Source organism: Enterobacter cloacae complex sp. P12RS, assembly GCF_014895875.1.
Classification (GTDB): Bacteria; Pseudomonadota; Gammaproteobacteria; order Enterobacterales; family Enterobacteriaceae; genus Enterobacter; species Enterobacter bugandensis.
Map to the genome: position 1 here is coordinate 1 of NZ_JADBQO010000030.1, position 44080 is coordinate 44080.

The following is a 44080-nucleotide window of genomic DNA, read 5'->3' on the forward strand; positions in this document are numbered from 1 at the left end:
TCCCTCAACGTCTCCTGCGTCACCCCCTGCGCCCGCTCCGTCCCGCGTTTCAGCATCGCCATCAGCTCCCCCTTGTCCTGCATATACATCGCCCTCCGCTCCCGCATCGGTGCAATCAGCTCCTGCAAACACCCCTCCAGCTCGTTCTTACAAACCCGGTCACCCAGCCCACCCGCCTGATAGTGCGCCTTCATCGCCGCCACTTTCTCCTTGTCCGGATGAAACGCATCTAGATACGTAAACACCACGTTCCCCTCAATCTGCCCCGGGTCGCTCACCTTAAGGTGGTTCGGGTCGGTGTACATCGCGCTGACCGCACGGTGAATGGTCTCTTCACTGGCCGAAAGGTGCAGCGTGTTGCCCAGCGATTTCGACATCTTGGCGCTGCCGTCGATGCCGGGCAGGCGGCTGGTGTCGCTCAGCATCGCCTTGCAGTGGCGCAGCACCGGGGCGGGCAGCAGGCTGTTCATCTTGTGCACAATCTCGTTGGTCTGCTCAATCATCGGCAGCTGGTCGTCGCCGACGGGCACGCACTCGGCCTTAAACGCGGTAATGTCCGCCGCCTGGCTGATGGGGTAGGCCATAAACCCGACCGGCAGCGAGCGGGCAAAGCCCTTCTGCGCAATCTCGTTTTTCACCGTCGGGTTACGCTCCACGCGGGCGACGGTGACGATGTTCATATACAGCATCGTCAGCTCGGCGAGGGCGGGCAGGGCGGACTGGAGGCAGATCGTGGTCAGGTTCGGGTCGATGCCGGCGGCGAGGTAGTCGGCCAGCACTTCGGGGATGTTGTCGCGAATTTTTTGCGGGTTGCTGCCGTTGTCGGTCAGCCCCTGCAGGTCGGCAATCAGCACAAATTGGTTGTGCGTCTGCTGGAGCGCCACGCGCTGGCGCAGCGATCCGACGAAGTGGCCAAGGTGCAGCGGGCCGGTTGGGCGATCGCCGGTGAGGATGTTGGGTGCGTTCATAAAGACTCCTTAACGTTGTAATGCCGAAAGGGGTCTTATAAAAGTGAAAGCCGCCTTTCGGCGGCTATCTGAAAATGGGAAAAACTACTCCGTGCCGCCTTTAAGAAGGCAGCCACCAGCGGTTTACGGTGAGGACGGCGTGGTTTATGTTCATCTCTTTACCGTACCACGTCAGGCGCGAAAAACAAAAGGGCACGTCATGCTGCAATCACTCAACCACCTGACCCTCGCGGTCAGCGACCTGCAAAAAAGCATCAGCTTCTGGCACGAGCTGCTGGGGCTGACGCTGCACGCCCGCTGGAATACCGGGGCCTATCTCACCTGCGGCGATCTGTGGGTCTGCCTGTCGTACGACGAGGCGCGCCGGTATGTGCCGCCGCAGGAGAGCGACTATACCCACTACGCGTTTACCGTGGCGGAAGCGGATTTTGAACCGTTCTCGCAAAGGCTTGAGCAGGCGGGCGTCACCGTCTGGAAGCAGAACAAAAGCGAGGGGGCGTCGTTCTATTTTCTCGACCCGGACGGGCACAAGCTGGAGCTGCACGTGGGCAGCCTCGCCGCGCGGCTTGCGGCGTGTCGCGAGAAGCCCTATGCGGGCATGGTGTTTACCTCAAACGAGGCTTGAGGCGCGCACTTTCAGCCTGCCCGCCAGCGTCACGTGCGTGGCGGCATCTTCCTGATTGCACAGGTACTCCACCGCCAGTCGTCCCAGCTCGCTGTAGGGCAGCTGAATACTGGTCAGCGGCGGGGTGAGCTGCTCGGAGATCTTCTGGTCGTCGTAGCCCGCCAGCAGCATGTCCTGCGGAATGCGCACGCCGTTCACCGCCAGCGCCTGATAGCAGCCAATCGCCAGCCAGTCGCTGGCGCAGAAGATGGCGTCCGGGCGTTCGGTCAGTTCCAGCAAAGAGGTGGTGGCGGTAAAGGACTCGCTGAACTGCCAGTTGGTCTGACGCACCAGGCCGTCGTCGCACGCTAATCCGGCCTGCTGTAGCGCCGCCCGGTAGCCCGCCAGACGCTGGCGGGAGGCCTCCATCCAGCTCTCGCCGGTGATGTGGGCGATGCGCGTGGCCCCGCAGGCGATGAGGTGTTTAGTGACCTGGAAGGCGTTGGCGTAGTCGTCCGGGATAAACGACGGCAGCAGCGGCGAGCCGGGGTCTCGCTGGTTGAGTAGCACCAGCGGGATGCGGGTACAGTCGTGAAACGCCGTCATGTCCACCAGCGTGGTGACCGGAGAGGCGAGAATAATCCCGATGCAGTTGCGCTTCTCCAACTGGCGGATAATGTTCAGCGCCAGCTCGATGTCGTCGCCGTAGTCGTAGACGGTGAGCAGGGTCTCGTTGCGCCACGCCGCTTCCCGCGCCTGGCTGATGGCGTCGATAAACGGGTCAAAGCTCTGCAGCGAGCTGACCAGCAGGGCGATCTCTTCCTGGTTGCGCGGGGCGTGAACGGTGGGGAGGCGGTCGTAGCCGAGCTCGGTGGCGACGCTAATCACCCGCTGGCGGGTGTCGTCGCTGAGCTTGATGTTGCGGGACTGGTTAAGCACCAGCGATACCGTCGCCTGCGACACCCCTGCCGCCCGCGCAATATCGTTCATCGTCACTTTTGTTTTTCGCTTCATCCGTCCTCTCCCTTTCGCGACTTCGCATCATACCCTAACCGCACGCTTTAGCGCCGTCGATCACGTTTCTCATTCATCGAAGCGTGAACTTTGTGAGGGGCATCGCTTTTCAGAACGCCGTGATTTGCGCATTTATCCCGCAACTAATATTTATTAGCTAAATATTATCAGTAAGAGGATGCGTAATGAAAGAGCAGTGGAGCAGGGAGCAGGCACAGGCGTGGTATGAGCAGAAAGGCTGGCTGTGCGGGTTTAACTATTTGCCGTCGACAGCGGTGAACTGGACCGATATCTGGCAGGCAGAGACCTTCGATGCCGCAACCATTGACCGCGAGCTGGGCTGGGCGGCGGAGGCGGGCTATAACACCCTGCGCATTAATCTGCCGTTTATCGTCTGGGAGCATGACCGCGACGGGCTGATGGCGCGCATTGACCGCTTTTTGACGATTGCCGACGGTCACGGGTTCAGCACCATGCTGACCCTGATGGACGACTGCGGCTTCTCCGGTGACGAGCCGTACCTTGGCCCGCAAAAGCTGCCCGTGCCGGGCAAGCACAACAGCCAGGCGGCGGCGAGCCCCGGTCGCGACAAGGTGTGCGATCCGGACTGCTGGGCAGACATTGAACGCTATATCCGCGACGTTGTCCGTCAGTTCCGCGAGGATAAGCGCGTGCTGCTGTGGGATCTCTATAACGAGCCGGGCAACCGCGGCATTTTCGCGACGGGCACGCAGGAGGTGCAGTACGACGCGAAGCTGGAGACCTGCGCCCACGCGCTGATGAAGCTGGCGTTCCAGTGGGTGCGTGAAGAAGACCCGACCCAGCCGCTCACCGTCTGCGCGTGGCGCGTCCCGCCGGAAGAGGAGGGCGAGACGTTCTTCCAGCACCCGCTGGACCAGACCGCGCTGGCGCTCTCGGACGTGGTGAGCTTCCACGCCTACACCCACACGGGGCGCATGACGGCGATGATTCAGCAGCTGCAAAAGCTCGGTCGCCCGCTGTTCTGTACCGAATGGCTGGCACGCCACGTGGGCAGCACCATCGAAGAGCAGCTTCCGCTGATGTACATGGCGAAGGTTGCGCCGTATCAGTGGGGGCTGGTGCGCGGCAAAACCCAGACGTGGCTGCCGTGGCCGGTGGTGATGAAGGAGTCCACGGACTACTGTCGCCTCTGGTTCCACGACGTGTTTGAGGAGAACGGGATTCCGTTCTCACGCGCTGAAATTGCGCTGATGAAGAAGCTGCGCAAAATCGCCCCGAATCCGCAGGGCTAATAATAACGACCCGGCGCGCTGTCGCCGGGCAACCAGGTACGCACTATGGCAACGACAATGAAAATACCGTCTCGCGAGTTGTGGTCTTATTTTGGCTATGGTTTAGGTCAGTGTTTTAGCTTTGGTTTAGTGGGTTCGTTTATTAACTATTTTTACACCGACGTGCTGGGGATCTCGGCGCTGGCGGCGAGCACCATCTTCCTGATTGCCCGCGCGTGGGACGCGGTTCACGATCCGCTGTTTGCCAGTATTATGGACACCATTAACAGCCGGTTCGGCAAGTTTCGCCACTTTTTGCTGATCGCGCCACTGCTGATTACCGGCGTCACGCTGCTGTCGTTCTATAAAATCGAAGCGGACATGACCACCAAAATCCTCTACGCCGGGGTGACCTACATCCTGTGGGGGACGCTGTACGCCATCTCCGATATCCCGTTCTGGTCGATGTCGTCGGTGATGACCAACGACTCCGCCCAGCGCACCCGCGCGGTGACGGCGGCAATGCTCGGGGTGAACGCCGGGATTGCCTGCGCCAATATCTTCTTCCCGAAGCTGGCGGCGTTCTTCGCCCAGTACAGCAACGATAAAGGCTACTTTATGGCGGCGCTGGTGATGATGCTGGTGGGCCTGCCGCTGATGCTCAACGGCTTTATGCAGATCAAAGAGCGCGTGCCGCCGAGCCCGGAAAAGGTGACCATCCGCGACACCTTCCACAACCTGCGCCAGAACAAGCCGCTGTTTATCGTCCTGCTGTCGTTCTTTTTCTGCGTGTTCCACAACGTGGCGGGCGGGCTGTATATCTACTTCTTTATCAACAACCTGGGCGACGGCAGCCTGCAGATGGCGATTGGCGTGATGGGCATTGTGGCGGCGGTGCTGTGCCTGGTCGCCCCGATGCTGACGCGCCGGATGCAGAAGCGGAAGCTGTTTATGATCCTCTGCGGGCTGGACGTGGCGGTGCGCGTGGTGATGTGGTTTGTCGGATATCAGCAGGTGACGATGCTGTTTATTCTCCTCGGCCTGAGCACACTGTTCGTGATGATGACCAACATCCTCACCTCGTCGATGATTGCCGACACCATCGAGTACGCGGAGTACCACACTAACAAGCGCTGCGCGGCGATCACCTTCTCCGGGCAGACCTTTACCGGCAAGATGTCGGTAGCGGTGGGCGGCGGGTTAATTGGCGTGTTCCTGACGATGATCGGCTACGTGCCGCAGGCGCAAATCCAGAGCGAAGGCGTGCTGTCGGGGCTGTTCTTTGGGATTTGTTTGTTACCGGCGATTGGGTCGCTGATCCGCATGGGCTTTATGTCGCGCTTTACCTTTACCGAGGAGAAGCATGCGGAGGTTTGTCGGTTGCTGGCGGAGCGTCGGCATCATGTAGAAAATAGCCGTGCGGAGAATGAGCGGCTGGAGCGTCCGGCCCCGGCGAACTAAGAGAAATGGGCGCCTGTCATGCAGGCGTCCACTTCAGAACTTAATTCACGTCAGTTATCCCACAGCAATCACGCGCTAATTTCAATAATTGCTGAGTCATTGTGGCGGCATCTGCTGCTAAATCTACGGTGGCAAAGTGGATTTTATGCCCCTGTACCTCAACGAATTCGTAGAGCATTACATCGACGGCTGGATGAAGTAATAATCCAGCTGAACAGAGAGATAATGGGTCTGTTCGGTTCTCCTGCGTTCGCAGATAGGTAAAAATCTGGTAGATATAACCGCTGCGCAAGCTCTTATCGCGATACCAGCCTTTAGTCAGAATGTTATTGAATTTGGTGTCGATGATGACGCGCTGTGGAGGTTGCTTGTGCTCAAGAATAATGTCCGAGTTCATGGTTGGGAAAATACTTTCGCTCCCTGCACTTTGAGACGTTAATCCCCATTTCAACTCTTTTCCGGCAGCGACTGTCCAGTCTTTTTTGGGAAGATGGAAGTGATAGAAACCCGCCATACTTTTCTCGAAGAGCTTGCGCATCCAATAAGGGTCATCAGAAGGCGTTGGCAACAGTTTTTGCCCCGCAGTTTGGGTTGGTAGCCATAATTCAAATGCCAGCTTCGCGGCATCGACCATGGCTTTATCCGCCGCATCATGGCGGCCAAAACGTGTGATTGACGGCAGTTCACCTTTGCCGGGCATACCCCCCTCAATACCACGACGACGCAAATTGATTGCCATTGCGCGACATTGTGCAGCCAGCGTGCCGTCGCTGAGCAGCGGAACAAGGTGCTCTAACGCAGAGCGAACATAGCGATTTCGTGGTGTGTCCAGCGTCATTTCCTGAAACTGGCAGGCTACCTGTGCCCGCTCAAGCAATTGTCGACTGGTTGTGCGCAGAACATCAATGCGTCCCCTTACCCTGTTAAGCGTGGCGCGGCGAGTTTGGTATCCCATACTTAAATGCCTTAACAGCCGCTGCTCCACTTCGTGAAGCAGGATCCTCGCCACCAGCGCCGGGATCTCCTCCGGGTTGTTTTCAGCGGCAACCATGCTGCGCCCGTGGTGGCGAAACAGACTGGAGGCGTACAGCATCAATAGCCAGATATTCCGCAAAGGAATACGCGATACCGCTGCCCGAGCCTGCGTATCGTCACGTTCAGCAAGATCGGTCATACGCTGAGAAGCTCCTTTCTGGAATCCTGGACTTTCTCCGGCGCATCAAACCAGTATTCGGCAAGTAAGGGGCAGATTTCGGTTTCGACAACTTGCTCGTACCAGGCCATCCCGTCGTCAATTTTCAACCCCGCAGGTGGGGTAACATAGCTATGCCCGATACAAAATTGAGGTCCCAGGGCCGCATCCCTGGACAATTTTTCGTTTAACGCGGTTAATTTGGATTCGATAAGGGCTAATGTTTCCAGGCTCACATTAAACCGTTGGTTAACCCATTTTTTCCACGCGTCGTTAAACTCGGGTTTTAGATCAATAAATGCAAAGCGGCGCCGTAATGCCAGGTCTAGCAGGGCAAGCGAGCGGTCAGCGATATTCATCGTCCCGATGATATACAGGTTTTCAGGAATGTAGGTTTTTTCATCCATATCAGATCGATATGAGAGCTCAAGCGCCTCATTCGGCGTACGTTTATCCGCCTCCATCAGCGTCAGCGTTTCGCCAAAAATTTGCGCAGGATTGCCCCGGTTAATCTCCTCAATAATGACCACGTACTTAGTTGTCGGATCGTTTACTGCTTTGTCTATTGCATGGAGAAAAGGCCCGTCTACCAGTGCTAAACGTCCTTCATTGTTAGGACGCCAGCCGCGAATAAAGTCTTCGTAGGAGAGGGTAGGGTGGAACTGCACCGCGCTGATGCGCTTAGAGGTTTCCTCACCCATCAGACAATACGCCAGACGGCGCGCAAGCCAGGTTTTACCGGTTCCCGGCGGGCCCTGAAGGATCAGGTTTTTTTTGGCCTGTAACCGCTGAAGGATGAACTGGATTTTTTCCTCTTCTAAAAAGCAGCCCTCATCGATCAAATTGCTTATCGTGTAAGGCTTGTGGGGGATTTCTGCGGGCACGTTCTCTTCAACCGTTTCCTCGGTGATGCTCTGCAATTCACCTTTATCGAAGTTGAGGTATTCATAATTGCCGGGGGTCTGAAACTCCAGTTCATCATCATCACGTAGTTTTTGCAGATAATATGAAATGGATGATTCAATAGTATTGTTATTGGGATAATCCGCCTTAATCTCATCCAGATAGGCCTCTTTTAACTCCCTCAAAGAGAAAAATGGGCTGTCTTTACGTAGGCACAGCACTTTGATCTTATTGAGCAAATACGCTTTCCATGTCAGCCGCTCGACTTCATCATTTGACTGTTGCAAATCGATATTCCATGCCGCCAGAGAGAGTTCAGGGAAGGAGTGAACCGGATAGTTTGGCTGGGTAAAAGCCTTTTTGAGCGCCAGGGCTACGGTCTGATAGTTGTGTCCGCTACAGCGCCCTTTGGCACCTTTTTTAATGATTTTAATGTTCAGGACTTTCTGGATGTAGTACTGAGACTGGCTATCCAGCGTAGGGTAGAACCAGGGGCGTAGCCAGTACAATCCCATTGTCAGGTTCCAGCCCACATTGCGCACGTTAGATGCGGCGTCATAAGAAAAGAGGAAGTCAGCGGGATCGGCGTTTGGGGTGTCGGCGAAGGAGATTGCCTGAGAAAACATTTCCCACAGCGTATCGATGTCGTCAGGCTTACGTGATTTCTCATAGCCAAAGAACCATGATTTCTGATTGTTTAGTAGCGGAATACCGTCGAACGATTCAGGAACCTTTTCACGAACGCCTATCAGTTTTGCCAGGCTGGCTGCGATATTTCTTCGGTTGGTAACGGTAAGCGAGCGATTAAACAAGCCCATAGTGGTGAAAGGACAAATGTCTTTCAAAGGATGGGGGACGCCATTAGCGGGCTTGTCCTGTAGGTGTGACATACTACCAATCTCAGCAGCAATGCGGTGAATACCCGCCACCAACTCCTCTCTTCGATTTCGCCAGGTTAGTAGCTGAGAGGCAAAAGCCTGATAAAAGTCTGCCCATTCGAATCTGACGTCTTGCTCAACTGCGTCCATATGCTCTCCAGTAAAATTACAGGCTTCAGTAACCTGGCGAATGAATTTTACGGGATTGTAAGCCTGAGTGAATAACTACCTAAAACAGTGATCTATAAGGGCATGCCGGATCAACATGCCCCTGGACGACATTACAGCGACTTCACAAACGCCAGCAGATCTTCATTGAGCTGGTCCTGGTGGGTCAGCGCGAAGCCGTGCGGCGCGTTGTCGTACACCTTCAGCGTGGCGTTTTTGATCATCTCCGCCGCCAGCTTGCCGGTGGTTTCAAACGGTACGATCTGGTCATTGCTGCCGTGGATCACCAGCGTTGGCACGTCGATTTTCGCCATATCCGGGCGGAAGTCGGTTTCGCCGAAGGCGGTCACGCAGTCGATGGTGCCCTTCAGGGATGCCAGCAGGGCGATGTTCAGCGTCTGGGTCAGGGCACCGGCAGAGACGGTCTGCCCGGCGTTGATGCCGTAGAACGGCGTGGCGAAGTCGCTGATGAACTGGGCGCGATCTTTACGTAGTCCGTCGCGAATGCCGTCGAACACGCTCTGATCCACGCCCTGCGGGAAGGAGTCGGATTTACCAAAGATCGGCGTGACCGCGCCCAGCAGCGCCAGACCGGCCACGCGCGCGCTGCCGTAGTTGTTGATGTAGCGGGTCACGTCGCCGCCGCCCATGGAGAAGCCCACCAGCGTCACGTCCTGGAGGTCCAGGGTGGTGATCAGGTCGTTAATGTCGGACGCAAAGGTATCGTAGTCGTAGCCGTTCCACGGCTGATCCGAGCGGCCAAAGCCGCGACGGTCAAAGGCGATGGCGCGGAAGCCGCGCTCCGCCAGGTAGTTCAGCTGGCTGTCCCACATGTCGCCGTCCAGCGGCCAGCCGTGGCTGAAGAGAACCGGTTTGCCGGCGCCGCAGTCTTTGTAGTAAATCTGCGTGCCGTCTTTTGCCTTAAACGTTGCCATAGTGTGTTCCTGTACAGGTGATGGTGATGGTTATACCGGCGCGACCAGATAGCGAATTGCCGGTGATGTTGTGCCCTGATGAAAAGCCAGAACGCGGCTCTGCAGCAGGAGGTCATTCATGGTGTGGCGCTCCTGCTGGCGCAGATGCTCAATCCAGGAGCCCATCAGGAAGGTCTCGATAAACAGACCGGGGCGCTCAATATCCTCGTACACCGCCCAGCTCATCGCGCCGGCGCGGCGGCGCACCCGGCGCAGCTCGTGTACCGCCTCCAGGAAGGCTTTCGCGTTCTGCGGGTCGATGATGTACTCGTGCGACACCAGCACCGGGCCGCGCTCGTTCGGCAGCTCAATCTCCACGCCGTCCAGCGGCTGGCCGCTCAGGTCGAGGTTTAAATCAGGATCTTTCTCCAGCTTCCAGCGGAACACCGTTGCGCTTGCCAGCACCATGCCCAGCGTGGCGACAACCAGCGAGGTTGGGGTGCCAAACTGAGAGGCGATCTGCCCCCAGATGGCGCTGCCCGTGGTCATCGAGCCGAAAAAGACCGTCAGGTAGACCGCCAGCGCGCGGGCCTTCACCCAGCGGGCGGCGCTGCGCTGCGCGCCGAGGTTCAGCGTCGAGAGCACCGCAATCCACGCGAAGCCGGTGAAGAACTCAAACAGGTTGAGCAGCCAGACGTGGCGCACGAACGCCAGCGCCAGCATGGTGAGGGCAAAAACCAGGCTCGCGGCCACCATCAGCCGATCGGCGTTCAGCCGCTGGCGCAGGCGCGGCAGCAGGATCGCCCCGGCAATGGCGCCCAGGCCGATGCACGCCAGCATCACGCCGTAGCCCGCCGGGCCTAAGCCCAGCTCGCGGCGCGCCACCAGCGGCAGCAGCGCCCAGCCCGCGCTGCCGAAAACGAAGAAGGCCACGGTGCGCACCAGCACGTTGCGCAGCACCGGCGCGGCGTGCACGTAGCGAATGCCGGAGCGCACCGCGGAGAAGAAGTGTTCCGGCGGCAGGCGCTGCACGGACGGGGCCGGACGCCAGCGCCACAGCACCCACGCTACGCCCACCACGGACAGCGCGTTCAGGGCAAACACCATCCACGGCCCGGCGAGCGAAAGCAGAAAACCGCCCAGCGCGGGGCCAATCGCCCGGCTGATGTTCACCCCGAGCGAGTTCAGCGCCACGGCGGCACCCAGCTCAGGCTTGCTCACCAGATCGGGCACCACGGCCTGGAACGGCGGCGAGCTCATCGCCGCGCCCACGCTCAGCAGGAACGTCGCCACCAGCAGAACGGTAGGGGTGACGTGTCCGGTGAAGGAGAGCACCGTCAGCCCGGCAGCGGCGATGAACACCCAAAGCTGGGAGAAGAGCAGGTATTTACGCCGGTCAACGATGTCCGCCATCACCCCGGACGGCAGGGCGAAGAGGAACATCGGCAGGCTGCTCGCCGCCTGCACCAGCGCGATATCCAGCGGATCGGCGCTGAGCGTCAGCATGCTCCAGTTGATGCCGACGTCGCTCATCCATGAACCGACGTTAGAGACCACCGTGGCGATCCACAGCATGCGGAACACCGGCTGGCTCAGCGGCTGCCAGGGCGAAACCGCCCGCGCGGGCGCCGTCTCGACGTGTGCGTCGCGAACGTCGTTAACCTGGGTCATGCGAACCTCTCCGTTGCCTTACGCTGCAGCCGCCACTGGCCCGGCCCGGTGAGGGCGAGAGTGGTGAAGATAATCAGCAGCAGCCAGCCAAACTGCCCTTCGGCAATCGACCAGTCCGGGTGTACCGCCAGCATCGCCACCAGCAGCACGGCGATAATCGGCAGGCACGCCAGGCGGGTGTAGACGCCCGCAATGATCAACAGCGGGCAGATGACTTCGGCGACGATCGCCGGGATCAGGCTCGCGTAAGGCCCGAAGCCAAACGGATCTTCAATGCGCGTCAGCTCTTCGCTGAAGTGGAGCACCTTCGGCAGGCCGTGCACGTAGAGCAGCAGCAGGCTGCCGGTGAGGCGCAGGAAGAACAGCCCCAGGTCGACCCGGGGCGGCATAGTAGTGTTTTTCATCAGAATGCAAAGCAGCTGCAGCCCAGCGCCCCCCAGAAAGCGTTATCGTCGGACACCGGCATCTCTGACGTGCGGGCGAAATCATGCTGGTGGCTGTGAACCCCGCACGGGCCGCTGCAGTGGTGGACGGTGTTCATGCCGACGCGCGTAGCCTGCGGCGGCGCGCTGCGGTAGTGGCCCGGCACCTTCACCACCGGGGACCACTCGGGCAGAACCGGAATGGCCGGCGGCGCGAGCGGGCCGAAGGTGCCTGCGGCGTAGACGATGTCGCCGTTGACCACCGTCAGGACGGACTCGATGCCCTTGATCTCCTCTTCCGGCACGCGGAAGTAGTCTTTGCTCAGCACCGCCAGGTCGGCGAGCTGGCCAACTTTAATCTGTCCCTTCTGGTTCTGCTCGCTGGAGAACCACGCGCTGCCCTGGGTCCAGAGCATCAGGGCGGTATCGCGGTCCAGACGGGCGCTGTGGTCGTACATCTGCATCCCGCCGACGGTGCGGCCGGAGACCAGCCAGTAGAGCGCGGTCCACGGGTTGTAGCTCGCCACGCGGGTGGCGTCCGTCCCTAAGCCCACCGGTACGCCGGTCTCGAGCATTTTTGCCACCGGCGGCGTGTGGCGGGTAGCTTCGATGCCATAGCGCTCGGCAAAGTACTCCCCCTGGAAGGCCATGCGGTGCTGGACGGCAATGCCGCCGCCAAGCGCTTTGATGCGGTCGATGTTGGCCTGGGTAACGGTTTCCGCATGGTCGAAGAACCAGTGCAGGCCGTTGAACGGAATGTCGCGGTTCACCTTCTCGAACACGTCCAGCATGCGGCTGATGGATTCGTTGTAGGTGGCGTGCAGGCGGAACGGCCAGCGGTGCTCCACCAGATGGCGCACCACGCGCTCCAGCTCGTCCTCCATGCCCGGCGCGAGGTCCGGGCGCGGCTCGAGGAAGTCTTCAAAATCGGCGGCGGAGAAGACCAGCATCTCGCCCGCGCCGTTGTGGCGGAAGAAGTCGCTGCCCTGGCCCGGCGTGAGCATGTCGGTCCATTTTTCAAAGTCTTCCAGCTCGTGGCCCGGACGCTGGGTAAACAGGTTGTAAGCGATGCGGATGGTCATCTGCTTTTTCTCGTGCAGCTCGGCAATCACCTCGTAATCTTCCGGGTAGTTCTGGAAGCCGCCGCCCGCGTCGATGGCGCTGGTCAGCCCCAGGCGGTTCAGCTCGCGCATAAACTGACGGGTGGAGTTAACCTGCTGCTCCAGCGGCAGCTTCGGCCCTTTCGCCAGCGTGGCGTAGAGGATCATGGCGTTCGGACGGGCGATCAGCATCCCGGTCGGGTTGCCGTTGGCGTCGCGCTGGATCTCGCCGCCCGGCGGGTTCGGCGTCTCTTTGGTGTAGCCGACCACCTTCAGCGCGGCGCGGTTGAGCAGGGCGCGGTCGTACAGGTGCAGAATGAAGACCGGGGTATCCGGCGCGGCGTCGTTGATCTCGTCCAGCGTCGGCATGCGGCGCTCGGCAAACTGGAACTCGCTCCAGCCGCCCACCACGCGCACCCACTGGGGCGACGGCGTGCGCAGGGCCTGCTCTTTCAGCATCCGCAGGGCGTCGGCCAGGGACGGCACGCCTTCCCAGCGCAGCTCGAGGTTGTAGTTCAGCCCGCCGCGGATCAGGTGCAGGTGCGAGTCGTTCAGGCCGGGGATCGCGGTGTGGCCTTTCAAATCCACCACCTTAGTGCCGTCGCAGTGGTGCTGCATCACCTCGGCGACGGTACCCACTTCCAGAAATTTTCCGTCGCGCACGGCAACGGCTTCCGCGACAGGATTTTCGCGATCGACGGTGTGAAACTGGCCGTTAACCAGAATGAGATCGGCTTTACCGAGGGTAACCATAACTGCTCCTGACTGAGAGGGGGAATGGTCAGGATTATGGGAACCGGTTTCGGCAAAGATCCAGTTATACAATAGGATAGGTATACCAAAGTATAACTATACCTAAGGTTAACTATACGAAGAGATAATTACGCGCGGTGACGGAAAACCGCAGGATGAAGGTGACTTTATTGTCGCGGCGCTCGCGGCGATTTCTACCCTTAACCACTGGAAAATGCTATGACCTCTTCAAAGCTCGAAGTGTTAACCCCTGCGAACTGTCAGATCATCTTTATCGATCACCAGCCACAGATGGCGTTTGGCGTGCAGTCTATTGACCGCCAGGTGCTGAAAAACAACACCGTGGCGCTGGCAAAAGCGGCCAAAGTGTTCAACATCCCGACCATCATCACCACCGTAGAGACCGAAAGCTTCTCCGGCAATACCTATCCGGAGCTGCTGGACGTGTTCCCGGGCCAGGACATTCTGGAGCGTACCTCCATGAACTCCTGGGACGACCAGAAAGTGCGTGACGCGCTGAAGGCTAACGGCAAGAAGAAGGTGGTGGTTGCCGGCCTGTGGACCGAAGTGTGCAACAACAGCTTTGCCCTGTGCGCGATGCTGGAAGGCGACTACGAAATTTATATGGTGGCGGACGCGTCCGGCGGCACCTCCAAAGAAGCCCACGACTTCGCGATGCAGCGCATGATCCAGGCAGGCGTGATCCCGGTGACCTGGCAGCAGGTGATGCTGGAGTGGCAGCGCGACTGGGCGCGTAAAGAGACCTACACCGCGGTGATGGATATCGTGCGCGAACACTCCGGCGCGTACGGCATGGGCGTGGATTACGCCTACACCATGGTGCACAAAGCACCGTCTCGCCAGAAGAGCGAGCACCGCACCTTAGCGCCGGTCCCGGCTCGCTAAGTTCCGCTGGCGGGCTGGTCCCTCATCCGGCTCGCCGCTGCCTCTTTCTCTGGAGTTCACAATGAGTACTGGGCTGATATCCCTTGCCGCAGGCGTGTTGATTGGCCTGATGTATGCAGTGCTGAAGGTGCGCTCCCCTGCGCCGCCCGCGCTGGCGCTGATTGGCCTGCTGGGGATGCTGGCGGGTGAACAGGCGACGCGCCATCTGTTATCCCGCGACGGCGCGCCGCCTCCTCAGGTAACGGTTCCGCAGGTGAAATCGCAGACGGGAGCAACGTCATGAGAGCATGGATAATTTCGCTGGTGTGCGGCGTGGTTGCTGGGGTAATTTACGCCCTGCTCGACGTTCATTCCCCGGCACCGCCGGTTGTCGCCCTGCTTGGCCTGTTTGGCATGCTGGTGGGTGAACAGCTCATCCCGGTGGGACGGCGTTTACTGAGTCGCGAACCGTTTACCCTCGCCTGGTTTCGTCACGAATGCGTGCCGAAAATCAGCGGCACGGCGCCCCCCGCGCCCGCGAAGGACGATCGCGACGTTTAATGATTTTTTTGAGGAAAGACAGCATGACGCTGCCGTGGCGCATTGCCATCATTGATGACGAACGTTCCGTCCGCAGCGGGCTGAGTAATCTCCTGGAGTCGGAAGGGTATGCCGCCGATACGTTTGATTCGGCAGAGGTATTTCTGAGCCATCCGCTCGCCCTGTCCGGCGCGGCGCTGGTGATCGCCGATATCAAGCTGCGGGGCATGAGCGGCCTGGAGCTGTTTGACAAGCTGCGGCTGCTGGCCGTTCCCCCGCCGCCCGTGATCTTTATCTCCGGTCATGCTGATGAAAATATGCAGCGGTACGCTCTTAGCCTGGGCGCCGCTGCATTTTTGCGTAAACCCATTAACATCGATATTCTGCTGGATCATATACAGCGGGAGCTGGCCCGCCGACGATAAGGATCGCGGATGAACGAACACGAGCAGCCTGCATTCTGGCCCGCCCAGGGGAATCTTCACCAGGGGCGGGTTTTTGTCCTTAAAGAGGATGTGATTTTTACCGTGCTGGCGCAGGAGGGCGGTATCGCCTGGATGCACGCGCGCCATCCCCATTCCGGCGGCTCGTTCATCATTGCCACCGCAGTGAGCGACGAAGAGGAAGAGCGGGCCACGCGGCTGCTGAAAAACGAATTTGCGCTGCGTGACGTGCTGCAGGACAGCTGGGCCATCCGCGCCGTTGCCTCGACCCAGTACCGGGGACGATTCGCGCTGGTGTATGCGCCGTTTGCGTTTGAGCTGCTGGCGCGGCGCGCGGGCAGGGCGATCTCGGGGATCTCGCGCTTTATTGAGATGGCGATCCAGATCTGCGTTCCCCTGCGCCAGATGCACCTGCAAAACCTGATCCACGGCGATATCAAGCCCGGCGCGATTTTTGTTCATCACGATGGCACCTGCCGTCTGGGCAGCTTTGGCCTCTCCTGTAGCCTCTCCGGTGCCTTCTCCCAGACCCGGCTTGCCGTTTCAGGCGGTACGCCCGCGTATATGTCGCCGGAGCACACCACCCGCACCCGGCGTCCCGTTGACGGCCGCAGCGATCTCTACAGCCTCGGCATGGTGCTGTATGAACTCCTGACCGGACGCCTGCCGTTTGAGTTGGGGGAGGACGATCAAACCAACTGGGCGCACTACCATATTGCCTCGGAACCGCTGGCCCCGGACGTGATTCGCCCGGACGTGCCGGGGATGCTGTCGACTATCATCCTCAAGCTGCTGGAGAAGCACCCCGATAACCGCTACCAGACGGTCGACGGGCTGATTGCCGACCTCCGCCGCTGCCAGGCGACGCTGACCTGCGAGGGCGAGATCGTCGCCTTTACCCCCGGCCAGCAGGACCGCACTCCCGCGATCCATCTGGCGGACTCCCTGTTCGCGACGCATCCGCAGGCGAATGACGTCATTGCCGCGTTTGAGCGGGTGGGGCAGAACCTGGTGCCGGAGCTGGTGACGATCGGCGGGCCGTCGGGGATTGGCAAATCGTCCATCATCGCGACGGCGCTCAAAACGCTGCAGCAGCGTCAGGTATTGCTGGCGGTGGGGAAAGTCGATCAGTTCTCGCCGTCTTTACCCTACGGCGTATTAAGCTCCGCGTTCCGCACCCTGACGCTGCACCTGCTGGGGCTGCCCGCGGAAGAGGTAGCGAAGTGGAAAATCCGCCTGTCGCGCGCCCTGGAGGGATACGAAGCGCTGGCCGTCAGCCTGGTGCCCGAGCTGGGGCTGCTCCTTGAGAGCAAGCCGCGCTACTCGGCGGATACGTTTTCCATTGATGCCCGGGCGCGCTTCAGCCATATGGTGCTAGCGCTGGTAAAAACCTTTGCTTCTCAGGGCTGCCCGCTGGTGCTGGTGCTCGACGATCTCCAGTGGAGCGACGCGGCCAGCCTGCATACGCTGAAACATCTGCTGGTGACCTGCGGCGCTATCCCGCTGCTGCTGCTGGTCGCCCACCGCGATATCGGTTCGTTGTCTGAACCGACGCTGCAACAGCAGCTGGCGAGCCTGCCGGAAGCGGCGCAAAACGCGACTGAAATTGTCCCGCAGGCGCTGTCCGTGAAGGCGGTGGCGCGCTGGCTGGCGACGATATTTCGTGCCCGCAGCGCGGCGACGACCGACCTCGCCACGCTGATCCACGAGAAAACCGGGGGCAACCCGCTCTTTGTGCACGAGTTTTTCCGCCGCATCGTGGATGACGGGCTGGTGGTGCACAACAAATATCAGGATAAGTGGCACTACGATCTGCAGGCGATCCGCGCCCGACACTACACCGAAAACGTCGTTACCCTGGTGCTAGAGCAGCTCGAAGAGCTGCCCGACGAGACGCGCCGCCTGCTGGGCAGCCTCGCCTGCCTCGGCGGCACGGGCGAGATGGAGATGATCTGCCGGGTGGTCAGCATGTCGATGGCGGAAATGCGCTATGCGCTGCATCCGGCGGTGATGGCCCAACTCATTGTGCTGACGGAAAAAGAGTACGCCTTCACCCATGACCGGGTGCAGGAGGCGGCCTTTGCGATGCTGGATCAGCATGAGAAAAGCCATCTTCACCTGACCACCGCCAGCCTGCTGGCCGACGCCGCGCGTCAGGCCGCGGGGAACGAACTGCTGTTCCGCGCCGTTCACCACGTCACGGCCGCGCTGGACTGCATCCAGCCCGCGCCGCAGCGCCAGATGTTCCGCGAGCTGAGCCTGCTGGCCGCACGACGGGCAAAGCGTTCGGGGGATTATCCATCGGCGCTCAGCTATATCCAGACCGCCAGAGCGCTGGGCAACGCCGGGACGGTGTCAGACTTTATGCTTGATATCGAAGAGGCGGGCTGCGAGTTTGCTCTGGGGCACCTGGAGCGCACCCGCGAGTTGTGTGACGCCATCCTCGGCTGCCCCGGCGGGCTGACCGAAAAGGCGCTGGCGGCCAACCTGCTGGTGGAAGTGTACATTCGCCAGTCGGACAGCCGTCTGGCGCTGGAGGCGGCGCTCTGCTGGCTGGGGATTTTTGGTATTCAGATTGGCCGCCACCCGGAAGATGCCGACTGCGACGAGGCCTGGGAACACTTCTGCAACCGCACGGCCGACGCGCCGCAAAGCCTTTTTGCCCAGCTGTCGCGAATGGATAACCCGGAAACCGAAGCGGTGATGAACCTGCTCTACAGCGCCAGCATTTGCGCCAGCTTCATCTGCCCGCGCCTGCATTTTTTGCTGCTCTGCCGCATGATGCACCTCACCCTCGACCACGGCATCACTGGCGCCTCCACCACGGCGATGGCCTGGTTTGGCGTGCTGATTGGCCAGCGCTACGCCGAGTACCGCCTCGGGTTCCAGTACGGCACCCTGGCCCGTGAGCTGGTGAACCGCCACGGCTACGACGCGTTCGAAGCCAAAACCCTGCTGCCCCTCGACCAGCTCAGCGTCTGGACCCAGCCGCTGTCATTCACCATCGAGTGCGCAAAAGCCTGCTTCACCGCCGCCGTTACCCACGGTGATATGACGGTGGCCTGCTTTGCGGCCTGCCATCAGGTCATTAACTTCCTCTCACGGGGCGATCACCTGGACGGGGTATTGACCAGCATCGATCGCGGCCTGGCGTTTGTGCGTAAAACCCACTTCCAGGACGTAGAGACCATATTGATGCTCCAGCGCACCTTCGTGGAGTTTTTGCGCACGCCGACGATCGGCACCTGGACCGCGTCGCAGGCGCTGCCCGAGGCGCTGCTTCCCGCGTCGCCGGAGCAGGCCCCGGAGCAGACCTCCACCATGCTGTTCTGGTACTGGCTCTACCGTGGCATGGCGCACTTTACCTGCGGCGAGTATACCGACGCGCAGGCGGATCTTGAGATGGCGGGCTGGTACGCGTGGTCTGCGCCGGGCCATATCCATCTGCTGGATTACCATCTCTACAGCGCGCTGGCGCTCTCACGTCAGCTGACGCCGGAGACGTTTTCGGCAAATCACCGCCGCAGCATTCACGCCCACTACGACAAAATCGCCCTCTGGGCGCGCATTAATCCCGGCACGTTCGCGGATAAAGAGGCGTTGATCTACGCCGAAATTGTCCGTCTGGACGGGATGAACAGCATTGCGCTTGAGCAGTATGAGAAGGCGGTCCGGCTCTCCCGCGAGGGTGGCTTTAACCCGATTAACGCCCTGGCCCACGAGCTGGCGGGCCGCTTTGCGCTGGCCTGCGGCTACCCAACCGCATCAGACGCGCACTTCCGCGGCTCGATTGCCGCCTGGGGCCGCGCGGGCGCGCAGGCCAAGGTGCGCCAGCTGGAGCAGGATTTCCCGCACCTGCTGGCCTCCGGGCAGGCCAGCGCCTACGACACGGTGGCGTTTGCCCAGAACGAGACGATCCGCGATCTGCAGAGCGTGATCAAGGCTTCCCGCGCGCTGTCGGAAGAGATCAATCTTGAGCGCCTGATTGAAAACCTGATGACCATCCTGCTCGAACGCGCCGGGGCACAGCGCGGCCTGCTGCTTCGCGTGAGCGATAACCTGATCCCGGAGATCGAGGCCAGCGCCTGGACCAGCACCGACGGCGTGCGGGTGCGGATCCTGAAAGACGTGCCGATGGCGACCGACATGCCGCTGTCGGTGCTGGCTGCGGTGATCCGCACCGGGCAGGAGATCCGCACCGGCAAGCCGGAGGAGTTTCATCCCTTCAGCCAGGACCCTTATCTGGTGACCTCGGGGGCGGCGGTGATGTGCGTCCCGATGTTCAAACAGGCGCGGCTGGTGGGCGTGCTCTACCTGGAAAACCGCCTGATGCCGGAGGTCTTCACCGCCGAGCACTCGCGCGTGGTCAGCCTGCTGGGCGCGCAGGCAGCGGTATCCCTGGAGACGGCGCGGCTCTACGCCGAGCTGCTGGCGGAGAATATTCAGCGCCGCCGGGTGGAAAAAGAGCTGCGCGCCAGCCAGACCTCGCTGATGCTGGGCGAGCAGATCAGCCACACCGGCAGCTGGCGCTGGGAGCTGGAGCAGGATCTGATGTTTGTCTCGGAAGAGTACGCCCGCATTCTCGGCCTGCCCGACCAGCAAAAGATGATCTCCATGGCGGAGTTTTTAACCTTCGTCCACGAGGACGATTACGCCCGCATCAGCGCCATCGTCACCCAGAGCGTGCGCGACGGGCTCTCCATGCGTGCGGAGTTTCGTATAAAGCGCACCGACGGCTCAACGCGCTATATCCTCGGGATTGGCGATCCGGTGGGGGTGGGCAGCGAGGTGAACGAGTACTACGGCATCATTACGGATATCACCAGCCAGCGCGCCGCGGAGGATGCTATGCGGGTGGCGCAGGCGGATCTGGCGCGCGTTTCCCGCGCCACCACCGTCGGGCAGCTGACCTCCTCAATCGCCCACGAGATCAACCAGCCGCTGATGTCCATCGTCTCGAATGCCGGGGCGAGCCTGCGCTGGCTCAGCCGCGAGCCCGCCCGCCTGGATAAAGTGCGCGAAGGGCTGGAGGAGATCGTCGCGGAAGGCGCGCGTGCGGGGGAGATCATTCGCAGCATCCAGTCCCTGACGCGCAAGCAGGATCCCACCTTCTCGCGCATTGATATGCACTACCTGATCCACCATATCGTCACGCTTTCGCGCAGCGAGCTGGAGCAGAGACACATTAGCGTTGATTATCTGTTGAACGCCAGCGACAGCTTTATCACTGGGGACAGCGTGCAGATCCAGCAGGTGCTGCTGAATCTGGTGATGAATGCGGTAGAAGCGATGGCCGAGGTGAAGGATCGCGCCAGCACCATCATCCTCAGCACCGCCAACGCGGAAGGGAAAGTGATCGTTGAGATCGCCGATACCGGGAGCGGCATTGAGCCCGAACGGCTGGAGCAGATTTTTGACTCGTTCTATTCCACCAAGCCGCAGGGGATGGGGATGGGGCTGACCATCAGCGCCAGCATCATCGAGCGCCACTGCGGAAAGCTGAGCGCGCGCCGCCGGGAGCCGCACGGCACGGTGTTTACCTTCGCGCTGCCGCTGGCCGCGCAGGAAGGGTAAACGTTACTCCGCGGGCTGGCTTTTGGTCAGGCGCTCAACGGCCCTGACCAGCTCGGCCACGGAGCGCACCTGCATTTTCTCCATCACGCGGCGGCGGTGCACCTTCACCGTGATCTCGCTGACGCCCAGCTCGGCGGCAATCTGCTTGTTGAGCTTGCCGGTGATGGCAAGCTCAAGCACCTCGTGCTCGCGCGGCGTGAGGGACAAATGGCGCTGCTTCAGGGCGTAGTGCTCTTTATTGCGCACGGCGTTGTTTTCCGCCAGCTGCAGCGCGGACTCAATCGCGTCGATCAGCGCGGCGGATTCAACGGGCTTGGTGAGAAATTCGTACGCGCCGCCTTTGATGGCGCGCACCGACATCGGAATAGTGCCGTGGCCGGTAAGAAAAATAATCGGGATCTCGCGCCCGCTGTCTTTGAGCGCGTCCGCCACCTCGAAGCCAGAGATGGCGGGCATCTGCATGTCGAGGATCACGCACGACGGCAGATCCTCAAACCGGTGTTGAAGAAACGTTTCTGCTGATGAAAAGCCGATGGCGTTTAAGTCTGCCGATTCCAGCAGCCCGATTACGGACTGCCTGACCGCGTCATCGTCATCAACCACATACACAATGTGTTCCATTCACCGCCCCGGTGCTGATTTAAATGTCGAGGATGCAAACAGTCTCAACGGTGGCGTAAGAGACTGTTTATGCTGACTTTCATCTTAACACATTAAATATCATTATCATTTAACAATATGATAACCATATGAAGTATAGCGAGCCGGGGCGGGGGCGGTGAAGGAATGAAACGCTGTTTTTATGCACCGACAAGCTCGATGCGGTTGCCGTCCGGGTCCGCGATCACCGCTTCATAGAAGCCGTCCCCGGTCATGCGCGGGGCGCTGAGCAGCGTGCCGTTTGCCTGCGCCCGCTCGGCCATGCTGTCCACCTTTGCCTTGCTGCCGACGTTAATGGCGATATGCGCCCAGCCGATAAACTCCGGGTGCGACGGGGCGTCGGGCAGGTCCGGCAGCGTCATCAGCTCGAGGGTCGGCCCGTCATCCAGGGTAATAAAATGGGATTCAAACCCCGGACGGTTTTTGCTGACGTAGCGTTCGTTACTGCGGCCATTAAACACCGTTTCCCAGAACTGAACCTGGGCTTCAAGGCTGCGGGTCCAGAGTGCGACATGTGCGATATTCATAAGCTCCCTCGTTATTTGTCTGTGAGGACTTTCACCGATAAAACAGGCTACACTCTGGTTTTGAGCGCGACAAGCTGAGGAAACAACAATGCACTACACACTGAAAGAAAGCGACAAGGACAAAGCGGAAGGGTCAAGCGGCGCGGGCGCTCTGCAGCAAAAACTGCTGGAGTCCCGTTCGATTGTCATCTCCGGCGAGATCAACCAGGAGCTGGCGCAGAAGGTCATTACCCAGATGATCCTGCTGCAAAGCGTCAGCAACGATCCGATCAAGCTGTACATCAACAGCCAGGGCGGCCACGTGGAGGCGGGTGACACCATTCACGACTTCATCAAGTTCATCCGCCCGGAAGTGCACGTCATCGGCACCGGCTGGGTGGCGAGCGCCGGGATCACCATCTTCCTGGCAGCGAAAAAAGAGCACCGCTACTCGCTGCCGAATACCCGCTTTATGATCCACCAGCCGCTGGGTGGCGTGCGCGGTCAGGCGACGGATATTGAGATCGAAGCGCGCGAGATCATCCGCATGCTGGATCGCGTCAACAAGCTGATCGCTGACGCCACCGGCCAGCCGCTGGAAAAAGTGAAAAAAGACACCGACCGCAACTACTGGATGTCTCCGGCAGAAGCGCTGGACTACGGCATCGTGGGCAAACTGATTACCCATTACGACGAGCTGAACCTGGATTAAGTTTTACCGCCGTGTACGTGTCGGGTAGCGGCTTCGCCTTACCCGACCTACGCGCGCTCGTTTGACCCATGACAAGTTCCCCCTCTGCCTTCTTGCCTATAATCGCGCCTGTTTCCCCTCTCACTGGTGCTACCCATGGCGTATCAATTGAACCTGAACTGGCCGGAATTTCTTGAGAAATACTGGCAAAAACAACCCGTAGTGCTGAAAAATGCCTTCCCGAATTTTGTCGACCCGATTACCCCGGACGAGCTGGCAGGCCTGGCGATGGAGCCGGAAGTCGATAGCCGTCTGGTGAGCCACGCTAACGGCAAGTGGCAGGCCAGCAATGGTCCGTTTGAGCACTTTGACGGTCTGGGCGAAACCGGCTGGTCGCTGCTGGCGCAGGCGGTGAACCACTGGCATATGCCCGCCGCGGAGCTGGTGCGTCCGTTCCGCGTTCTGCCGGACTGGCGTCTGGACGACCTGATGATCTCCTTCTCCGTGCCGGGCGGCGGCGTGGGTCCGCATATCGATCAGTACGACGTGTTTATCATTCAGGGGATGGGCAGCCGCCGCTGGCGCGTGGGCGACAAGCTGCCGATGCGTCAGTTCTGCCCGCATCCGGCGCTGCTGCACGTGGATCCGTTTGAGCCGATCATCGACGAAGATCTTGAGCCGGGCGATATCCTCTATATTCCGCCTGGATTCCCGCATGACGGCTTCACCCATGAAACCGCGCTGAACTACTCCGTCGGCTTCCGCGGGCCGAACGGCCGCGATCTGATCAGCAGCTTTGCCGACTACGCGCTGGAAAACGATCTGGGCGGCGAGCACTACAGCGATCCGGATCTGACCTGCCGCGAACATCCGGGCCGCGTGGAGCAGTACGAGCTCGATCGTATCCGTCAGATGATGATCGACATGATTAGCAAGCCGGACGATTTCACGAAATGGTTTGGCAGCTTCGTCTCCACGCCGCGCCACGAGCTGGATATCGCCGCCGCCGAGCCGCCGTATTCGGCAGACGAGGTGCTGGACGCGCTGCAGGGCGGCGAAACGCTGTCGCGCCTGAGCGGCCTGCGCGTGCTGAACGTTAACGGCAGCGTCTTCATCAACAGTGAACAGCTGGAGACGGTAGACGCGAAGGGCGCGGATGCGCTGTGCCGCTACACCGAACTCGGCCAGGCCGAGCTGGGCGATGCGCTGAAAAACCCGGCGTTTGTTGACGAACTCACCGGGCTGATTAACCAGGGGTACTGGTACTTCGACGAGTAACAGGAGGCGGCGTTTAGTCAGCCTAAACGCCGCTACGTTCAAACCAGCATATTACACGCCTTCCAGTAGTTCAAAAGCCGCTCGTCGTCGCGCTCTTTCTCCGCTTTGATTTTCATCGCCTGGGCGAGATTCTCTCGCGATAACTCATGGCCTTTTTGCACGATGTCCAGGACCGCTTCACCAAGAGCCAGCGAAATTTCTGCCCGATTATTGTTGCGAATCGTCATAAATACCTCCTCGTTGGTTGCGATAATTTAATTATGATCGGGAAATAATCAGTCGGAAATAATTCATCTCATTCTTATTTTTTCACTTCGGCGTTAAATAGACATCATATTCCATTCTGTCAATGATGTTTCAAAATGCTAATAAGCCTTTTAAGCCTGAATTTATGCGCTACAGTTATTTTTCGTGCAACAGGCAAATAACCGAAACAGGAGAATGATTATGGTAGATAAAAGCGCAATTAAGGATCACACTCAGGTTGTCGCCAGCTGCGGAACGCACGTCGGGGTTGTGGACCATTTAGACGGCGAGCGTATCAAGCTTGCTAAGAGTGACCCTGAATCAGGCGGCAAGCACCATTTTATTCCTCTCGGCTGGGTCGATAAGGTCGAAGATAATAAAGTTATCCTGACCAAAAACCATAAAGAGGTTTTTGCTGAGTGGCAGGAAACATAAATATATTTCTCGTAAAGAAATATATATCTTCGCTCCGGCTTTGTCTGGAGCGTAATAGTGTCTGCGCCCGGTGATTGCTGACATGGCAAAGGGATGGTACTGTTTTGCCTGTCCTTTTCCCGATGCAGGCCCCGAATTATGCTCCAGAGTGAAAATAGATCAGCGAAACGCATATTTTTTGTTGAGGATTTTCAGGTATTCGGCGAGCGCTACGGCATCGACTACCGTTTCCCGCTGTTAAAAGGGGAGCAGGTCAGCGGCAGCCCGGTGTTGCAGGGGAATGTGGAAGAGATGACGCTCTCGTCCGGCATTTCGCTGACCCACTCCGACGTGCATGTATTACAACCCTACGAAACCACATCCCGCCACAGCAGCCCGCTCTATATGCTGGTAGTCCTGGAAGGGTGCGTTACGATCGCGCTCAATGGCATCGACTATCACGTTCGTCCCGGCATGGCGTTCAGCGCCCGTCTGAGTGAGGAACAGGTGATGAGTGCGCGTCACGACGCCGACAGCGCGCTGAAAACGCTCTCGTTTGGCGTGTACCCGCATGAAGCCGGGCGTGAAGCCCTGCTTGAGTCGCTGCTGCTGGAATGGCAAAACCTGAATACACCCACGTTTGTCTGGCACGTTCCCGAGTTTGTTATGTCAGGCATTCAGCATGCGCAGCAGCAGAGGGGAAGCATGCTCGCGCGTAAGCTATTGCTGGAGGGGCTGATGTACCAGCTGCTCGGCCACGGCCTGAACCAGCGCCAGCAGCCCTGCCCGAGCCGCCCTGAGCATGCGCGCCTGGAACGCGTACGTAGCATGCTGGAACAGTCTCCTGAACGGGATCATACACTCGCGCAGCTGGCAGCCCTGGCTGCAATGAGCCCAAGCAGCCTGCGCAGTAAGTTCCGTCAGCGCTACGGCTGCACCCTCTTCGATTATCTTCGCGACTGTCGCCTTGCGCTGGCGCGCCGCTATCTGCTGGAAGGCCACAGCGTGCAGCAGGCGGCCTGGATGTGCGGGTATCAGCATGCCACCAACTTCGCTACCGCGTTTCGTCGTCATTACGGAATTTCACCGGGCGACGTGCGCAAACTCCGCTAACGTAATTTCGCCCATCGCGCGAACGCATCCCGTGCGGTTTAGCATCGCGCATACGTAACCTGGCGGCGCGCATAGCCGTTTGCACTCTCAAAAAGGTAATAATTCTTATTAACAATAAGAAATATCTCTGGAGAGGGTTATGTTTGCTAAATCGCGTCTGGCACTGCTGGTGGGATGGGTTACCGGTAGCGTCGCTTTTCCTTTACTGGCGCAGGATGCGCAAAAAACTGACACCGTGGTGGTGACCTCGCAGATGCAGTCTGCGGCCACCAAGCTTGAAACGCCGGATATTGAAACTCCGCAGTCGGTCTCTATCGTCACGCGCGAGCAGTTCGAAGAGCAGGGCGCAACCAGCGTGCGTCAGGCCGTGAGCTACACGCCGGGGGTCTACAGCAACCAGATTGGGGCGTCTAACCGCTTTGACTACATGGTGCTGCGCGGCTTCTCTGACGGCAGCCTGGACAACGTCTACCTGGACGGCCTGAAGATGATGGGCGACACCAACTCCCACAGCTCGCTGGTGGTTGATCCGTGGTTCCTGGACAGTATCGAAGTCGTGCGCGGTCCGGCCTCCGTGCTCTATGGCCGTTCATCGCCGGGCGGGATTGTGGCGCTTACCTCCCGTAAGCCGTCGTTCGATCCGGGCGGGGAGATCAAGCTCTTCGCCGGGAACAATAGCCAGCGTGGGGCGATGTTCGACGTCACCGGCCCGGTTGATGATAACGACCGCGTGGCGGTGCGCCTCAGCGGGATGACCCGCTATGCCGATTCCCAGTTCGATCCGCTGAAGGAAGAGCGTTACGCGCTGATGCCGAGCCTGACCTGGCGTATCACCGATAACACCCGTCTGGATCTGATGGCCTACCTGCACCGCGATCCGGAAGGCGGCAGCCACTCCGGCCTGCCGTATGAGGGCACGGTTGTGCCGCACAGCGGGAAGAAAATCTCCAACACGTTCTTTGAAGGTGAAGACGATTACGACAAGTACGATCGTCGGGAAAACATGGTCGGCTATAACCTTGAGCACCTGTTTGACAGCGGCTGGTCCGTGCGCCAGAAGCTGCGCTACCTGCACACCAAAGTGGAGCTGAACCAGGTGTATGCCGCAGGCTGGCTGAATGACACCGAGCTGAACCGCGGCTATTCCGGCTCTGACGAGAAGATGAACGCCATCACCCTGGATAACCAGGTCGACGGCAGCTTCGACACCGGGGCGGTGAACCACCGCGTGCTGATCGGCATGGACTATCAGGACCGCACCAACAACGTGACCGGCTACTATGGCGGCTTCCCGCCGATTGACGCCTTCCACCCGGTTTACGGTGCAAAGCCGGACTACATCACCCAGTACAGCAGGGAAAAGCATAAGCTTCGCCAGACCGGTTACTACCTACAGGATCAGATGTCCGTTGACCGCTGGCGCCTGACGCTCGGCGGGCGTTACGACCAGGTGAGCGTGTCGAACGTCGACAACTTTAACCACACCCGCAGCGATCTGGATAAAAACAACTTCAGCAGCCGCGCGGCGCTGCTGTATCTGTTTGATAACGGCGTTGCGCCGTACGTCAGCTACTCCACCGCCTTTACGCCGACCAGCTTTGCTGACGAGCAGGGCAATATCCTGGATCCGATGAAGGGCAAGCAGTGGGAAGCGGGCGTGAAGTATGAGCCAGAAGGGATGAACAGCCAGTTCAGCGCCTCGGTGTTCCGCATCAACCAGAAGAACATTGCCACCAAAGAGGAGCCGACCGATCCGTACCGTTCCATCGGTGAAATCGAATCCGAAGGCGTTGAGCTGGAGGCGATTGGTCAGCTGACCGACAGCCTGCGTATGCAGGCGGCGTACACCTACACGGATATTCGCTATAAGAAGAGCAGCCCGGAAGAGGAGGGCAAGCGCGCCGTCTATGCCCCGCGTAACATGGCCAGCGCCTGGCTGAGCTACGACGTCAAAACCGGCCCGCTGGATGGCCTGACCGTCGGCTCCGGCGTGCGCTATGTCAACGGGATCGCCAGCGATCGCCAGAACACCCATACGCTTCCGTCGTACACGCTGGTGGACATGGTCGTGGGATATGACCTGTCGAAAGTGGGGCTCACGGGCGTGAGCGCGCAGCTGAACGTCAATAACCTGACGGACAAAAGCTACGTTGCGGCGTGTAACTCCCTCTCTTACTGCTACTTCGGTGCAGAACGCAGCATTGTGGGCAGCGTTTCGTGGAAGTTCTGAGTCGTTGATTTTGCCGGGTGGCGGCTTCGCCTTACCCGGCCTACTCTATTCCGTAGCGCCACCGGCGCTAAAAAACGTGCTACTCCTCCATCGCAATCACAATCGCCTCGCCCATCTTCTTCAACGCCTCGCGATGCTTATCCGTCGGCGGCAGCGCCACGTTGATCCGCAGGCAGTTGCGGTACTTCCCGGAGGCGGAAAACAGCGACCCGGCCGCCGCCTGGATCTTCAGGCGGCACAGCTGCTTGCTGACGCACACCATATCCACCTTCTCCGGCAGCTCAACCCACAGCAGGAAGCTCCCCTGCGGGCGCGTGACGCAAATCTCCGCCGGAAAATACTGCCGCACCCAGCAGGTGTAGGTTTCCATATTCTGCTGATAAATCTGGCGCATACGGCGCACGTGGCGATGGTAATGGCCGTCGCGAATAAACGCCGCCACCGCCATCTGGGTGCCCGGCACGTTAAACCCGCCCGCGGCGTATTTCATGTGCATCACGCGGTCGTAATAGCGCCCCGGCACAATCCAGCCGACGCGCAGGCCCGGCGCCACGGTTTTGGTAAACGAGCTGCAGAGGATTACGCGGCCATCGATGTCCATCGAGTGAATAGTGCGCGGGCGCGGGTACTCCGCCGCCAGCTCACCGTAAATGTCATCCTCCACAATCACGATATCGTGCCGCTGGGCGAGGGCTAAAACCTGTTTTTTCCGCGCTTCCGGCATGATAAACCCGAGCGGGTTATTGCAGTTGGGCACCAGGATCACCGCCTTGATCGGCCACTGCTCCATTGCCAGCTCTAACGCCTCGATGCTGATCCCTGTTTCAGAGTCGGTGGGAATTTCAATCGCCTTGATGTCAAACCCGCGCAGCATCTGCATGGTGCCGTGAAAAGATGGCGACTCCACCGCCACGATGTCCCCCGGTTTGCACACTGAGAGCAGGGCGATCGACAGCGCGCCGTGGCAGCCGTTGGTGATCACAATGTCGCTTGCCGAGACGGTCGAGCCGCCGTCCAGCATCAGGCGGGCGATCTGCTCGCGCAGCTCAAGGCGGCCGTCGAGCACGTCATAGCTCAGCATCTCGCTTGGGTTATGCTGCGCAAGGCGGCTCATCTCGCGCCACAGGGGCTTCAGGCTCGGCTGGTTAATGTCCGGCGAGCCGCCGCCAAAGGAGATCATCTCTTTGTCGGCGCGGGCGTCCAGCAGCATCATCACCTCATCCCACTGGGTGACGTCCACCGGGCGCTGCACCGGGCGCGTCATCGCCGGGACGGGCGGCTGGGCTTTGCGTTTCGAGACAAAATAGCCGGAGCGCGGCTGGGGGGTGATCAGCTGAAGGTTTTCGAGGATCTGGTAGGCCTGCTGTATGGTGCTGATGCTCACGCCGTGCTCCTGGCTCAGGGCGCGCACCGACGGCAGACGCTCGCCGCTGCGATACAGCCCTTGTTCAATGCGTTCTGCCAGAAGGTTGGCCAGGTGTTGATAGCGTGTCATGCTGTATCCTTTATTTTCACCATACAGATTATTAAACCAGTACAGATTGCCGCAAAAAACGGCATGCAGATACCGTTTTAGCGGATCTGTATGTTAAACAAAAGTTGTTTTTGCATCTGTATTGCGCAGGTCGATTTCCAGGATGATAACCCCACTGGCACAGTGAGGAGAGCATTATGGAATTCTACGAGAACCGTTCAAAACGTCCGTTCGTCGTATTTGTCTGGATCGGCAAAACGATCCGCAACTGGTATCGCATCAACCGTACCCGCCGCATCCTGAGCCAGATGAGCGACGAGCAGCTCAAGGACGTCGGGTTATCCCGCAATGATATTTAAACCGTGGCCGGGTAGGGCGCAACCGCCACCCGGCGTTTTTCAGCTCAACAGCGCGAGCGTCTGCCGTTTCGGCCTTTCCAGCAGCTCCAGCGCCTCCTGATACGTCCGCACGTTGTTATAGCCCATTACCAGCCCGTAGCGTTTGCCCGACCCGCGATACCACTCCGAGAGCGCATTGACCTGCAGCTGTTGTTCCTGCCAGCAGCGGGCCACTTCCCGGTCGCAGCTCCCTTTGGTGAGAAACGCCACGATATGCATCCCGCCGTCGTTTTGCTCGGTGAAAAACAGATCGCCATACACCTCGCGCAGGGCGGAAATCATCCAGTCGCGGCGGGTCTGGTACAGCGCACGCATCTTTTTGAGATGGCGGAAAAAATGCCCTTCGTTGAGAAACGCGGTGAGGATCTTCTGCGTCAGCACCGGCTGGCCGCTGGTGGTGATATCCGCGCAGTCGGTAAAGGCCCCGACGGTGCTGGCGGGCATCACCACGTAGCCCATGCGCAGCGACGGCATGATGGTTTTACTGAAAGTGCCCATAAAGATCACCCGGTCGTGCTGGTCGAGGCTTTTCAGCGACGGCAGCACCTTGCGGGTGTAGTGAAACTCCCCGTCGTAATCGTCTTCGATGATCCACGCCTCGTTCTGGCTGGCCCAGTCGAGCAATTGCTGCTTGCGTGGCAGGGAGAGCGTCACCGCCAGCGGGCTCTGGTGCGAGGGGGTGACGATGGCAAAACGCGCGTCACGATGGTGACGAAGCAGGTATTCCGTATCAATGCCGCAGCGATCGACCGGCGCCGTGTGCAGGCGCGGCACGATCCGCTTCAGCAACTGCTGGCCCATAAAGTAGCCCGGATCTTCAAACACCACCTTGTCGCTGCGGCTGGCGAGGGTGTCGAGGATCAGCCGCAGGCTGCCGCTGTAGCCGCTGGTGATCAGCACCTGTTCGGCGGTGCAGGACAAGCCGCGTGAGATATTGAGATAGCTGGCGATGGCCTGGCGCAGCGGATACCAGCCCAGGACGGGCGGGTTGAGCATCTCCTCCTGACGCATGGCGCGCGTCGCCTGGCCCGCCAGCAGCAGCCATTTTTTATACGGGAAGCTGTCGAGGGCGGGGATGCCGGGGCGCAGAAAACCGGCCCGCTCGCGCTGGCTGATAAGCGAGGCCGGAAGCGTGCCGGTAGGCTGTTCCGCAGGGGCATTGTTATCCGGCAGCAGTAAATCCGGGTTGACCCGCGTGCCGCGCGCGCCCTGGCTCACCAGATACCCTTCACCCGTCAGAATGGCGTACGCCGTTTCGACGGTTTTGCGCGCCACCTTCAGCTCTTCCGCCAGCACGCGGATGGCAGGCACCTTATCGCCCGGCTTCAGCACGCCGCGCGTGATGTTGTCGCGATAGCGGGAATAAATGTCGTGATAGCCCGGCTTCATGTCCTACCTCATTTCACGCTTTTTGTATCTTTTTACTATGTCATGAACGGCGTAGATTTGCCTCATCGCACGGCACATGCCGCACAAAAAGAGGAAAGACAATGAGCACTCGCGTTAACCACCATAAAGTTACACCTGCCCTCGCCAACGCGCTGTCTGCCCTGAGCATGGAGGTGGCAAAAACCTCCATCGACCCGGCGCTGAAGCACCTGATCGACATTCGCGTGTCGCAGCTGAACGGCTGTACGTTCTGTCTGGATATGCACTCTAAAGAGGCCAAAATCGCCGGGGAACGCGAGCTGCGCCTGTACCATCTGGCGGCCTGGCGCGAGTCCCCGCTGTTCAGCGCCCGCGAGAAAGCCGCGCTGGCCTTCACCGAAGCGCTGACCCAGATTGGCGTTCACGGGGTGAGCGACGCGCTGTACCGCAGCGTAGCGGAGCACTTTTCGGACGTGGAGATTTCAGAGCTGAACTTCGCCATCGTGGCGATCAACGCCTGGAACCGTCTGGGGATCACCTCCCGCATGGCGCCCGGCTCGCTGGACGCGGCTTACGGGCTGAATAAGGCTAACCTGGAATAATCCCGCGCTCGCGGATCATCGCCACCAGCGCCCGCAGTCCCGGCGGAACGTGGCGATGGCCGGGGTAATACAGGCGCAGCCCGGCAAAGGGCTGAGCCCAGTCGTTTAAAACGCTCACCAGCTCTCCATTCTCAAGCTCTTCCCGGATATACAGTTCCGGCAAAAATCCTACCCCTAATCCCGCCTTTACGGCGCGGATCGAGGCGAAAAGATCGGATGTCGCAAAGCGCGGCGGTACGGCAAGGGCGTACGTTTCCCCCCGACGCGCCAGCTCCCAGCGGTAGATCCCGCCGTGGGCCATGCGCATGCCGATCCCCTGATGTGAAAGCAGATCGTCCGGCGTCTGCGGAGTACCGTGACGGGCAAAATAGTCCGGCGTGGCGGTCACCAGCTGGCGGATCTCCCCGGTCAGCGGCACGGCGATCATGTCCTGCGGCACGGACTCCTCGAGGCGGATCCCCGCGTCGTAGCCTTCCGCGACGATGTCGATCATGCGCGCTTCGCTGACGGTTTCCACGCGCATCTTCGGATAGCGGATCATAAAGTCGATCAGCAGCTGGTCCAGAAACAGGGTGCCGATATGGTTCGGCACGTTCAGACGCAGCGTGCCGGCGGGTTCCCCGGTGTCGCTGTGGATCTCCTCGCTGGCGAGGCGGATCTCCTGCAGCGCCGGGCCAACGCGCGCCACGTAGCGCTGTCCGGCGTCGGTGAGCGCCACGCTGCGGGTAGTGCGGTTAAAGAGGCGAGTATCCAGGCGGCTCTCCAGCCCGGCGATGGCGTTACTGACCGCCGTGGCGGACATGCCGAGCTCCTGCGCCGCGCCGCGAAAGCTGCCGCGCCGCACCACCGCCATAACCACTTCCAGCTCTGTCAGACCTGAACGATGCATAGATTATCCTGAAAATCGAAACAACCCTTGCAGCATAGCGTGGATTATCGCAACGGAGAAGCCGTGCCAGACTGTGCTCACACAGCCTGAGGAGGTTTATATGCACACTATCGAACAGATCTTTATTAACGGCGAATTTGTTACCCCGCACGGCACCGAACGGTTTGATTTATACAACCCGGCGACGGCGCAGGTCATCGGGCAGGTACGCCTGGCGGATGAGGTTGACGCAGCGCGCGCCGTTGCGGCGGCAAAAGCGGCGTTCCCCGCGTGGTCGCAGACGACAAAGCAGGAGCGCATTGCCGCGCTAAAACGTATGCACGCCGCCGTGGCCGCTCGTCACGACGATCTGCTGGAAGCGGTCATCGAAGAGTACGGCGCGCCCGCCTCGCGCTCGGCGTGGATGGCCAGCTATCCGGCGGAGGTGATTGCTCAGGCGATTGAGGCGCTGGAGGCGTTTGAATTCGTCACCCCCGCGGGCGCAGCCACGGTGCAGATGACGCCGCTTGGCGTGGCCGGGCTGATTACGCCGTGGAACAGCGACGCAGGATTTATCTGCGGCAAGCTGGCGGCCGCGCTGGCCGCGGGCTGTACGGCGGTGATCAAGCCGAGCGAAATGAGCGCCCTGCAAACGCAGATTGTCACCGAAGCGCTGCGCGATGCGGCTCTGCCGCCGGGCGTGTTTAACATCGTCACCGGGCGGGGTGAGACGGTCGGTGACACAATCAGCCGCCATCCGGACGTGGCAAAAATCTCGTTTACCGGTTCGACGCATACCGGCAAGGCGATCCTGCGCAACGCGGCGGAAAGCTTTAAGCGCGTGACACTGGAGTTAGGCGGGAAATCGCCGACGATCCTGCTGGATGACGTGGATCTGGCGCAGGCGATCCCGCTGGTGATTCAGGCCGGGTTTATGAACAGCGGGCAGGCGTGCGTGGCCGGTACGCGCATTCTGGTGCCTTACTCGCGTAAGGCGGAGATCGAAACCGCGCTGGCGCAGGCCGTGGCGGCGGTGAACTCCGGCGACCCGCGCGATAAATCAACGGACGTCGGCCCGATGGTCAGCGCAAAGCAGTGGCAGCGGGTGCAGGGCTATATCCGCAAAGGTGTCGAAGAGGGGGCGCGCCTGCTGGCGGGCGGCGAGGGGCGGCCGGAAGGCACACAGGACGGCTGGTTTGTGCGCCCGACGCTGTTTGCCGACGTGAACAACCAAATGACGATTGCCCGCGACGAGATTTTTGGCCCGGTGCTGTGCGTAATTCCCTATCGTGACGAGGCGGAGGCGATTGCTATTGCCAACGACACGGACTACGGCCTGAGCGCGGTGGTGCTGGGCGGTGCGGACCGCGCGCGCCGCGTGGCGCAGCAGATTGTTTCCGGTCGCGTGCTGGTGAACACCCTGGCCCATGAACCGAAAGCGCCGTTTGGCGGGTTTAAGCACTCCGGCGTGGGGCGCGAGATGGGCGAGTGGGGGATCCGCGCGTTTATGGAGCCGAGGTCGGTTCTGGGCTAAAGCTTCGCTCTTTACCGAAGCATTGTGCTTTTCCATCCTGCATTCTCTCCTCAACATCACAGTGGAGAGACCATCATGATCGCAGTCCTTTTCGAAGCCAAAGCCGCGCCTGCCCATCAGGCGCGCTACCTCCAACTTGCCGCAGAGCTTAAGCCTTTGCTGGCCGACATCGACGGCTTTATCGATATCGAACGGTTCCAGAGCCTGACGACCGACGGCAAAATTCTTTCCCTTTCCTGGTGGCGGGATGAAGAGGCCGTCCGCCGCTGGAAGCAGAACGTCTTCCATCAGGCGGCGCAGGCCGAAGGGCGGGAGTCGATTTTCTCTTTCTACCGTATTCGCGTGGCGCAGCTGGTGCGGGAGTACAGTTCCGAAACGGGAGGGCGCGCGAATGTATGACGTTCACGTGATTTTCCGCGACGGGCCCGGCGAGCTGGCGCGCTTTGGACAGCTTTTAGGCCGCAACGGCGTAGGGCTGGAAGGCGGTGGCGTATTCGGTACGGAGGCCCATTTCCTGGTGGAAGATGGTGAAAAAGCGCGACGCGTGCTGCTCGACGCCGGGTTTACCGTGCAGGCGGTGCGAAAGCCGGTTATCAGAAAACTCAGGCAGGCGCGCCCCGGGGAGCTGGGTGAAATTGCGGCGGCGCTGGCGGCACGCGGCGTGTCTGTTCTTACCCAGTACAGCGACCATGCGAATCACCTTATTCTGTTGACGGATGATGATAAGCTGGCCGCAGAGATCACCGAACCCTGGGCAGCACATGTTAAAGACAAGCTTACCGACTGATAACGGCGCGGCGCTGGAGCAGGCCATTGCGGCGGTGGCGGCGGCAATGGCCGATCCGTCGCGCGTGAAGATGCTGTGTGCGCTGATGGATGGGCGGGCGTGGACCGCCACCGAACTGAGCACCGCGGCAGACGTCGCCCCCTCGACCGCCAGCGGGCATCTCGCCCGGCTGGTGGAGGGAAAGTTGATTACCTGTCTGTCTCAGGGGCGGCACCGCTACTATCGTCTGGCGGGGCACGACGTGGCGGAGCTGATCGAACAGATGATGGGGCTCTCCTGGAGCCGCATTGCGCCGCCGGAAACCACCGCGCCGAAGGCCATGCGGGAGGCGCGGACCTGCTACGATCATCTGGCGGGCGCGGTGGCGGTAAAGATCTACGATTTCATGCAGGCGGAAGGCTGGCTGGAGGCAGACGGTTCAGCGCTCACGCTGTATGGCCGGGAGCAGTTTCTGAAGCTCGGCGTGTCGTTAAGCGCTCATCCGCGCCGCAAGGCCTGCTGCGCCTGTCTGGACTGGAGCGAGCGGCGGTTTCACCTCGGAGGCGAAGCTGGCGCGGCGCTGCTTATTCATCTGGAAAGCAAAGGGTGGATCCAGCGGGTGGCGGGGTATCGGGAGGTGGTGGTGACGGCTTCGGGAAAAAGTGCCGTCAGGAGGCATTTTAGCCGCTAAACTCCACTGCGGGCTGGTGCCCTCACCCCGACCCTCTCCCACAGGGAGAGGGAGACATCGTTTTCGCAATTCCTGCTCTTTCGTCTCGCGTTTCTTGATACTTACCCTGATAACTATTATCTTGACCGCGTGTGACGAGAGGTTTCCCCATGAGTGAAGAAGAACTGTTCTGCCGCAGGCCGATGGGCATGCGGATGGCGATGATCGTGCGCCAGTGGCGTGCGGTGATCGATGATGCCATTCTCGATACCGGCTTAACCCAGTCGAGCTGGACGGTGATGATGCAGCTTCATCAGCTCGGGGATAACGTCTCAATGAGTGAGCTGGCGGAGGTGCAGGGTATTGAACTGCCGCCGCTGATGCGCACCCTGACACAGCTGGAAAAACAGGGTTACCTGCTGCGCACCACATCGCCTTATGACAAGCGCATCCGGCTTCTGACGCTGACGCCTGAGGGAAAAGCCATTTTAAAAAGGCTCACTCAGGTGATTGAGACCTATCAGGCACGCGTATCGCAACACATCGCGCCGGAGCATATCGAGATTTTCAGTGCCACGTTAAATCAAATCGCCTGCAATTTGCGGACAATCCGCGAAGAAGACAACAAGACCGAAAAATAATGACCCCTGAACAAAAATTTGCCCGCTGGGTAAGGGTGAGTATTGCCTCTTTCCTGCTGATGTTTATCTATTTTGTCGTCGCGGATATCTGGATCCCGCTGACGCCGGACTCCACCGTCATGCGCGTGGTGACGCCGGTTTCTCCGCGCGTCTCCGGCTACGTGGCGGCGGTACATGTCCACAACAACAGCCAGGTGAAGAAAGGCGATCTGCTGTTTGAGCTCGACGACACGCCGTTTCGCAATAAAGTGGAAGCGGCGCAAATCGCGCTGGAGCAGGCGCGTCTCTCTAACGAACAGCTGGACGCGCAGATCGCCGCCGCGCAGGCCAGCCTGAAAACCGCGGTGCTGACCGCGCGTAACGACAAGGTGACCTTCGAACGCTATCAGAAGCTGAGCACGTTACAGAACGTCTCGCAGGCGGATCTGGATAAGGTCCGCACCGCCTGGCAGAGCAGCGAGCAGTCCGTCAGCACAATTCAGGCCAACATCCGGAACCTGCGCATCCAGCGCGGCGAGCGCGAAGAACACCGCAACGTGACGCTGCAAAAATACCGTAACGCGCTGGATGAAGCAGAGCTGAACCTCGGCTGGACAAAGGTCTACGCCCAGGCGGACGGCACGGTCAGTAACCTGCAGTTAAGCCCCGGTTTTTACGCCTCATCCGGCTCCGCCGCGCTGGCGCTGGTAAACAACCAGACCGATATCGTGGCCGATTTCCGCGAGAAGAGCCTGCGCCATACCCGTCAGGGCACCGATGCCGCCGTGGTGTTTGACGCCTTCCCGGGGCAGGTGTTCCGCGCCCACGTGGCCAGCAGCGACGCGGGGATCCTCGCAGGCCAGGAGGCGGTTAACGGCCAGCTCTCCCAGCCGGAGACCTCTAACCGCTGGGTACGAGACGCTCAGCGCATGCGCATTCACGTCACGCTGGATGAGCCGCTGCCGAAGCCGCTGCCAACCGGCGCGCGGGCGACCGTGCAGCTCTACAACAGCGAAGGGCCGTTTGCGCGCTTCTTCTCCGGAATGCAGATCCACCTGGTGAGCCTGCTTCACTATGTCTATTAATACGCTGGCGCGGGTCTTTACCCCGCACGGCAACATCGTCTACACGGCAAACGACTTTCGCCAGACCCTGCGCATCGTTTTTGCCGGGATGATTGCCCTGAGCATATCGAGCTTCTACAACACCAGCTACGGCGTGTTTTTCGTGGTCTATCCGATCATGCTCCTCTCGCTGGTGCCAGTGTTTAACCGCCACGTGGCGAAGCAGTTTATCTTCAGCGCATCGCTGAACTGCGTCGAAATGGTGATTATCATCGGCTATCTTTCCCAATGGCCGGTCATCATGACGCTGGTGGTATTTGCCCTTTACGTGATGCGTTTTCGCTTTATGAGCAAAGGGCCGCTGTTCCTGTTCGGCTCGATGGGCGTTGTGTGCCAGAGCGTGATGCTCAACTTTATGAGCTACCCCACCACCAACTGGCACACGCTGCTGTTTTCCAACATTGAAGCGAGCGTGATGGCGGTGTGCCTGAGCGCGCTGATGAACTACCTGCTGCCGGACGTGGAGCCCCGCAAGCCGCCGCCGCTGATTGAGAAAGACGACGCCCGCGTGCGCCACGAGTCGCTGCTTTCCGGCAGCGTCGCGACGATGATTTTCGTGGTGTTTCAGATTAGCGACTTAAGCGATTCGCTCTCGGCGCTGATGGCAGGAATTTTGATCCTGTTCCCTATGCACTATCGCGGCGCGGTGATGAGCTCCATCTGGCGCGTGGTCGGGGTAGTGCTGGGCTGCCTCTACATTCTGGTGGTGCAGCTTATCCTCTACGATCACAGCAGCCATATGCTGCTGATGATGCCGCTGATTGGCCTCGGCCTGGCGTTTGGCGCGCGGCTGCACGTGATGGAGAAAGTGGGCGCGGGCGTGGGGTTTTCCAGCATCACGACCATCGGCATTATGTTCGGGCAGAACATGCACCCGGACAGTGACCTGGTGTTCAGCGATCTCTATCGCATCACCTCCGTGACCTTTTCGCTGGTGGCGACGCTGACGATGGTCTTTCTGGTGCATTTGATCCTGAACCGTTTCGCCGCCACGCGCTACGTCATTCAGGGCTGATAGCGTTTGCCGCCGCTGAAGCTCCAGTCCTCAGCGGCCGTAAACTGGATAACGACCATCACGTCTCCACCGTCAATGCCCATCTTCTCATTCAGTTGCGCAGCCAGCTGGCGGTAGAGGGCAGATTTCTGTTCATTGCTCCTCGGCTTACCAGCAACGATATTAAACAGTATCGCCCCCTCCGTTCTGCCCGTGCTGAGATAGTGCCGATCAATGTATCGATCCCCGGCCGCGAAGCATTCAAAAAAATGGAATCTGTCCTGTGCGGGAACGGCGAAGGTTTCCGTCAGCGCCTGGTGCAGAATGTCCGAGATCTGCTTTTGCTGCATCTCGTTATAGCGGTCACCCGTCATGATACGAACAAACGGCATTACTGTTTCTCCTCTGCAAGGCTGCTCAGCGCGCTGACGGCGGCCGGCCAGCCTGCGTAAAACGCCAGATGGGTAAACGCTTCAGCTATTTCGTCGTCCGTCACGCCGTTTTGCCGGGCGAAGCCGATATGCCAGGGAAGCTGCGCGGTGCGCCCCAGGGCTGCCAGCGCGGCAAGCGTGATCAGACTGCGATCCCGCGGGGCTAGCTGCGGACGCTGCCAGATATCGCCAAAAAGTACCTGCTGGCTCAGTTCCGCCAGCTTAGGGGAAACCTGCGCAAGCGTGTCGCGATTCAATGTTGTGCTCATTTTTATTCCTCCTGTCGTCTGGAAATCACTCTCGCAGGCTGCCACCATAAATAAAATCGCAATGTTCAGGACTGAATGTCCTGAAAATGAGGATGATATGGATAAATGCTTTTCAACATTAGACCTGGACGCGCTGCGCAGCTTTGTGGAGGGGATTCAGTCCGCCAGTTTTGCCGAGGCGGCGGACAGGCTGTGTCGGTCCACCTCTGCGGTCAGTGCCCAGTTAAAAAAGCTGGAGCAGCAGTGTGGCGTGGCTCTGACCGTTAAGCAGGGGCGTACGCTGGCACTGACCCGAGAGGGTGAAATTCTGCTGAGCTACGCCCGACGCATGCTGGTATTAAATGATGAAGCGCTCCGGGCTATCAGAGGTGAGTTGCTTCAGGGCGAGGTACGGCTGGGTATGCAGGAGGACTTTGGCGAGTCCGTGATGCCGAAGGTCCTCGGCGATTTTCACAGACAACACCCTGAGCTTCGCATGACGGCACGCGTCGATCGCAACCCGCCGCTGCTGCGCGGCGTGGCGGCGAATGAACTCGATCTGGCGCTGGTCTGGCAGGAAGGTCGAGAAGGCGACTACGTGCGAAGCGAACCGCTGGCATGGATTTGCCGATCCCGCGAGGATATTGAGGTCCTTCTGCAACGAGGTGAGCCGCTGTCGCTGGTGATGTTTGACGCGCCCTGCCTCCTGCGAAGCCGGGCCATCTCGGCACTGGATGCCGCAGGTATTCCCTGGCGTATCGCTTATACCAGCTATAGCCTGAGCGGGCTGTGGGCGGGAATTAGCGCGGGGCTGGGTATTACGCTCCGCACGCGTATTGGTCTGCCCGAGACGTTACGGATCGACAGCCACCTGCTGCCAGATGCAGGAGAACTGGGAATCGCGCTGCATCAGGGGAGCGCCTCCTCCAATGCAGCTATTACCAGCATGAAGGCGCTGATCCTCAGGACGCTGAATGGATAAGCGTTGGGACTTGCGAGAGTAAGAACAGGATTAGGCCTATCGTCCCGCCCACCAGCGTGCCGTTGACGCGGATGAACTGCAGGTCTTTGCCGATGTTCAGCTCAATCTGGCGGGACATGTCTTTGGCGTCCCAGCTTTTGACCGTGTCGCTGATGTGGCGGGTCAGGAACGCGGCGAAATCTGGCGCGACGCGGTGCGCGGCCTGCTCCAGATGCTCGTTCAGCGACGCGCGCAGGCTGGCGTCGTTTGTTAGCGTTTCGCCAAACCACAGCCCGGCGTTGGCGATGCGCTGCTTCACGCGCGAATCCTCGCTTTGCATATCCGCCTTCAGCCACTGGCGCAGGTCAGCCCACATCTCTCCCAGATAGCGGTTAAACGCCTCATCGTTTTTCAGGTAGTGCTTGATGTTGTCGGCTTTCGCCGCCATTTCCGGATCGTTTTTCAGGTTGTCGATAAGCTTCAGCGTGGCGCGGTCGAACGCCTGACGGATCTGGTGCGTGCGGTCGTGGCTGATATCGTCCAGCAGCGTGTTCACCGCGTTCGACACCATCTCCGCGCTTTGATCGCCCAGCCACTCAGTGGGGAGCACCATCGCCTTGCGCGGGTGTTCGGTTTTCAGCCAGTGGACAATCTGATCGGCAATAAACTCCCGCGTGCTTTCCCGCTGAATCAGGGTAATCAGGCGGTTGATGATGGCGTCCAGCAGTACCTGATGGCGGTTGTTTTTGGTCATGCTCTCCAGCATGACGGCGCTGGTTTCGGTGAAATCCACCTTATCGATGGCCTTATGCACCGCCCGTTTAAGCAGGCGCTGAATACGTCCGTCATCGGTCAGCTCGAGAAAACCGCTCATCACCTGCATCAGATGCAGCCCGACGCGCTGGGCATTGTCGGGCTTGCTGAACCAGGCGCCAATCATCTGCGCGGGCTCATAGCGGCGGATAAGCGCCACAAGTGACTGAGTATCAAGAAACTTCTCCTGCACGAACTGGCCAAGATTGTCGCCGATTCGGTCCTTATTGCGCGGGATGATCGCCGTATGCCGCGAGATAAAGGGAATCGGCACCCGGCGGAACAGCGCGACGACGGCAAACCAGTCCGCCAGCGCGCCGACCATCGCCGCCTCGGCAATGGCTTTGACGCCGCGCACCCAGAAGGTCTGCGGCAGGAAGAGGGTGGTGACAAAGGCCGCGGCGGCAATCAGCAGCAGCGACAGCGCCAGCAGCTTGGCGCGTTTAAGTTCAGCGATTTTTTCCATGGGTTAAGGATAGAGGCAAGTGAACCAAAAGTGCAAAGCTGGTGTAAGGAGGAGACGCAATCTCTGCCTGAACACACGGCTTTTATATAAAAATTATATACATCAAAATTATCTATTATTAATTTTTCTATATTTTTTGTGCTTATTTATTTGGGACGTGATGTTTTGTGACCATCGTAGTCATTTTAACGCTCTTATTAGCCATAAGATAAAGGACTATTCATGAAAGGAGACGGTATTGATGACATGGGAGTATAAAGTTTCGACAGGGGTATTGAGTCATAATGGTGTGTTTGTCGCTAACTGTTACAGCGGTGCGGGTGAATCGAAAGATAAGCCAGAGTGTGAAAGTCAACGAAACAGAGGACCCATTCCCAGAGGTATTTATTTTATTGCCGGATGGAATAATCATAAAAGTGCTGAGGCCATTATTCTTGAGCCTATAGCGGGGACCAATACCTTTGGTAGAGATCATTTTCAAATTCATGGTGATAAAAAAGGTCAACCGCCAGGCTCGGCATCAGCAGGCTGCATCATTATGAACGGCCAGGACAAGCGTCATATTATTTATGATTCAGGTGACACAATACTGGTGGTGCGATAATGAAATATATGATTGCACTACTCTTCTTATGTGCTCCGATGGCTCTCTTTGCCAAAAAACACACTCCTGCGCAGATTATCCAGATGATAAACGATAAAGGTGCAAGAAGTGTTGTAGCAGAGTTGTATGCTAATGATAGCGGTGAGTCGGAATGGTGGAATCATGTCATTCCAGAGATAGGTAAAGGAACTCAGGCATGGTTAGCCGTGGCGAGTGCTCTTGAGCCCGGAGTGGACGCCAGTACGGCTGAAGATTTAAAGGCATCGCTTTCTGAAGCCATCCCGCATAACCCTGAGGGTGTTTTAGCAATCTTAAATGACGATAAACCGTTACTCACTGTTGAACAAATTTTCGCGTTTGCGAATTTCCCCGAAACGGAGGCAGAAAGTAACAAGCTTTTTGTGGATTCAATCAGGGAGATGTTCAAAATAAAAAGCCCGCAGGGTAAAAGATGTCTCGCCGTTATGATCGCCAACCTTGAACACTCTGTTCCATTCGATAAGGATATTTAAATGGCCATTCCGGGATATATGTCATTAACTGACGATGCGGGTAATATCATAAAAGGGAGCGTGAAAGTTAAAGACTGTGAAAACCAAATTGAGGTATTAGGGCTCTATCATAACGTATGCTATAACTCTGACCTGCATAATGGCAGAGCGTTGAGTAAATGCCAGCATCGTCCCTTTCTTATTGAGAAAGAAATAGATGCCTCCAGCGTTTTTCTCTATAAAGCACTCAGCACGGGCGGTACGCTCAGGAAAGCAACTATCGACCTTTTCAGAATCAATGATGCCGGTCAGGAATAAATTTATTTCACAATAACGCTGGAAGCGGTGAAGGTCGTCACGGTGTTTTCATTAATGCATGACGTGAAAGAGACTTACCATGAAAAGCAGGGGCATCTTGAGCTCGTTTTGCTTCGTTATGAAAAGATTACCTGGCATTACCGTGACGGTAACGTTATTCATTCGGATGACTGGGATTACCGGTACGTGTCTAATTAATAAACGCACTGAATATTATGCTTCGCGGAACCTTATTTGTATTTAAGTTAAATATTAACGCATTAATTCTAATTAGTTTTCCTAAGATTAAAATAAAAATTTTTAGTAAGATTCTTTACAGAGGTGGTAGCATATATTGTTTGAAATAAAAGTAAATAATAGTTGTAATTCTCAGTTTGGTAAAGTAATCTATCAAGCTCTTAAATTGTTACATAATTCATATTTTAATGCAGTGTTGACGAAAACGGCTAATATGCAAGACTCTTCATTTCCTCATGAGAAAATTTCTTTTTTTGAACGAATCGAAAGTCAAATTCGCCCTTTTGTGAACTCTTTGGACTCTCGCGATTTAATTTTATCTTTTATTCTATATAAAGTAATTTCAGATAAAAGTTCTTCGAATGAAGAAGGTTTTGAATATTTCATTGAGCCAGACTATCAGTTAGCAGCTTTGGTTAACTCTGAATTTATTGGCAATTCATATCAGTTATCTCAGAGGTTGATTCATTCATTTTATTATATTGAAGAACGACATTCTGATCTACGTGATTGTTTTTTCAACTCTTGCAGGATTATTAAGGAAAACGCGCTTAATGAATTGAATGGGGTGCTATTAACTTTGAACGATATTGGCTCAATAAATGAGTGGCTATCGGTAGATTTTGCAACATATCTTTTTGAATTTGTTACAGAAAGAACAGCACAATACGCGGCAGAATATATCACACCAAATTGCATATGTAATCTTGTTAGTTCTATTGCATTACAATTTCAAAATAACCCTATTAATGTTTGTGATTTTGCATGCGGTACGGGAGGGTTATTGCTTGATATATATAATAAATCTTTTGTTATTGACGAAGTTCGTGGAAATGAAATTAACAAATCAGCATTTGCATATGCAAAAATGAGGATTTTATTTAGTGGGCTTCATCTTTCACGATTTTCATTAACTAATGCTAATGCTTTAGAAACTATTGCAGATAATAAGAAATTTGATGTTGTCATTTCTGTTCCACCTTTTAATGTTCGATGGGAACCTGAACGATATAAAGACTTTAATTCCTCAAATTTGAAATTTTCTAGTCGATCTGCTGACTTTGCCTTTCTATGGCGCGGATATGAATCATTATCTTCTGATGGTGTGATGGTTATTGCGTTAACTCATGGAGCATTACATCGTGGTGGTAGGGACAAGGATCTGCGTAAAATATTGATTGATGAATATAATTGTATTGATACCGTTATAGG

Annotated in this window: 42 protein-coding genes and 2 pseudogenes; 27 read left to right on the plus strand and 17 right to left on the minus strand. The window is 58.4% G+C overall.

From position 1 onward, the window contains the following. A partial coding sequence (gene trpS, locus IM284_RS16970) for a tryptophan--tRNA ligase (RefSeq protein WP_193055846.1) occupies positions 1-968 on the minus strand: 968 nt, incomplete at its 3' end. Positions 969-1167: 199 nt separating this feature from the next. Between trpS and fosA the strand changes: the two genes are divergently transcribed. Next, positions 1168-1593, plus strand: a complete 426-nt coding sequence (gene fosA, locus IM284_RS16975) for a FosA/FosA2 family fosfomycin resistance glutathione transferase (RefSeq protein WP_047367244.1) — start codon at positions 1168-1170, stop codon at positions 1591-1593. On the opposite strand, the gene IM284_RS16980 is transcribed toward fosA, so the two are convergent. Continuing rightward, positions 1579-2586 (minus strand): LacI family DNA-binding transcriptional regulator, encoded by a 1008-nt coding sequence (locus IM284_RS16980; protein WP_047367245.1) that lies wholly within the window; start codon positions 2584-2586, stop codon positions 1579-1581. The genes fosA and IM284_RS16980 overlap by 15 nt on opposite strands. A 185-nt stretch (positions 2587-2771) precedes the next feature. Between IM284_RS16980 and IM284_RS16985 the strand changes: the two genes are divergently transcribed. Together IM284_RS16985 and IM284_RS16990 are read left to right on the plus strand one after the other, a co-directional pair. Continuing rightward, positions 2772-3860 (plus strand): cellulase family glycosylhydrolase, encoded by a 1089-nt coding sequence (locus tag IM284_RS16985; protein WP_047367246.1) that lies wholly within the window; start codon positions 2772-2774, stop codon positions 3858-3860. Between the two features lie 45 nt (positions 3861-3905). Further along, complete coding sequence (locus IM284_RS16990; protein ID WP_047367247.1) at positions 3906-5300, plus strand: MFS transporter; 1395 nt, start codon at positions 3906-3908, stop codon at positions 5298-5300. Between the two features lie 40 nt (positions 5301-5340). On the opposite strand, the gene mcrC is transcribed toward IM284_RS16990, so the two are convergent. The 6 genes from mcrC to IM284_RS17020 all read right to left on the minus strand — a co-directional run bounded on the left by mcrC (position 5341) and on the right by IM284_RS17020 (position 13301). Then, positions 5341-6474, minus strand: coding sequence for a 5-methylcytosine-specific restriction endonuclease system specificity protein McrC (mcrC, locus tag IM284_RS16995; RefSeq protein ID WP_047367248.1), 1134 nt, complete (start codon positions 6472-6474; stop codon positions 5341-5343). Beyond that, a complete protein-coding gene (locus tag IM284_RS17000) occupies positions 6471-8423 on the minus strand; it encodes an AAA family ATPase (protein ID WP_047367249.1) in 1953 nt (650 codons plus the stop codon). The genes mcrC and IM284_RS17000 overlap by 4 nt, the downstream gene beginning before the upstream one ends. 131 nt (positions 8424-8554) lie before the next feature. After that, positions 8555-9376 carry an alpha/beta fold hydrolase gene (locus IM284_RS17005; RefSeq protein WP_047367250.1) on the minus strand — a complete coding sequence of 274 codons (822 nt, stop codon included), beginning with the start codon at positions 9374-9376 and terminating at the stop codon, positions 8555-8557. Positions 9377-9406: 30 nt separating this feature from the next. Next, entirely contained in the window at positions 9407-11026 is a 1620-nt protein-coding gene (locus IM284_RS17010; RefSeq protein WP_047367251.1) for an MFS transporter, read from the minus strand. Next, positions 11023-11430, minus strand: coding sequence for a DoxX family protein (locus IM284_RS17015; RefSeq protein WP_028015359.1), 408 nt, complete (start codon positions 11428-11430; stop codon positions 11023-11025). Before IM284_RS17015 ends, IM284_RS17010 begins: the two co-directional genes overlap by 4 nt. Then, positions 11430-13301, minus strand: coding sequence for an amidohydrolase (locus IM284_RS17020; protein WP_047367252.1), 1872 nt, complete (start codon positions 13299-13301; stop codon positions 11430-11432). Before IM284_RS17020 ends, IM284_RS17015 begins: the two co-directional genes overlap by 1 nt. 219 nt (positions 13302-13520) lie before the next feature. Between IM284_RS17020 and IM284_RS17025 the strand changes: the two genes are divergently transcribed. The 5 genes from IM284_RS17025 (at position 13521) to IM284_RS17045 (ending at position 20743) form a co-directional block, all read left to right on the plus strand. Further along, positions 13521-14207 carry a hydrolase gene (locus tag IM284_RS17025; RefSeq protein WP_023331928.1) on the plus strand — a complete coding sequence of 229 codons (687 nt, stop codon included), beginning with the start codon at positions 13521-13523 and terminating at the stop codon, positions 14205-14207. A 61-nt stretch (positions 14208-14268) separates the two neighbouring features. Continuing rightward, entirely contained in the window at positions 14269-14490 is a 222-nt protein-coding gene (locus tag IM284_RS17030; protein ID WP_028015362.1) for a DUF1427 family protein, read from the plus strand. Continuing rightward, the gene (locus tag IM284_RS17035; protein WP_028015363.1) at positions 14487-14747 is read left to right on the plus strand and encodes a XapX domain-containing protein; all 261 of its coding nucleotides are present in this window, start codon (positions 14487-14489) and stop codon (positions 14745-14747) included. Before IM284_RS17030 ends, IM284_RS17035 begins: the two co-directional genes overlap by 4 nt. Before the next feature lie 23 nt (positions 14748-14770). Next, on the plus strand, positions 14771-15151 hold the full coding sequence (locus IM284_RS17040; RefSeq protein ID WP_028015364.1) for a response regulator transcription factor: 381 nt from the start codon (positions 14771-14773) through the stop codon (positions 15149-15151). A gap of 9 nt (positions 15152-15160) precedes the next feature. Then, complete coding sequence (locus tag IM284_RS17045) at positions 15161-20743, plus strand: ATP-binding sensor histidine kinase (protein WP_047367253.1); 5583 nt, start codon at positions 15161-15163, stop codon at positions 20741-20743. 3 nt (positions 20744-20746) lie between these two features. Here IM284_RS17045 and IM284_RS17050 read toward each other — a convergent pair whose 3' ends face one another. Beyond that, positions 20747-21364, minus strand: a complete 618-nt coding sequence (locus IM284_RS17050; RefSeq protein WP_045259555.1) for a response regulator transcription factor — start codon at positions 21362-21364, stop codon at positions 20747-20749. Between the two features lie 179 nt (positions 21365-21543). Further along, positions 21544-21930, minus strand: a complete 387-nt coding sequence (locus IM284_RS17055) for a VOC family protein (RefSeq protein ID WP_045631073.1) — start codon at positions 21928-21930, stop codon at positions 21544-21546. Between the two features lie 85 nt (positions 21931-22015). Between IM284_RS17055 and IM284_RS17060 the strand changes: the two are divergent. Together IM284_RS17060 and IM284_RS17065 are read left to right on the plus strand one after the other, a co-directional pair. Next, positions 22016-22621 (plus strand): annotated as a pseudogene (locus tag IM284_RS17060) (ATP-dependent Clp protease proteolytic subunit); the annotation flags it as partial. 135 nt (positions 22622-22756) lie between these two features. Continuing rightward, positions 22757-23878, plus strand: a complete 1122-nt coding sequence (locus IM284_RS17065) for a cupin domain-containing protein (protein ID WP_047367254.1) — start codon at positions 22757-22759, stop codon at positions 23876-23878. 38 nt (positions 23879-23916) lie between these two features. Here IM284_RS17065 and IM284_RS17070 read toward each other — a convergent pair whose 3' ends face one another. Continuing rightward, complete coding sequence (locus tag IM284_RS17070) at positions 23917-24105, minus strand: hypothetical protein (protein WP_028015370.1); 189 nt, start codon at positions 24103-24105, stop codon at positions 23917-23919. Between the two features lie 220 nt (positions 24106-24325). Between IM284_RS17070 and IM284_RS17075 the strand changes: the two genes are divergently transcribed. From IM284_RS17075 to foxA, 3 genes are all read left to right on the plus strand, one after another. Further along, entirely contained in the window at positions 24326-24559 is a 234-nt protein-coding gene (locus IM284_RS17075; protein WP_047367255.1) for a DUF2171 domain-containing protein, read from the plus strand. Positions 24560-24697: 138 nt separating this feature from the next. After that, positions 24698-25651 (plus strand): AraC family transcriptional regulator, encoded by a 954-nt coding sequence (locus tag IM284_RS17080; RefSeq protein WP_032644966.1) that lies wholly within the window; start codon positions 24698-24700, stop codon positions 25649-25651. Positions 25652-25772: 121 nt separating this feature from the next. Continuing rightward, positions 25773-27881, plus strand: coding sequence for a ferrioxamine B receptor FoxA (gene foxA, locus IM284_RS17085; RefSeq protein WP_112792168.1), 2109 nt, complete (start codon positions 25773-25775; stop codon positions 27879-27881). A 79-nt stretch (positions 27882-27960) separates the two neighbouring features. Here the strand turns inward: foxA and IM284_RS17090 are convergent, their stop codons facing one another. Continuing rightward, the gene (locus IM284_RS17090; RefSeq protein WP_041911335.1) at positions 27961-29376 is read right to left on the minus strand and encodes a PLP-dependent aminotransferase family protein; all 1416 of its coding nucleotides are present in this window, start codon (positions 29374-29376) and stop codon (positions 27961-27963) included. Between the two features lie 176 nt (positions 29377-29552). Between IM284_RS17090 and IM284_RS17095 the strand changes: the two genes are divergently transcribed. Then, a complete protein-coding gene (locus IM284_RS17095; RefSeq protein WP_032644967.1) occupies positions 29553-29714 on the plus strand; it encodes a DUF1127 domain-containing protein in 162 nt (53 codons plus the stop codon). A 39-nt stretch (positions 29715-29753) separates the two neighbouring features. Here the strand turns inward: IM284_RS17095 and IM284_RS17100 are convergent, their stop codons facing one another. Beyond that, positions 29754-31142 (minus strand): PLP-dependent aminotransferase family protein, encoded by a 1389-nt coding sequence (locus IM284_RS17100; RefSeq protein ID WP_047367257.1) that lies wholly within the window; start codon positions 31140-31142, stop codon positions 29754-29756. Positions 31143-31243: 101 nt separating this feature from the next. On the opposite strand from IM284_RS17100, the gene IM284_RS17105 reads away from it, so the two are divergent. After that, the gene (locus IM284_RS17105; RefSeq protein ID WP_014882392.1) at positions 31244-31723 is read left to right on the plus strand and encodes a carboxymuconolactone decarboxylase family protein; all 480 of its coding nucleotides are present in this window, start codon (positions 31244-31246) and stop codon (positions 31721-31723) included. Here IM284_RS17105 and IM284_RS17110 read toward each other — a convergent pair. Then, complete coding sequence (locus IM284_RS17110) at positions 31710-32612, minus strand: LysR family transcriptional regulator (protein ID WP_041911333.1); 903 nt, start codon at positions 32610-32612, stop codon at positions 31710-31712. The two genes, IM284_RS17105 and IM284_RS17110, sit on opposite strands and share 14 nt — an antisense overlap. 100 nt (positions 32613-32712) lie before the next feature. On the opposite strand from IM284_RS17110, the gene IM284_RS17115 reads away from it, so the two are divergent. From IM284_RS17115 to IM284_RS17145, 7 genes are all read left to right on the plus strand, one after another. Continuing rightward, on the plus strand, positions 32713-34125 hold the full coding sequence (locus tag IM284_RS17115; protein WP_047367259.1) for an aldehyde dehydrogenase family protein: 1413 nt from the start codon (positions 32713-32715) through the stop codon (positions 34123-34125). A gap of 75 nt (positions 34126-34200) precedes the next feature. Then, positions 34201-34524, plus strand: coding sequence for an antibiotic biosynthesis monooxygenase (locus IM284_RS17120; protein ID WP_041911331.1), 324 nt, complete (start codon positions 34201-34203; stop codon positions 34522-34524). After that, positions 34517-34912: an amino acid-binding protein gene (locus tag IM284_RS17125; protein WP_047367260.1), complete on the plus strand. Its 396-nt coding sequence runs from the start codon at positions 34517-34519 to the stop codon at positions 34910-34912. The genes IM284_RS17120 and IM284_RS17125 overlap by 8 nt, the downstream gene beginning before the upstream one ends. Further along, complete coding sequence (locus IM284_RS17130; RefSeq protein ID WP_041911329.1) at positions 34887-35582, plus strand: helix-turn-helix transcriptional regulator; 696 nt, start codon at positions 34887-34889, stop codon at positions 35580-35582. The genes IM284_RS17125 and IM284_RS17130 overlap by 26 nt, the downstream gene beginning before the upstream one ends. A gap of 149 nt (positions 35583-35731) precedes the next feature. Further along, positions 35732-36202: a MarR family winged helix-turn-helix transcriptional regulator gene (locus IM284_RS17135; RefSeq protein WP_047367261.1), complete on the plus strand. Its 471-nt coding sequence runs from the start codon at positions 35732-35734 to the stop codon at positions 36200-36202. Beyond that, entirely contained in the window at positions 36199-37266 is a 1068-nt protein-coding gene (locus tag IM284_RS17140; protein ID WP_028015382.1) for an HlyD family secretion protein, read from the plus strand. Before IM284_RS17135 ends, IM284_RS17140 begins: the two co-directional genes overlap by 4 nt. Continuing rightward, complete coding sequence (locus IM284_RS17145) at positions 37256-38320, plus strand: DUF2955 domain-containing protein (protein ID WP_045259544.1); 1065 nt, start codon at positions 37256-37258, stop codon at positions 38318-38320. The genes IM284_RS17140 and IM284_RS17145 overlap by 11 nt, the downstream gene beginning before the upstream one ends. Here IM284_RS17145 and IM284_RS17150 read toward each other — a convergent pair. Both IM284_RS17150 and IM284_RS17155 read right to left on the minus strand, forming a co-directional pair. Next, positions 38311-38691: a tautomerase family protein gene (locus IM284_RS17150; protein WP_047367262.1), complete on the minus strand. Its 381-nt coding sequence runs from the start codon at positions 38689-38691 to the stop codon at positions 38311-38313. The genes IM284_RS17145 and IM284_RS17150 overlap by 10 nt on opposite strands. After that, complete coding sequence (locus IM284_RS17155; RefSeq protein WP_028015385.1) at positions 38691-38999, minus strand: carboxymuconolactone decarboxylase family protein; 309 nt, start codon at positions 38997-38999, stop codon at positions 38691-38693. Before IM284_RS17155 ends, IM284_RS17150 begins: the two co-directional genes overlap by 1 nt. A 97-nt stretch (positions 39000-39096) precedes the next feature. On the opposite strand from IM284_RS17155, the gene IM284_RS17160 reads away from it, so the two are divergent. Continuing rightward, a complete protein-coding gene (locus IM284_RS17160; protein ID WP_047367263.1) occupies positions 39097-39960 on the plus strand; it encodes a LysR substrate-binding domain-containing protein in 864 nt (287 codons plus the stop codon). Here the strand turns inward: IM284_RS17160 and IM284_RS17165 are convergent. Further along, positions 39941-41218, minus strand: a complete 1278-nt coding sequence (locus IM284_RS17165; RefSeq protein WP_028015387.1) for a DUF445 domain-containing protein — start codon at positions 41216-41218, stop codon at positions 39941-39943. The two genes, IM284_RS17160 and IM284_RS17165, sit on opposite strands and share 20 nt — an antisense overlap. 241 nt (positions 41219-41459) lie before the next feature. Between IM284_RS17165 and IM284_RS17170 the strand changes: the two genes are divergently transcribed. From IM284_RS17170 to IM284_RS17185, 4 genes and pseudogenes are all read left to right on the plus strand, one after another. Continuing rightward, positions 41460-41822 carry a tlde1 domain-containing protein gene (locus IM284_RS17170; protein ID WP_047367264.1) on the plus strand — a complete coding sequence of 121 codons (363 nt, stop codon included), beginning with the start codon at positions 41460-41462 and terminating at the stop codon, positions 41820-41822. After that, positions 41822-42334: a hypothetical protein gene (locus tag IM284_RS17175; protein WP_047367265.1), complete on the plus strand. Its 513-nt coding sequence runs from the start codon at positions 41822-41824 to the stop codon at positions 42332-42334. The genes IM284_RS17170 and IM284_RS17175 overlap by 1 nt, the downstream gene beginning before the upstream one ends. After that, a pseudogene (locus IM284_RS17180) lies at positions 42335-42829 on the plus strand (Hcp family type VI secretion system effector). It begins immediately after the preceding gene. Positions 42830-42965: 136 nt separating this feature from the next. Next, on the plus strand, positions 42966-44080 hold a 1115-nt coding region (locus IM284_RS17185), incomplete at its 3' end, for a class I SAM-dependent DNA methyltransferase (RefSeq protein WP_193055847.1).

Coding starts and splice junctions, on each gene's coding strand:
- IM284_RS17030 (WP_028015362.1), top strand. CDS start 14,269: ATGAGTACTGGGCTGATATCCCTTGCCGCAGGCGTGTTGATTGGCCTG.
- IM284_RS17115 (WP_047367259.1), top strand. CDS start 32,713: ATGCACACTATCGAACAGATCTTTATTAACGGCGAATTTGTTACCCCG.
- IM284_RS17070 (WP_028015370.1), bottom strand. CDS start 24,105: ATGACGATTCGCAACAATAATCGGGCAGAAATTTCGCTGGCTCTTGGT.
- IM284_RS17130 (WP_041911329.1), top strand. CDS start 34,887: ATGTTAAAGACAAGCTTACCGACTGATAACGGCGCGGCGCTGGAGCAG.
- IM284_RS17090 (WP_041911335.1), bottom strand. CDS start 29,376: ATGACACGCTATCAACACCTGGCCAACCTTCTGGCAGAACGCATTGAA.
- IM284_RS16985 (WP_047367246.1), top strand. CDS start 2,772: ATGAAAGAGCAGTGGAGCAGGGAGCAGGCACAGGCGTGGTATGAGCAG.
- IM284_RS17005 (WP_047367250.1), bottom strand. CDS start 9,376: ATGGCAACGTTTAAGGCAAAAGACGGCACGCAGATTTACTACAAAGAC.
- IM284_RS17165 (WP_028015387.1), bottom strand. CDS start 41,218: ATGGAAAAAATCGCTGAACTTAAACGCGCCAAGCTGCTGGCGCTGTCG.
- IM284_RS17075 (WP_047367255.1), top strand. CDS start 24,326: ATGGTAGATAAAAGCGCAATTAAGGATCACACTCAGGTTGTCGCCAGC.
- mcrC (WP_047367248.1), bottom strand. CDS start 6,474: ATGACCGATCTTGCTGAACGTGACGATACGCAGGCTCGGGCAGCGGTA.
- IM284_RS17095 (WP_032644967.1), top strand. CDS start 29,553: ATGGAATTCTACGAGAACCGTTCAAAACGTCCGTTCGTCGTATTTGTC.
- IM284_RS16980 (WP_047367245.1), bottom strand. CDS start 2,586: ATGAAGCGAAAAACAAAAGTGACGATGAACGATATTGCGCGGGCGGCA.
- IM284_RS17100 (WP_047367257.1), bottom strand. CDS start 31,142: ATGAAGCCGGGCTATCACGACATTTATTCCCGCTATCGCGACAACATC.
- IM284_RS17035 (WP_028015363.1), top strand. CDS start 14,487: ATGAGAGCATGGATAATTTCGCTGGTGTGCGGCGTGGTTGCTGGGGTA.
- IM284_RS17105 (WP_014882392.1), top strand. CDS start 31,244: ATGAGCACTCGCGTTAACCACCATAAAGTTACACCTGCCCTCGCCAAC.
- IM284_RS17145 (WP_045259544.1), top strand. CDS start 37,256: ATGTCTATTAATACGCTGGCGCGGGTCTTTACCCCGCACGGCAACATC.
- IM284_RS17080 (WP_032644966.1), top strand. CDS start 24,698: ATGCTCCAGAGTGAAAATAGATCAGCGAAACGCATATTTTTTGTTGAG.
- IM284_RS17170 (WP_047367264.1), top strand. CDS start 41,460: ATGACATGGGAGTATAAAGTTTCGACAGGGGTATTGAGTCATAATGGT.
- IM284_RS17015 (WP_028015359.1), bottom strand. CDS start 11,430: ATGAAAAACACTACTATGCCGCCCCGGGTCGACCTGGGGCTGTTCTTC.
- IM284_RS17055 (WP_045631073.1), bottom strand. CDS start 21,930: ATGAATATCGCACATGTCGCACTCTGGACCCGCAGCCTTGAAGCCCAG.
- IM284_RS17000 (WP_047367249.1), bottom strand. CDS start 8,423: ATGGACGCAGTTGAGCAAGACGTCAGATTCGAATGGGCAGACTTTTAT.
- IM284_RS17110 (WP_041911333.1), bottom strand. CDS start 32,612: ATGCATCGTTCAGGTCTGACAGAGCTGGAAGTGGTTATGGCGGTGGTG.
- IM284_RS17050 (WP_045259555.1), bottom strand. CDS start 21,364: ATGGAACACATTGTGTATGTGGTTGATGACGATGACGCGGTCAGGCAG.
- IM284_RS17025 (WP_023331928.1), top strand. CDS start 13,521: ATGACCTCTTCAAAGCTCGAAGTGTTAACCCCTGCGAACTGTCAGATC.
- IM284_RS17155 (WP_028015385.1), bottom strand. CDS start 38,999: ATGAGCACAACATTGAATCGCGACACGCTTGCGCAGGTTTCCCCTAAG.
- IM284_RS17125 (WP_047367260.1), top strand. CDS start 34,517: ATGTATGACGTTCACGTGATTTTCCGCGACGGGCCCGGCGAGCTGGCG.
- IM284_RS17065 (WP_047367254.1), top strand. CDS start 22,757: ATGGCGTATCAATTGAACCTGAACTGGCCGGAATTTCTTGAGAAATAC.
- IM284_RS17175 (WP_047367265.1), top strand. CDS start 41,822: ATGAAATATATGATTGCACTACTCTTCTTATGTGCTCCGATGGCTCTC.
- IM284_RS17120 (WP_041911331.1), top strand. CDS start 34,201: ATGATCGCAGTCCTTTTCGAAGCCAAAGCCGCGCCTGCCCATCAGGCG.
- fosA (WP_047367244.1), top strand. CDS start 1,168: ATGCTGCAATCACTCAACCACCTGACCCTCGCGGTCAGCGACCTGCAA.
- IM284_RS17040 (WP_028015364.1), top strand. CDS start 14,771: ATGACGCTGCCGTGGCGCATTGCCATCATTGATGACGAACGTTCCGTC.
- IM284_RS17010 (WP_047367251.1), bottom strand. CDS start 11,026: ATGACCCAGGTTAACGACGTTCGCGACGCACACGTCGAGACGGCGCCC.
- IM284_RS17045 (WP_047367253.1), top strand. CDS start 15,161: ATGAACGAACACGAGCAGCCTGCATTCTGGCCCGCCCAGGGGAATCTT.
- IM284_RS17160 (WP_047367263.1), top strand. CDS start 39,097: ATGGATAAATGCTTTTCAACATTAGACCTGGACGCGCTGCGCAGCTTT.
- IM284_RS17150 (WP_047367262.1), bottom strand. CDS start 38,691: ATGCCGTTTGTTCGTATCATGACGGGTGACCGCTATAACGAGATGCAG.
- IM284_RS16990 (WP_047367247.1), top strand. CDS start 3,906: ATGGCAACGACAATGAAAATACCGTCTCGCGAGTTGTGGTCTTATTTT.
- IM284_RS17135 (WP_047367261.1), top strand. CDS start 35,732: ATGAGTGAAGAAGAACTGTTCTGCCGCAGGCCGATGGGCATGCGGATG.
- IM284_RS17020 (WP_047367252.1), bottom strand. CDS start 13,301: ATGGTTACCCTCGGTAAAGCCGATCTCATTCTGGTTAACGGCCAGTTT.